This is a genomic window from Streptomyces sp. NPDC104381 (genome assembly GCF_055583745.1).
In genome coordinates, this window is sequence record NZ_JBVJNK010000013.1 from 57,672 (window position 1) to 114,116 (window position 56,445).

The window sequence follows — 56,445 nt, forward strand, 5'->3', positions numbered from 1 at the left end:
CTCTGACGGTGTACCGACTCTCCCGATACGCGGCAGCCAGGCAGACCCGGACGTCGCCGGTCAGGCCAGGGCGCGTGGTCCCGGAGAACCGTAGTGTCCAGCGGCTGGTGTACGGATAGAGGCCGCGCAGCGCCGGCTCGGCATACGCCGCCTCGACGAGCGCGACGTAGAAGGGCCAGTCGAGCTCGCGTGCCTTCGTGCGCAACCGCTGCCACTCGGACTTCGCCAGTTTCACCGGATCGTGGTCAGGGACGTCGTATCGGCCGGTCAGATGTACGAAGGATGCGGCCCGCTGGATGTCGGCCAGTTCCGCCCCGTCGTGCCATGCCTGCGCGGCTTGGGCGAGCTGGGCGAGATCCTCCGTGATCCCGTCGACGAGCGCCAAGTCCTGAATCGAAGCGCACCCCCGGATCAACCAGCACCGCTCGACGGCCGAAGAAATGATGTCCAACGGCATTCGGTGGGAGACCGGGCTGGCGACTGAGGCACGGTACAGCGGTTCGTGGTCCGAGACCGCGAACGCCACGGAGAGGCCCAACTCGGCCGCGACCACCTGGAGGTCCGCGCCGAGGCTGCCTACGGCCGCGATATCGGAGTACAAGGGGTCTGGATCAGTTCGTACCGCCATAGGACGCGATTCTGCCGCAGCCGCTGTACGGACATCGCAGGGCCGGTGACGGTACGACAGCCATAACGGACTCGAACGACTGACCGCATCCCGTAACTCCACCTCACCAAGCCGCCCGTGTCGCAGCACTCGAGGGCGCTGTCTCTCCCTCACCCACCTATAATTTCCCTTGTACGTGGCTGCTTCGCTGGGAGGGTTCATGGGGATCGAGGGGGACAGGCGTCCGCTGCTCCTGCTCGATGTGGACGGTCCTCTGAATCCGTACGCTGCCGAACCGCAGAGGCGCCCGGCGGGGTACAGCACCCACCGCATGCGACCGACCGGGTGGGAGAACCCGTGGGACAAGCCCCTGCGGGTCTGGCTCAACCATGACCACGGCGCTGACCTCTTGGCGTTGCCCTACGAGCTCGTATGGGCGACGACGTGGAAGAGCGAGGCGAACGACTGGATCGGTCCGCACCTCGGCCTACCCACGCTTCCCTTCGTCGACTGGCCCGTCATGACGCCGCAGCAGAATGGCCGACTGCACTGGAAGACACGGGCGTTGGTCGCGTACGCCAAGGGGCGCCCCTTCGCCTGGGTGGACGATGAGCTCGGCCCGGAAGACCGGGAGTGGGTCCGTAAGAACCACGATGCTCCGGCGCTTCTGCATCGGGTGGACCCGCGCCTGGACCTCCTGCCGGACGACTTCAGGGCACTCGCGAAGTGGGCAGCGGACCAGGAGCAGGTGACAGCGTGATGGAGCACGAGGCCGGCGCGGAGGTGGTGGACGCGGAGCTGGTGGAGGAGGGCCACCTCCCCGCTCCGATCCAGCCGCGTCCGGCGAGCCGCCCGGTGGTCGACCGGCACACCATCCTCTATCCCGGCCAGGGGCTCCCCACCGAGGCCGACCAGCCGACGTACACCGAGCGGGACCTGTACGTCTCCGAGCAGACCGCCGAGCGCCTGGAGAACCAGTCCGCGCCGAAGAACACCAGCGCCAACTACCAGTCCCAGCGCAACAAGTTCGCCGCCTGGTGCTCCGAGGAAGACCGTGTCGCCCGGCCGTGCACCACCGCCACCTACGTCGAGTACGTCGCCCACCTCATCGAGCTGGGGCGCTCCCCGAACGCCATCAACGCCGCCATGTCCGCGATCCGCACCTGGATGCCCGAGGACCAGAAGCCCGGCACGAAGCAGGCCCGGGGCATGCTGAACGAGTACAGGAAGACATGGGCGAAGCGCACCGCGGTTCGTAAGGCGCCTCCGATCACGGACGAGCTCCTGCGGGCCATGGTCGCCACGTGCGATCTGCGGACCATCGCGGGGCGTCGCGACCGGTGCATGCTGCTCCTCGGCCGGGGCGCCCTCAACCGCAGGATCGAGCTCGCCGATCTGTCCATCGCCGACGTCGCGGTCGACGACGACTTCGTCACCCTGCACATCCGGTCCTCCAAGACCGACCAGGAGGCCAAGGGCGAGCACACCGACATCCCCGCCGAGGACGACCCGCTCCTGGACCCCGTCGCAGCCGTACGGGACTGGCTCACCGCCCTCCACCACCTCGGCGTCCGCGAAGGCGCGTTCTTCCGGGCCCTGACCTCCCGCGGCACCCTCCAGAACCGCGCCGTCGCGAAGGAACGCGGGGACTACGTCACCGGCGACGCCATCAACGACTGGGTCCGCAGCCGCGCCCACAAGGCCGGCGCGAGGAACTGGCAGCAGATCACCGCCCACGGGCTACGCCGCGGCGGGGCCCAGGCCATCGCGGAGGCCGGCGGGGATCCCACGAAGCAGGGCCGATGGAAACCGGGCTCGGCCGTCGTGAAGCGGGAGTACCTGGACCGCGCGCAGTCCAGAGCGGAGAATCCGTGGCTCAAGGTGCAGGCAAAACGTCGCGAGAAGTCGACGTGATGATGCACGCCCGGCTTGCTTCTTGACGTGGTGGCGTCCATGTACGTCCTCCCCCGCGGGCGTGCATGGACGCCGCTGGGAAGGCACTCAGCACCAGTTGGAGCCTCCTCTTCCCCGACCGGCACCCCCACGCCGGCGGCGCCCACCAGCACGCCGCGTACCTTGAGAACACTGATCACTTCGAGATCGAACTTGTCGCCACCCAGCACTAGCCCCACTACGTCCCTACGGGGACGGGGAAGAAAGGTTGACTACAGGGCGGCAGCCGGGCCCAGAGACGGGCGCAAGGCACTCCAGTAGCTGTCGGATGCGTTCGGCCTTTGCTTCCGAGCCGAGGTCGGCACCAGCAGTGATCCGAGCGCCGGCGAACGTCGGTTCCCCATGGCTTCAGCAGGGCGGGTGTGGCTGCGTAGGGCATCCAGCGGACCGTGGGCGGCATTGTGCCGCAGGCGAGAGCGAAGTGGCCGGGGCAGCGGTCCTCAGTCGCATTATGCATGAAGTCGCTCTCCCCGAGACTGCGCTCGCTGTCGACCAGTCCGGGCGGCGTCCTGGTCGATACGGGAACAGCAGGCTGGGAGCGCTGCCCGTGGCGAGCGTCATGCCGAACGAGTCGGCGAACTGGTCAGGAAAGACCTGAACCTTACGCTCCCGCTTGCCGCCGGGCTCCCAAATGAGCTCCCCCGCTATCTTTTTTTCCGAGGTGTAACGGTGGGGCCAGTGCCGGACACATACAGGGTGGAGGGCAGATGGATTCGACGATCGAGGAACAGTTCACCGCCGTGTATCGGTCCCATCGAGTGGCGGTCGAGCGGTACGTGTTGCGGCGTGCCCAGCCGGAAGACGTGGGTGATGTGCTCGCAGAGGTGTTCTTGACGGCATGGCGCAGGATTGAGCAGATACCGGCTGAGCCCTTGCCGTGGCTGTACGGCGTTGCGCGGCGGGTGCTGGCGAACGACCGTCGCGCCAGCCAACGCCGAACCGACTTGAACGACCGCTTGGCCGACCAGCCGCGCCAGCACGATTATGGGCATGCGGAGGAGGTCATCGCACAAACGGATGTCGCCCAAGCATTCGACAGGCTCGGAGCTGACGACCAGGAAGTGCTGCGGCTGGCGTTGTGGGAAGAACTGACACCCGCGGAGATAGCACACGTCCTGGACCAGAAGGCTGTGGCAGTGCGGGTACGTCTGCACCGGGCCCGTCATCGGCTGCGAAGGCAACTCAACAGCTCTCGCCCTGCCTTGCCCACCGGTGTCTCGGACGCCGCCGTTCCTCCGCAGGAGGCTACCCATGCACGACACTGACAGGCTGCTGCAAGGGCTCGACCCCGCACGAGACATATTGCCGCAAATGACGGATGCGCAGGCCGAGGCTCTCCTTGCACACATCACAGTGACCGCACGTCCCACTGCTCGACAGGGTGCACGTCGACGTCCGCTCATGTTGGTCGCCGGGGTGGCAGCCACCGCAGTGGTCGCGGTCGGCATGATCGGTCTGATCGACGGGCCCGGGCAGCGTTCCGCCTTCGCATCGACGCCCGCTCCGCTCAAGTTGCAGGCCTTCGAGGGAACTGCGACAGCGCCCATGTTGCGGCGGCTGGCGCAGTCAGCTGAGAAGCAACCTGCCGCGGGTGGCGGGACTACGGAGCATTTCTCGTACGAGACGTGGTCGCTGTTCACCAGGATCGACGGAAAACAGGTCACCTCCGAGGTCGTGCCACAACGCTATGAGACGTGGCAGAAAGCAGACGGCTCCACCGAGCAGGTCGTGACGTGGGACGGCGGAAAGGAGAAGGGCAGCTTCCCGCCCAAAACCCAGCCTCAGCCGCCTTCAGCTGGCGGTACGGAAGAAATGAAGCACTGGATCCTCTCCCAGGGCGACGGAAAAAGTGCTGGCGCCTTCCTCAACCGTCTCAACGAGCGCAGTCTCGATACGATCTTGACACCGCAGCAAGTAGCCGGGGTTCTGCGGGCACTCGCGACGTTCGAGGGTGTGGAATACAACGGCGCCGTTAAAGACCGTTCCGGCCGCACCGGGGTCGCCTTCTCCGTCGAATCCAATTTCGGAGGCCTACCGAATAAGCAGACAGTGATCTTCGATCCGCATAGCGGCAAGCTTCTGGCACACGAGGAAATGCTCACCAAGGACCCCGGCAAGCTCAACGTCAAGATCCCGTCGGTTATTGACTACACCACCCACGTGAGGAGCGGATACACCACGGGCTGATGCTTCCGCTTCCGTCCGACTGACATTGCAATCGTGCTGATGCCTGGCCTTCCCAATATGAGCAGGAAGGCCAGGCATCAGCCGTGGTGTCACGGGGCAGCGTGCAGCCTATGAGGTCTTGAAGCAGTCAGCCTGATTGTCGTAACCGTTGTCATCGTTCTTCATGTGCTTGCTTTCCGTCCACAGGTGCTTGGTGCAGCTGCTGTCGTCGCCGGTGCGGGTCCGTCCGTAGACATAGATGGTCTTTCCTCCTCCGTTGACCCAGGACGAAGTCTTGTTGATGAAGTCATATTTAGAGAAGTACACCTTCGACGTGTGGGCGGCGTTCCACTGGAGGCGACGCCCCCCGTAGGAGTCGTACTGGTAGAAGCAGTACCAGTCGTTTCCGAACTTCTCGGTCGGGCAACCCTCATTTGAACCCAACGGCACCTCCACAAAAGGCACTATCTGCCCAGCGGACTTCGCCCGGAACGCCTGAACCGCAGCCGAAGTTGCAGGAGCCTTCTGCTCCCCCGGGTCCGGGAAGGACATGACGACCGCCCCACCCTCCCAAGCGACCTCGTGCGGGCTAATCTGCGTCCCGCCTTCGGTGTTCGCAAGTACGTCGTCGATCGACTCCTGCAAGGTCTGCGTGGGTGACGTCGGGTCATCAACTCCAGGCTCTTCCGACGCCTGTGCCTGGGTGACGCATACCAGGCTTGCCAGAGCGGTAGCAGTCACAACTGCCGTACGAATCCCGAAACGGTTAGCGCGCAAGGTTCCCCCCTCGAACGAAATGGGCGCGCGGCAGCTGCCCACCCAGCGGCTGTCAACCGCAGCGGGCACCACCGAACACCAGTACGGAGACACTAGATCACCGAACAGTTACTCTCAGCAATCGGTTTCCGGCCAGCGTGATCTACCGAAACCCGCCCACCGAGCCGGCACAGGAGGGTGGTGCTTCGTCTGCTCCGTAGTACTCAATGGAGGTTCGGATCCTCCGGCCACGTATCGCGGGGCATGGAGTCCTGGCAGAGCAGCGCGTGACGGTGACGAAGCGGCAAGTTCCGCCGAACAACCGGCGGTTCCTGAGGCAGAGATAGAGCTGGTCAAGCAGACGGAGTTCTCGTCGCGTCGGCGCCGGAGTGAGGGTGGGCTGCTACGGAGGCCGTCAGGGACGCGAAAGGACTACTGGTAGCAGGCATCACTGCGAGATCACCCCGCAAGTTCCGCGCGCCTTCTGCAGCTGCTCCACGCTCACCGGGAGCAAGGGAGCTGCGCGAACATTACACCAGGTACGGTGACGGGTGGGCGGTCTGGGGTGGGGGGATCCGGCGGGCCCTCTGGCTACAGGAGAAGAGACCCAAGGGCTGTTGCACACTGCATCGTATTGGACGATGGACCGCAGGTCGGGCAACTGCTGGACGTCACCGGCCTGGCCCCCGCGAACGTACCGCCGGCGCGCTGGTCACCCCGCACAGCTCATACGGTCCCAGCGGGCCAGTATGTGCCCGTGAAACCAACCTCACCGTCCTCAACGGCCGCGCCTGACCTGTGGCACAGCTACGGGGCGCCAGCCTCCCAGGCCCGCCCTGCGCTCCCACGCCTCCACTGGGACTGGTACCAGAGCACAGGCCCCGACGAAGCACTGCTCGGCGATGTCGCCGGCCGCGACGTCGCCGAACTCGGCGCGGGATCCGCCCGGCAGGCCGCTTACCTGGCCCAGGTCATGAAACCGGCCCGGGTCATCGCGCTCGACAGTTCCGCCACGCAACACGCTCGCAGCGTGTCCCTGCACGGCAACGTACCCCGCCTGGAGTTGATCCAGGCCGACGCAGCCACATACCTGGCCGAGCACCCGGACTCACTCGATATCGCCTACTCGATTTTCGGCGCGGTGGACTTCTGCGACCCGGAGACACTGCTCCCCGCAGTGGCTGTCGCGCTGCGACCTGGAGGGCGCCTGGTCTTCTCCACCCTCGGCCATTACAGCAACGGGGCACCGCCTGCGACCGAGTGCCTGCCAACAGACGTCTCCATGCGCCTGCCGGACGGTAGTCCCGGCACTCTGCAACGGTGGGTTCTGGATACGCCGGTCTGGGAGAAGCTGCTGGACGGGGCCGGATTCGATCTCATCATCTCGGACACCGTCCATAACCTGGCACCGGATGGCGGGAAGGCAATGACCACGTGCCTCTTCGTGGCGAGAAAGCGTGTGGAGCCACACCCCGAGTCGGCCCTGGCGCACGACGAGGAACACGACGGCCTTCCCCCGGGGGCACCACGAGGAACAATGTGCTGAGATGCGGGGCGAAATGGTCGACGCGAACGCTGTGGCGGGCCCAGCCCCGCACGCGCGGGGAGCACCGCATCCGTGAGGACTCCGCGACCCGTACCCGGGGACCATCCCCGCACGCGCGGGGAGCACGGAGACCTGTTGGCCAGGGCCAGGGCCCGGTGGGGACCATCCCCGCACGCGCGGGGAGCACTCTCACTGAACTGCGATTCTGTCATCCGTGATAGCCATTCCACCACTTTCACTGACTCCGACAAAACACGCTTTTCAGTCATACGCGCATAAACCTCCCTGTCATGCCCTCTGATCAGTGGACATGCCTGACGGTCATACCACCGCCCTCGACGATCGGGTTCGCGCAGCCACCATCGAGCAGCTCCCAGCACCTGGGGCAACAGCCGGCGGACCGGCAGAGTTGAAGCACGTAGACGCCTCACTCTTCGTCCCTGGCAAGGTCACCGAGAACCCTGCCGTACGAGGAAGCAGATCGGCCGGGCCCCTCCCAAAACATGGCCGGCGGCAGCTGCTGCCAAGCCTCGCCAAACGCGGTTCTCGTACTCTCAGCGGGCCTTGCACTGAGCCGGTACAGCAGGGACGCCCTGAGCGCCATCGAGTGGCTGGCAGCGTGAGAGGAGTCCTCGGTGCACGGGCGGGGGCGGCGTCGACGCGCAGCGTGGCAACTTCGGGAGTACAGGGACGACCTGACCGCCGCCGCAGCAAAGCAGCGGACAGCCCACTCCAGCGCCGCTTCTCAGCGCATGCCCCCGCTCCGGACCCACGTGGCAGGACCCGCGACGACAGGCCTGCCACGCATCTCGCACCCGGTCACAGCTCATTCCGTACTGGGACATCAAGACGGGAAGGGAGGCTCCGACAGGGGAACTGTGAAATAGCGCGTGCGGAGGTACCCGAGCCGCGCGGCCGCCAGGCCGTGCGGCGGAGCCCGCCACTCACACCGACCACGCCTTTCCGCTCGTGATACGTCACGGCCGCCACCACCCGAGACGCAGTGCCGCTAGTGCCGCCCACGGTCCGCGGAGAACTGACGGAGCCGCAGGCGAAGCCTCCTCAGCCGACGCAGGGCCCCTCTTGGTGGTGCTTCGCCCCCACCCGGCCCGGCCTTGCCGCCGCTTGTGATTGCGGCAGCAGTCGTGACGGCTCCGGGGCCAGCCTCTAAAGACTAGATAGCGGCGAGGCGTTGACCAGGAACAACGTGACTGTTACATGCAACTTGGCGGCATGGATCGACCCTGATCGCGGCGAGATGCATGCGCACATCTGCATAGATCGATCCCGCTTCGAATTATTCGGCCTACGCATGAACCTCCCGCATAAAATCGCAGTTCTGCTATGTTATACGGGCCTGTTGATCAACGGGCTCCGGTCGGGTCGACGTGACAGCAGCACCGGATTCACCCTGCCTGCGAGGATCAAGACCCCGCGATGAGCTCTGTCCCCGGCTTCCACAACCCGGACACCTTCGAGCTTCTGCCGAACGCCTGCCTGTCGCCGACAGCCCGCGACATCTTCGACGTACTCACCGCCCGCCAGGAACCGGGCGGTCTGGTGCGTATGCGTCAGCAGGACATCGCCGAGCGCCTCGGGCTCACCCAGTCCGCCGTCTCCCGGGCTGTCGGCCAACTGCGGGACAAGGGGATTCTCGGCGAGCGGCAGCAGCAGGGCGTCCTGCTCATCCACCCGCTACTGGCCGGCTACGAGTCGCTCGCGCACATGGTCAACCACCTGAAGGACCCGGACACGTACCTCTGGCCGCTCAACTTCCCCACAGGGGACATCCGCCCTCCTCGTACCCGCGACGCTCGTGACGGCACTCGATTCGCTTCCGGGACAGGCGATGGCGAGGAGGCACCTGCACCGCCGGCAAGGCCGGTCCTGGGTGTGGTGAGTCCGACGTCATGACTGTCCAGGCCCCATCAGCGGCACCGTCGAGCAGGTACAGAAGAACGCGACAGCAGTCGGCTGCTACGAAACGACCGTCGCTTGCATGCCCGGCGCGCCGGTTCCTCGGTCGATCGCCCTCACCAGCATCGAGCGCGACACCGCTTTCCGCTCCGGCACCGCGGCCCTGAGGGCCGGCGCCGGAGCAGACGACCGCGACCACCCGGTAACCGTGAGGACCGACCGGGCAGCAGACCGTCTCCCTCACCCTCGGCCGAGTGACTCCGGGGCCGCCCTGGCAGTAGCGAGGACTCACGACATGCCGGGGGGCGGCCCATCACTGCCTCACTTCTTCACGTAGAGGTCCTGGAACGGGGTGAAGGGGAGGGTCTGGATGCACACGTACGCGGTCCAGCTGCCGTCCGCCACACCGTTCTTGCCCGTCGTCTGGCAGGCAGCCGCGGTGCCGTAGAAGGAGTCCTCGTGCACGTAGCCCGCGGGCGGTGCCACGGCGGCGGCAGAGGCGGCCTGCTGCTGCGAGGGGACCGGGGCGGCGAAGGCCTGCGGTGCGCCCATGACGAATGCGACGGACAGGAGTGCGGCGTAGAAGGTGCGCTGCATGGATCGGGACATCAGGAGTTCCTTCTCTCTGTGATGGTGCGGATGCGACGTCGAGCAAGGGGGACGAGACCGTCGGCCACTTGAGCCGGCGGCTTCAGTCGTGTCCGGCCACGTGCGGGTGTCGCCCCGCACGCCGCGGGGCTACGCCGCCGCGGGTGCCTCGACCGTTTCCTTGAGGGTCTGCGTGGCCACCAGTTCCCGGTACTGGGGCGACCGCCGCATGAGCGTGTCGTGCTCCCCGGAGGCCAGTACGGTGCCGTCGGCCATCAGGACAACGTGCCGGGCGTGGTGGACGGTGGACAGGCGGTGGGCCACCACGACGACGGCGCGGTGCCGGGCCAGTTCGTCCAGTACGACGCGAAGCCGCTGCTCGTTGATGCCGTCGAGCTGGCTGGTGGGTTCGTCGAGCAGCACGATGTCGGCGTCGGACAGGAGAGCGCGGGCCAGTGCCATGCGCTGGCGCTGGCCTCCGGAGAGGTCGGACTCGCGGCCGAGCACCGTGTCCAGGCCGTTGGGCAGCGCTTCGACGACGTCGGTGAGGTCGAGGACGTCGAGTACGTGTGCGATCTCCGCGTCGGTGGCGGGGGTGTCCTTCCCCAGTTGCAGGTTGTCGCGGGCGCTGGCCTCGATGAGGGTGAACTTCTGGTCGACGTAGGCGATGTGCCGACGGAGGTCGTCCAGGGGCCAGGTGTCCTGGTCGTGCCCGAGGACGGAGATGCGTCCCTTGCCGGGCCGTACGAACCGGTCCATGAGGGTGAGGGTGGTGGTCTTGCCGGCGCCGGAGGGGCCGACGAGCGCGGTGAGCCCGGTGGCCGGTACGTCGAAGCAGAGGTCGTCCAGGGCGGGGACACGGCCGCCGGGATGGGTGAACGAGACGTCACGGAAGACGACGGCCGGTGCGCTCGGGTCCACCGCGGGGGGAGCGCCGACGGCGGACTCGGCGGACTCGGTGGGCAGGGCGAGCAGTTCGTTGCAGCGGTCCCGGGCCGCCGTTCCCGCCTGCAGGCGGCCCAGTGCGGTGGTGAGGGTGGTGGCCGAGGGGATGGTCTGCAGCAGGTAGAGGAGGAAGGCGGCGAAGGCGGCGGCGCTGAGGTCCCCGGAGGCTATGCGGGTGCCTCCGGTGAGGACCACGGCGATCATCGCGAACTGGTTGCCGAGCTGCGTCACGGCCGGCACTCCGGACTGGAGCCGGGCACTGGTGAGGGATTCGCGGCGCAGGGCGTCGGCGTCGTCGGCCAGCGATCGGGACACGAGCGGTTCCGCGCGGTTCGCCTTGATCGCGGTGAGCGCTTCGAGGTGTGCGGTGAAGCGCTGGGCGATTCTTCCGTTGGCGGCCTGCTGGCTGAGGATGCTCGCCTTGAGCTGCCGCAACGTGCCGCTGAGGACGGCGATGACCAGGAGCAGGGAGGTCACGGTCACCAGGGTGAGGACCCAGTCGAGCCACGTCATCACGACGAGGGTGGAGAGCACGGTGAGTGCCGCGAGCGGGAACTGGGCGCCGACGTCGACGACCTGGCGGAGCTGGAGGGCGTCCGAGGTGATCCGGGCGGTGAGGGACCCGGTGCCCTGCGCGCGGACGGTGGACAGGGGCAGGCGCAGCACGTGTGCCATGACGCGGCTGCGGATCCGGTAGACCATCTCCTCGCCGGCCCGGGCGATGAGGAATCCGGCGGCGGCCATGGCGGCCGCGCCCGTCACTGCGGCGACGCACATCCAGATGAGGGGGGTGCGTACCGACTGGTCCTCGGCGAAGCCGGTGATGATGTCCTTGGCCAGGAGGGGCAGGGACAGCGAGGCACCCGTCGCGGCGAGGGCCAGCACGACGGCGGCGATCAGGGGCCAGGGTGTCGTGCCGAGCTCCCGCAGGAGCCGGATGGGCTGGTCCGCGGGTGCCGGAGGACTTTGGGGCTGGTCGGTCGGGTGTCTCATGACGAACACCTTTCGGGGCGGCGGTGCCGGGGCTGGATTGCTGCGTGTGCGAGGCGCGCGTCGGCGCGCGGAGCGGGTCAGAGCAGAGGACTGCGGAGGGCCCCCGAGCGGTAGCCGCCCGACAGTCCGGGTCTGCGCGCGAATTCGCCACGGTGCTGGCGCAGGGCGAGATGGGCTTCGCCGAGTGCGGCTTTCAGCAGGGCGATCTCGTGGAGAAGCTGCCGTTCGCGGTCGGTTCCCTTGGAGTGGCGGGCGTGGGGCTGCAGGCTGTCGTGCCCGGCGGAGATGAACTGCCGACGCCAGTTGGCCACGGCCTGGGACGAGACACCGGCCTGCTGCGCGGCCTGGGAGAGGGTGATGCGCTTGCGGAGCAGTTCCAGCACGAGGCGCACCTTTTCCTGGGGTGGGGTGGCGGGTTGCGGCGACACGGCGGCGTCCTTCTGTCTGCTGCGTCCGGAGGTTCCTGGCTGGTGGGCGGACCCGTGGTTCATGTCTGAGGGAGCGAGGTGAGCCCGTCGCAGTCGAGGAGGTCGGCAAGCATCGGGATGTAGGTGTGGAGGCTGGCGTGCCATCCGACGTAGTGGGCGAAGTCGTGTGCGTGTGTGGCGATGCGGACCACGGCGCCGGCGGCCACGACAGCGCGGTCGTAGCCGGGGCCGTAGTGGTCCAGGAAGGCCGCCGTCAGGTCGTGGAGCTGGGGGTTCGGGGCACCGGACAGTTCCGCGGTGCGCCGGAACTCCTCGATCTCGCCGACGAGGTTGGCCAGATCCGCTTCGGGGCGCGCATGGGCGGCCTCGATGCCGGACAGGACGACCGTGGGCGCGCCGGTGTCCGGGGTGTCCGGCGGGACGATGTTGCCGAGGGTGAGCCAGCCGTGCAGGACGGTGTCCTGGCCGGTCGGCCGTAGCAGGGCGTCGGTGAAGTCGCGCAGCTTGGTCATGCGCCCGACGCCGAGCTGGGTGCGCAGCCGGTAGTGGAAGCCCGCGCCCGCCCGGGTGCCGCCGCCGTGTTCGAGCCAGGGGCAGAGTCTGGTCAGGCCGGATGGCAGGGGGTAGCCGGCGTGGGCCGGCGTGGGGCCGGGGGTGTGCAGGATCCTCAGCCGGCTGCCGAGGCGGCCGAGCAGGGGCGAGAGCTGGTGGCACGCGTCGTCGTCGGCAAGCAGGACGCGGGCGGCGCTGCGTCGGCCGGCGGCGTGCCAGGTGGCGGTGTTCCCGTCCGCGTGGGTGGGCGTGGCGAAGTGGAGTACGTCGTCCGACGCTTCCCGCGCACGCGCGACGAAGTCGGCGGGGATCCTCGGGTAGGGGGCCGGGTGGTCGCGGCCGCGTGTGTGCTGCCAGCGGACGGTTCCGTCGGGGCCGGCGGTCAGCCGTGTGGTCTGCAGTCCCGTGCCGTAGGTCGCGATCTGCTCTTCCTCGCCGAGTACGGTCATGGGGTGTCGCTCTCCGTCCAGGCGCGCAGGTCTTCCAGGGCACTGAGCGCGTGCGGCAGAAGGGCGGCGCTCCCTATGCCCCCTTCGCCGGTGGTCACGCTGGTTCCGTTGACGGGCGGGAGAACAGTGACGTTCTCGCGCTCGGACAACTCGAGGATGTGTCGTCGGTACGCCGGGTTCAGATGCCCGTGCGGAGGTAGCGAGGGGCAGATGACGACGGGGGCCCGGGTGCACTGCAGGGCCAGCAGCGCGGGTGTGTCGGCCAGCCCCAGCGACAGGCGGGCGATGAAGTGCATGGTGGCGGGGTGGACGAGTACCGCGTCCGGCCAGGTCGCGAGGTCGACGTGCAGGGCACGGTCGGGCTCGTCGGGCCATACGTCGATGGTGGGCAGGCCCGTGCCGCTCACCGCGGCGACCGCCGTGGTTCCCACGAAGCGCCGGGCGGACGGGGTGAGGACACTGCGGACCTCGGTGTCCGGGTAATTGGTGCGCAGCCAGCTCATCCAGTTCGGCAGGTGCATGGCCTGGATGCCGCCGGTGGTGAGGTAGAGGAGCCGTCTCGCGCGGAAGGCGGGTGCGGTGGCCGGGGACGGCGTGGGTGAGGTCATCGCGTACCGCGCTTGGCGAAGGCCCTGGTGATGGCGGTGAGGTCGCGGATCGCGGCGCCCGGCCCTTCGTGCATGTGGAGTCCGCAGACGTTGACGATGACGTCGTCGATGCCGGCCTCGTGGTACGAGGCGATGGTTTCCGCGATCTCGTCGGCGGTACCGGTCGCGAACACGTTGTGGTCGATGAGGCGCTGCGCGCCGGTGACGGGATCGGACCGGTCGACGGGCACGCCGGCCTTGTTGAGCATGTCGGTGTAGTGCGGTGAGATCAGGTGCGGCCCGACGGCTGACAGAGAGATCTGCCGGAGGTCGCGGCCGGGCCTGGCCAGGGCACAGTGGACGACGCTGGCCACCCGCGCGCGCGTGGTCCGGCCCGCGGCCTGTGCGGCCTCTTCCATGGCGGGCATGAGGCTGTCGCGGAGGTAGCTGAGGGGGGTGAGCCAGGTGATGGCCCAGTCGGCGGCCTCTCCGGCCAGCCGGGCCATGGGCAGGCGCAGCACGCCCAGCCCGATCTCCACCGGCGGCGTGTCGAACTTCGCGATCTCGACGCCCTCGGTCTCCCAGAGACCGTCGTCCGTGGCCGTACCGCCGTCGAGCAGCGTGCGCATCATCCCGATGTAGTGGCGGGCGGCGGTGATGGGCTTCTCGTAGGGGCTGCCGTTGACCCGGCGTTGCAGTTCCTTGCCGCCGGGGCCGAGACCGCTGATGTAGGTGTGCCCGGACAGGGCGGCGATGGAGCGCGCGTTCACGGCTGCGGTCAGGGGATGGCGCAGCGGTATCAGGGTGACGGCGGTACCGAAGCCGACGTCGATGCCCATGCCGGTCAGGGCGGCGAAGATGGTGTGGGTCTCGATGGTGAACGACTGGCCGAGCCAGAGTCGGCGGCCGGACGTGTTCTCGGCGACGCGTGCGTAGGGCAGTACGTCGCCGATGTCCGCGGGCATGGCCGGGTACATGACGCTGATCGTGGACATGGGGTCTTCCTTCGCTCGTGCTTGCTACTGGATGCGATCGGCCGGGCGTCCGCCGGGGACTGCGGGAGCGTCCTCAGCGCCACCGGTCCGGGAAGTCACCGGCGTCCCCGCAGACGGCTCCGCTGAAGCGGTCCGGCCGGTAGTGGCTCGCCGCCGCGCGGACGTCGGCGACGGTGAGCCGGGCGAGGGCGCGTGGGACGTCGGTGAGGGCGCTCGCGGGCAGGTTCTGGGTGATGGCCGCGGTCAGCAGGGAGGCCCGGCCGCTCTGGGAACCGGTGTTGATGGCGTAGGCGCCGGAGACGAATCCGCAGGCCGCCCTGAGCTCGTCCTCGTCGGGGCCCGTGGCGGAGAACTCGTCGGTCAGCTCCATGAGGAGGCGCATGGCCTGCTCTGCGTGGCGGGTGTGCACATCGGTCTCGATGACGACGAAGTCCTGGTCGACGTAGTCGGTGGTGGCCCGGCACCGGTAGGCCAGGCCGTGCCGTTCCCGAAGCACGGTGTTGATCCGGGAGGAGAAGCTGCCGCCCAGCACGGTCACGGCGGCCTGATGGGCTGCGAAGTCCGCCACGCTGCTGCGGGGCGCGGCGGGTGCGACCAGCCGGATCTGTGTCTGTTCCTGGCCGGGGCGGTGGCTGCTGGTGATCTCGGGCAGCGGGGCGTCGGGGCGGAGGCCCGGCGCCTCGTCGTCGGTGCCCCGCTCCCAGTGGGCCAGTGCTGCCGTGAAGCGGGCGAGGGAATCCTCGGCGCGGGTGTCGCCGACGAGGGCGAGGTGGGCGTGGTGCGGGGTGACGAACCGTTGGAAGGCCTCGGCGACGTCGTCGCGCGTGACGCCGGACGTCAACCGGGGGTCGGGGGCCGGGTCGACGGCCGGTGGGAGGTGCCCGTAGTGCTGGGACCACATGCGACGGGTGGCGTGGACCGCGGGCTGGGAGGCCGCCAGGGCGGCCTGCTGGGTCACCAGGGCGACGGCACGGCCGACGGTCTCGTCGGTGAAGGTGGCGCGGGTGAGGTCGGCGAGGGTGTCCGCCATGAGCTGCTGGTGGTCCGTGGTGGCGTGCAGGCCCACCATCAGCCAGTTGCGCCTGCGGTTGACGCTGGCGATTCCGCCGACCTGTTCGAGCCGGGCGGTGGCGGGGTGCAGCGACCAGCAGGCGGCCAGGACGTCGGAGACGGCGAGGTCTGCCGGTGTGTGGAGGGGGAGGCTGATGGACAGTCGCGCCTGGAGCATCGGCACCGTGCCGAGCGGGGTGGCGGTGAGGGTGAGTCCGGAAGGGACGTCGGTGGTGAGGAGTTCCGGGGCTGGCGCGGTCATGGGGTGGTCTCCTCGGGCAGCAGGTTGAGCAGCGCACGTCCCGCAGGAGCGGACACGTTGGCCGCTGCCGCCGCGACGTCGTCGTCGGTGAGGTCTCCGGCGTACCGGGCGAGCCGCGCCCCGATGTCGGCCTGGCCGAAGAGGAGCTCTCCACGGGCCAGGAACCGCGCGCGGTAGGCGAGTGAGTCGAAGTCCCGGTAGAGACCGGTACGTGTGCGTGCCACCGCGCGGGCGGTCTCCGCTCCCCGGCCCGCGCCCTCGGCGACGTCGGCGATGTGGGTCCTGACGATCTCCTCCGTCTTGCCGTCCTGGCCGGCCGGGTGGTGGGCGACGACGACGAAGGTGTCGGGGTGCACGACGTTGAGTGGTCCGAAGTAGCCCGTGGCGGAGTCCGCCTTCGCGCCGAGCGGGGCCAGCGCGGAGCGCAGCCTCGAGTTGCTGCCGGTGGTGAGCAGGTGGGACAGGGCCATGTGAGCCGCGTAGCCGCGCATGTCGTACCGGGCGTCGGGGAGACGGACGCCCATCGCCAGGGCCGGCTGGGGGGCCAGTGGGTCGTGGCACGTCGCCCGCCGCTCGTCGGTGGGCAGTGGCTCGTGGAGGTCGGGCGGGGCCGGCACCGGGCGCGCGGCGACATCGGCGAAGGCGGTGCGCGCTTCGGCGAGGGCGTCCTCTGGGTCGCAGTCCCCGCATATGGCCAGGACGGCGTTGCCGGGGGCGTAGTACAGCCGGAAGAAGTCGACGCAGTCGTCGGCGGTCGCGGCGTCGAGGTCGGCCAGTTCCCCGAAGCCGTTGTGGGTGTTCTCCCACCGTTCGAACATCACGCCGGGAAGGACCGTCCAGGGGAAGCCGCCGTACGGCTTCCCGGTGACCTGGAGACGGATCTCCTCCTTGACCACGTCGCGCTGGGTGGCGAGGAGTTCCGGGGATATCGTCAGAAATCCCATGCGGTCCGCTTCCAGCAGGAGGACTTTCCGCAGCGCCTCTCCGGGAACGACCTGATAATAGTCGGTCGAGTCGGGAAAGGTGTTTCCGTTGACGACTCCCCCGCAGGCCTGGACGGCCGCGAAGTGTTCCCCGGGGGCGGTGTTGCGCGAACCCTGGAACATCATGTGCTCGAAGAGGTGGGCGAATCCCGAGCGCGCAGGCTTTTCGGTCCGGAAGCCGACCCGGTAGTTCACCGAGACTCCGACCCCGGAGGCTCCTTCGACTCGTTGCGCCACGACCCTCAGCCCGTTGTCGAGTGTCGTGTGTGCGATGGCGTCCGACATAGCCAGGATTAGAACCGCGCCGGCTCCGGCCCATCAACCATTAGTTGACCCGCAGGTGGGAGTCCCCGCAGCGGAGAGGCCCCATGCCGTCCGCATCTTCAACCAACCCCGAAAATTGGGAGTTGCTGGCGGGAGCGGGGTCTCCCTAATGTCCCTGGCATGGAGACAGAAAGCCGTGCCCGATACGGGTCCCACCGGTTCGCGCCGGTCGATCTTGACAGTGTTCCGCAGGTCGATGCGCTGCTCGCGCAAATCGGAGTGGGATCGTTCGACCGGAATTCGGTGACGACATCTCTGGGGCGCAACGACAACTGGAGTGGAGAGACCGACGCAGGCGCCGGTGTATTCGTCAAACGATTCAACGGGCCGGACAGCGGAATACGGATGTCTCGCACCACGGCATTCTGCTCCGCGGCCGCGGACAGGGTGACGACACCTCAGCTGCTCGGGTCCGACGAGGAGAACGGGCTGCTGGTGTTCGCCCGCCTCTCCAACGGCAGGAGCGGGGCGGAACTCGTCGCGGACGACGCCTTCGACGAGGCGCTGTGCGAGAGGGCGGGCAAGGCCGTGGCGGCGGTGCACGGGCTGGATCCCTCGGGCTTCGACACCTCTCCGCACCCGCTGCCGCCCACCGAGAACCTCCAGGCGGTGCCGTTCTCCTTCTACACGGGGGCGACGGCCGCGGAGCTGGCCACCTGGCGGCTGCTGCACGGGGACGCGGAACTCGCCGACGCCGTGCGCCGGCTCCGGCAGGGCGACGACGCCTCCGTCCCGTCCCGGTGCCCCATCCACGGTGACATGCGCCTGGACCAGTTCCTCCTGGCCGAGGGAGAGCTGCACCTGACGGACTTCGAGGAGGCCCGCATCGGCGATCCCGCCCGCGACATCGGCGCGTTCGCGGGTGAGTGGCTGTTCCAGGCCGCCCGGCACATCCCGATCACCCTGGGCGAGTCGACGCCCGTCGGGCACGTCCCGACGCACGAGGAGATCATCGCCACCGGGGTGGGCGAGATCGAGCGGCGCAGCCCGCTGGTCCGCCGCTTCTACGCCGCCTACCTCGAGCACGCCCCGGCCTTCGTCCGCCAGGACGAGGGACTCGCCGTCCGGGCCGCCGCGTACGCCGGCTGGCACATGCTGGACCGCATGCTCGCCTCGGCGAGCTCCTCGACGCGCCTGTCTCCGGTGTCCAAGGCGGCGGCGGGCATCGGGCGCACGGTCCTGCTGAACCCGGCTGAATTCACCTCGTCCCTGGGTCTGGAGGCCTGACACCATGCTGCACGGAAACCTCGGCCTGGCCGATCGGATCGTCGCGCTGACCGAGCAGATCACCGTCGCCTCGGGAGGCCTCAAGGCGGAGACCGCGGGTGAGGTCTACGAAGCGGCCACCCCGCAGGCCCTGACGCGTCGCCTCTCCGCCGTCCTGTACGACACCCTGCACTCCGGCCGTGAGAAGCCGCTGGACACCAGGCCGCGTTCCCTGCGCAACGCCGCCCTGGACGCTGCCCTCGACGAGGCCACCGGCGGCCTGGCCACCACCGCCGTGGGGCGCTTCCACACCGCCGCCGAGGACCACACGGTCGTGGTCCTGGACGGGCTGAGGGTACGTGTCCCCGGGGACCGGGTGATCTCTCGCGACGGTGACCAGGTCACCGTGAGGATGCCGGCCGCGCGGCCCGGCCTGTCCTCGGGCTTCTTCTACGCCAACTCCAGCCGCCCCGCGCCCACGACCAGGGGGCCGCTGCTGCGGGTCTACGGGCACATGGACTCGCCGGACGCCGCCCCCGAGGTGTGGCGCGCCACGGTCGCCTTCCTGGAGAACGCCGGCGTCCCCTGGCAGGCGAAGATCGCCTCCTCGCCCGTGGTGTATCCCCGCCAGGACGCCCTGGTCATCTATCTGCCCCGCTCCTCGTGGCGGGTCGCCCGGGGCTGCGCGGCCATGCTGGAGGAGACCGGACTGCTCACGGAGGGGACCTCGCCCTTCACCCGGGCCATCACCCCGTCCGTCAGCTGCGCCTTCGAACCGGACGACCCTCGCCGTGCCCGACAGGAGTTGAGCTTCGGGCAGCACCGGACCCAGGTGTTCGCCGAAGCCCTCGTCCGTCACGCCACGGCGACCGCCGACGAGGACGAGCCGCTCGCCGACACCATCGCCTCGGCGTTCCTCGACGCGGGAATCGACCCCGCCGAACCCGCCCGCAACCTCTCCTCCCCCGTCACCGACGTCCTCCGGCCGTCCTGACTCCCTCAGAAGGGACTTCATCGCATGTCTGACACCCAGAGCTATGACGTGGTTGTGGTCGGCGGCGGCCCCGCCGGATCGACGATCGGCGGACTCCTCGCCAAGTCCGGCCACCAGGTACTGATCCTCGAGCGGGAGCGGTTCCCCCGCTATCACATCGGTGAGTCGCTGGTCACCGGGATGACGCCGCTGCTGAACGAGCTCGGCCTGGTCGAGGAGCTGGACCGCCGCTTCCAGCACAAGTCCGGCATCTCCCTGCGCTGGGGGTCGGACCCGCAGCCGTGGCGCAGCGACTTCTCCTCCGCCAGCAGCGTCTACAGCCACGCCTGGCACGTCACCCGCAGTGAGTTCGACGAGCTGATGCTCGACAACGCCCGGTCCTTCGGCGCGACGGTCGTGGAGGAAGCGCATGTCACCGAGGTGATCGGCGCCGACACCGGCACCGTGACCGGCGTCGTCTACACCCACGGTGGCAGGCAGCACCAGGTCAACAGCCGCTACGTGGTCGACGCCTCGGGGCAGGCCCGCACCGTCGCCCGCAAGATGACCAGGACCCAGTGGCAGGAGGACCTGCGCAACGTCGCGGTGTGGAGCTACTTCGACACCTACACGCCGATCGAGAACGAGCAGGACATCCTCGTCGAGGCGATCGACGGCGGGGGATGGATGTGGGGCATCCCGCTGTCGAAGGACAAGCTCAGCCTGGGATACGTCCTGCCGGCGGAGAAGCTGACGGAAGCCCTCAAGGAGGGGAAGAGCCAGCGGGACGTCTTCCTCGACGGCCTGGCCGCCAGCAACCTCGCCAAGGCGATGGTGGACCCCGACGACACCCCGGCCGAGATGAGCACCGCGCGCGACTGGTCCCACCTCAGCGACGCCTTCTACGGCCCCGGGTGGGTCTCCGTCGGCGACTCGGCGGCCTTCATCGACCCGCTGTTCTCCTCCGGCATCTGGCTGGGGACGTCCGGCGCGTGGCTGGCGGCGCGCGCCCTCGACTCGGCGCTCAAGAACCCGGACGCGGAGCAGCACGCGCTGGGCCGGTTCGAGGCCGTCTACCGGCAGCTGTTCAAGGACGTCCTCCTCTACGTGCGCTTCTTCATGGACCCCTCCCGGCTCAAGGAGGAGTACATGGAGCGGGCCCGCGAGGTCACCCAGATGTACACGGAGTCCTCCCGGGTGGGCTTCGTCTCCCTGATCTCCGGCATCGGGGCGGTCGCCGACCTGGTCGACTTCGACCCGATGGGTATGGAAGGCCTGCGGGACATCATGATCGAGCGTGCGCAGGCGGCCCAGGCCCAGGCAGACGCCGAACAGGCTCCGGAGGAGCAGGCGGTGGAGAACCAGGCGTCGGAGGAGCAGCTGCGGAGCGCCGACGCCGTGGCGGCGGTCTGAGGCCGGGCGCCTCCCCGGGGGTGATGTCCGTGGACGAGACCGTGGCACACGAACCGATGCCGGACGATCCGCTCTCCGCAGCCGCCGGCTGCTTCCCGCCCGACCGTTCCGACTCGGGCGACAAGGGAAGCCGTCCCGCCGACCGACGCAACGGCCGGCCCGGCACTCCAGCGCTCCCCGCATAGGGCGCTGACACGCACACTCGGTGCGGTTCCCCGGGGGATCGGGGGACCGCACCGAGTGCTGGTCAGACTGGACACGCCTCACCGAGGCGCGCGGAGGGCGGCGCCGGCTGGCAATCGCGGGTCGACACGTCATCAGGCGTCCTTTCCTGGTCTTGGCCCTTGCAGGCCTGGCCTTCCTCATCACCAGGTTCGGCAAGGACTTCCCCGTGCTCTACGGGATGTCCCCCCTGGGCGCCTTTCTGATTCTCGGGAGCATGGGGCGCTACCGCCCGGTTTACCCTGCAGCAGACAGCGCCGAGAAGCCCCTGCCGCCCGACGACGAGGCGGACTGACCGACAGCCGACACCGCAGTCACCGTTGATCTCCGGCAAGCTTCAACCCTCTCGCTCTGCCGGTTGTGGCTCTTCTGGACCTCGCCTGTCCGTGCCAGCCTGGGGCGTCCGGGGACCTGGGGGGCTGGTAGAGGGGGCAGGGTGAGGAACACTGCGGTGCGGGTGAACAGCGACTTCGACGGCCGGTTGAAATGGCGCTCTCGCTATCTGATCCACAAGGCCCGCCGCGGGGGCAGGACCGGGCTCCTGGTGCAGGTGGACCTGCGTGATCCGCCCCGCAGCATGTCACTCAAGTGGTGCCTGGTCTCGGTCACCGAAAGCGGACGGCCGCTCTGCAGCGTCGATCGGACCAGCATCAGAAAGGTCCGATTCATCCCCTTGCCCCCAGGGCCGCACCCACTGCACCTTGAGGTCATGCGGTATCGCAAACGTCGCTGCACACAGGCCCGGCAGAACTTTGTGCTCGGTCAGGGAGACATCCTTCTCGTGACGTGCGCCCCGGTGCAGCCGAACGTCTTCTACCGGCGCAGTGCCGTGGTGGACACCTGGAGTGCGCAGATCCTCCAAGCGGACCCGAACGCCTGATCAGCTGAGGCTCGCCCAGAGACCAGCCCGAGTTCCGCTTCTGCCACCACGTGTTCCGGCGGCCAGCGGCCCTTGCGGGCCGACAGGGCATCCCAGGCCTGTCGGCCGCGGCGAATCGGCGGATCGCACAACTCGAAGTTCAGCACCGGCTGCCTTCGGTCAGCCGACTGCCATCCCGCCGTTCAGGTACCAGTCGCACGCTGCGAGGCCGTGGAGCAGCGCGGTCTCGAAACTGTTGGGGTGTGCCTCCTCGGCGCTCAGGGCCTCCTCCGATATCGATGCCCGGAGCTCCTCGGGTCCCGAGGACACCAGCAGCCGGCTGTCCCGCCGCCGGCGGTTCGACAGCCTGCTCGAAGTCGCCTTCGCATACCGCTCTGCCAGCTTGTGGCTCGCGAAGTGGTGATGCAGACGCCGGCTCTTTGTCCCGGGCCAGGAATCAGGGGCACGGACGAAGTAGGTGGCGGTGACGCCGCCGTTGGCCCGGTGGACGTAGGCGAAGAGCCACCGCTCTTCTCCGAGATCGTCGAAGTAGGGGTGGAACGCCTCCTCGGCTGCTTCGGTGGCCAGTTTGTTGCTCTTGCCCTGGTTGCAGGGGCCGCAGGCGGGCACCAGGTTGAGCGGCGTCAGCGCGCACAGGGGGAGGCCGGCCTTCGGGGCGTGGTGGTCGAGCTGAGCGACGGCCTGGTATCCGCACAGCGGACACAAATCGTGCACAGCGGAGGCCATGAGAGCGTCGTAGAGCCTTCGGCCGGGCGCCCGGTCCACCAGGGCAGTTTCGTAGGTGGCGTGAAAGCGCTTCTTGTCGGCGTCGTTCTTCTGCGTATCAGCTTCCGAGACGAGCAGAGCAAGGAGCGTCCCGGCTTCTCCTGCCGTCCGGTAGCGCTCCTCGAATTCGACGAGTTCCGGAAGACGGGCTCGGAGATCCGCACCCCAGTCCTGGGTTTCCAGCCATTTGGTGCAGGCGTCCAGCACCTCTCGGACGGTGAATTCGGGCTTGGGTGGCCACAGCATCAGCGTGCTCCTCGCGCCCGTTCGAAGGTCATCGCGCGCAGGAGGGCGCGGGCTTCGCTGCCCAGGCCCGTGAATCTTCCGGCGATTTCCTCGTACGTGCCGCCCCTGGCCACTTCCCGGGCGATCGCCGCGTGGAATCCGGTCGCGTCGACCTCCAGACCGAACGCCTCGTAGGTCAGCTCTCCGACGCTCTCACCGTACGTCTCCGTCGTAGGGCGATGGGCCGTGAGTTCATCACCGTGGCGCGACAGCGTCCACACGCAGGACGCCGGCACTTCCTGCAGGACGACCGGGGAGTGGGTCGCGATCACGGCCATGCCGTTGCGATCGCTGAGCAGGTCGGACAGCGTCCGGGTCAGGGCCGCGAGCAACGGAGGGTGCAGATGCGTCTCGGGTTCGTCGATCAGCACCAGGGTGCGCTCACCGACCACCTCGATCAGGCGGGTCACCATCAGCAGCACCACAGCGTGCCCGGAGCTCAGGCTGTCGAAGACCTTGCCCATCCGCTCTTCGAACTTACGGTCGCTGGCTTCGCGGATCATGGCGTCGATCACCGGCATGTGCTCGTCGAGAAAGCCACTCGCGTTGTAATTGAGCGTGTCGATGGCCTTACGCCAGCGCATTCCTCTCGACCCGATCCGGACGGTGGAAAAACTGTCCACGAATTCCTTGCGCCATTCGGACTCGCTTTTCAGTCGCACCCCGTCGGCGTGCCGCAGGCCGATGAAGTGGAACGACATACCGGCAGGCGCCGGAGCGTACGGCCTGTCGAAAGGACTGAAGGAGACGACAACACATCCGGTGAAGTTGTTGTCCTCATGGACGGACGGGCTGCGAACGGCGATCCGCCCCTGTGTCGCCGCTTCGGCCAGGCGGTGCAGCAGCGTGGACTTTCCGACGCCGTTACGGCCGATCAACGCATGCAGATTCGTGGGTGGCTTGCTGCCCGGTTCCGCCTGGAACTCGAATCGGTGCGCAGGCAGCAGACCTTCCTGTTCAGGCGTGTAATTCCAGCTGAAGGGCACTACACGGGCCCGCAGTCCTGTGGCGATGCGGTTCGCTGCCTGGAGCTGCTGCTCAGATCGGCCGCGGAGCAGGGATTTCTTGTAGACCTCAAGGGTCCGGGCAGTTCTGTGGGCAGCCGAGTCGAAGACGACGTCGTTCAGGGCGCGGAGAACCTCGTAGCCGGTGCCCTCACCGGGGAACTGCCGCAGCTTCTCGTAGTAGTCGTCCTCGTGAGCCAGACTGAAGAACCCGTGGTCCAGGGCGGTGAACACACGTGGAAGCAGGTCCGCCGTCCGCCGCACCCCGTCGGACCGCATCGAGACATGCGCGATCCGCAGGTACCCGATCCGGATGACGCGCGCGTCCGCCAAGCGGATGCTGAGTTCGAACGTGGTGATGAACCCGCCGTCGTTCCAACCGTCGATCACCAGATAGGCGCCGGGTCGTTCCGGCATCGGCTCGGTGTACTCGAGCACGGTGAACTGCATCGTGGCCCCCCTCCAAGGCTCTGTGCCGTAAGGATGCCTCAGCCGCTGCCAGGTCCTGTCGGTGCGGCCCGCCCCGGGGCAGGACGTCGGCAGCGGACGGTCTCAGCAGATACCGAGGCCGGCACGTCGGTGGTCGCCTGCCGGTATGCCCCCCTCCAACCAACGGCCCTCGTTGCCGATCCAGATGATCACCGCAGGTCAGCGCTGTTTCTGCCTAAACAGGAGGGCACTTGAGGCGTCGACAGCGTGCGGCGCACCTGCGAAATTTCTCTCGTCGGACAGGGAGGCGGAAGTCGCCGGCTCCCAAGTCTTCAATCGAGAGGTCACTGTCATGAACGAGAAGCTCATCGCCGGTTACGCCGCCTACACCGACGCCGACGAGTTCGGTGCGAGCACCCTGGGCGACACCCTGGCCTCCGTCGAGTCCGTCAGCTGGGTCGTCACCGCGGCCTCGGCCGGCGCGAGCGTGGCGGCCACCTTCGACATCGGCTGCTGAACCCAGTTTGAACCAGGCCTCTCCGGCCTCTCGAGCGACGGTCCGGCAGTCGGGGTCCTTCCCCCGTCCCGGCTGCTCGCCGGCGCTACCCACACGGTGCGGTCCCCCAGATGTTCCCGGGGGACCGCACCGTGGCGTTTCCGCTGTCTTCTTCGGCTCCCACCGCAGCCGGCCCGCAGCCTGTCGGCACCGTCCAACTTATGGGGCTCGTTGTCGATCTCGGTGATTACCGCAGGTCAGAGCCGTTCATGCCTAAACTACGCGATAGTTGGAGCTTCGACAGCGTGCGGTGCGCCTGCGAAATTTCTCTCGTCGGACAGGGAGGCGGAAGTCGCCGGCTCCCAAGTCTTCAATCGAGAGGTCACTGTCATGAACGAGAAGCTCATCGCCGGTTACGCCGCCTACACCGACGCCGCCGAGCTGTCGGCCGATGCCCTGGACAACGCCCCGGCCACGATCGAGATCGTCACGGCGACCGTCGCGTCGTTCGTCGCCTCCGCGGAGACCTACGACATCAAGTGCTGAGTGCGGCGGCCGTACGGCCGCGCACCTGCTGAAGGTTCTGGAAGGGGTCGGCGGCCTCGCCGAGGCCGCTGCCCCTCCATACGGGTCAGAGAGGATGCAGTCCCATGAACGAGAAGCTCATCGCCGGGTACGCCGCGTACACCGACGCCGAGGAACTCTCGGGCGACGCGCTGAACAGTGCGCCGGCCACGATCGAGATCGTCACGGCGACCGTGGCGTCGTTCGTCGCCTCGGCCAAGACCTACGACATCTCCTGCTGAACTGCGCAACTGCGTACGCACGGGGCACACCACCTCTCCCAGGGGGTTCGGGTGCCCCGATCGTGCGTTTGCGGGGTCATGCGTGGCGTGCGGCGGTGGCGGCGATCTCCTGGAGGGCCGTCAGATGGTCGGCCAGGGCCGTTCTGCCCTGCTCGGTGAGGGAGAGCCAGGTGCGCGGGACCTTGCCCACATGGCCCTTGCGGACCGCGAGGTAGCCGAGTTCCTCAAGAGCGGCCACGTTCTTGGAGAGGTTCGACGCGGAGAGGCCGCAGTACTCCTGCACCGCCCGGAACTCCGCCTCGTCGCAGCCCGAGAGGAAGGCGGACATGCGGAGCCGGTTGGCAGTCCGGAAGGCGTCGTCCATGGCGTGCTCGGCGTGCTCATCCATCGCGGCGGACCTGTTTGCGCAGCGAGACCCAGGTATAGATGGCCAGGCCGACGCCCACACCGGCGTAGATCCAGCGGGTGCCCGGCCCGGAGGCCAGGGCCGAGACCACGATGGCGAGCGCGCACACGCCGACTGTCCGCCACTTCTCCCGCGCCGGCCCGCGCAGCCCGGTGACGCCCTGCCGGGCGCGGACCCGCAGCACCAGCCAACCGGCGGCCAGCGCGCAAAGCACACCCGCTGCGACAGTGACCAGCTTGAGCCAGCCGCTCGCGGGCCCCAGCCCGGCGAGCACCACTGCACCACCCACAAGAACGGCACAGACCGGAGGCGCCCAACCGGGCAACCGTGGCTGCACGGAGGCGTCGTAGGACTGGCGGGCCTGGTCGAGCTCACGTCGAGCTTGTTCTGCATCCATGTTTGCCATGTTGGCATGTACTTTCCTGATTTTCAAGTAGTAGCTTCCTGGAAAGAAGACGCACGGTCCCGCTCCGCTCCGCCCGACCGCAACACCGGTTCGGCCCCGCGGAGGACCCGCGCCACAGCCCTCACCGCCGCACACGGCGGGGCCCAGGAAAGTGAGACCAGGTGAAACAACTGGAGATCAACGCGCTCTCCAAGCGCTACGGCGAACGAGTCGCCCTCGACTCCCTCTCCTTCACCGTGCCGCCCGGCGAGATCTTCGGCTTCGTCGGCAGCAACGGAGCAGGGAAGACCACCACCATGCGGATCGCCGTCGGGGTCCTTCAGGCCGACTCGGGCGAGGTGCGCTACGGCGGCGAAGCCCTGAACGTCCAGGACAGGGCCCGCTTCGGCTACATGCCGGAGGAGCGTGGCCTGTATCCCAAGATGACGGTCGCCAAGCATCTGATCTATCTGGGCCGGCTCCACGGAATGAGCTCGGCGGCCGCCCGTGAGGCGATGCTGCGGTGGACCGACCGCCTGCATCTGGCCGAGCGCCGCGATTCGACGATCGACTCGCTCAGCCTGGGCAACCGCCAGCGCGTCCAGCTGGCCATCGCCCTCGTCCACGACCCCGACGTCCTCATCCTCGACGAGCCGTTCTCCGGTCTGGACCCCATCGCCGTCCAGGACATGGCCCAGGTGATCAAGGAGAAGGCGGCCGACGGCGTCCCCGTCCTCTTCTCCAGCCACCAACTGGACCTGGTGGAGCGACTGTGCGACCGGGTGGGCGTCATCCGCCAGGGCCGGCTCGCCGCATGCGGCACTCTCGACGAGCTCCACTCGGCCGGCACCGCCCGCCTGCACATCCAGGTGCAGGGCGCTCCGGACGACTGGCCCGCCCGCTGTGCCGCTGTCGCCTCCTTCGTCCCGCACGACGACGGCGTGCTCATCGAACTCGCCCCCGGCCACAACGAGAACGCCGTACTGGCGGAAGCCGTGCGGCACGGCCTGGTACGCCGCCTGACCTGGCACCGGCCCACCCTCACCGACATGTTCCGCGACCTGCTCGACGAGCCCACGGAAGGCACTGTCCGATGACCACGCGTACGGAGAACGACCGGATCAAGGCACTGCGGGACATCGGCCTCGTCTACCGGCGCGAGGTGAGCGCCCGGCTGACCTCCAAGGGCTACTTCGCCGGCATGCTGATCATGGTGGTGCTCGTAGGGGGCATCGTGCTCGGGATGTCGTACCTGGGAGCGCCCAAGACGCTTCACGTCGCCGCGTGCGGCGCGACCGCCATGAAGCCCTCCGAGGCACCCGACAACATCGAGATCCGCTCGTGCTCCGGCATGAAGGCGGCACGGTCGGCCGTCGCCGACGAGGACCTCGACGCGGCCATGGTCGTCGAAGGCGGGAATGCGTCGGTCCTCGTACGGGGCGACAGCGACCAGCGGGCCCAGGACACCGCCGCCACGATGGCCCGCACCTGGGCCCTGGACAAGGCCTACGCGGAACAGGGTGTCGACGCGGCACGCCTGGCCCGGAGCCTGTCGGGCAGTCAGCCGCGGGTCGAGACCATCGGGGACAGCGTGCAGGGCAAGCAGATCGGGGCAGCGGTCAGCCTGGTGATCGTCCTCTTCATGCAGATCATCGGCCAGGGATCGCTGATCGCCCAGGGAGTGGTGGAGGAGAAGTCGACCCGCATCGTCGAGGTGCTGCTGTCCACCCTGACACCGCTGCGCTTGATGATCGGGAAGGTCGCCGGCATCGGCACCGCGGCAGTGCTCCAGATCCTTGTCCTGGTGGGATCCCTCATCGGAGCGCGCGCCCTCGGTGGCGGGCAGAGCAGCATAGTCCCCGGCGGCTCGGCGGTGGTGTCTCTCCTGGTCTGGTTCCTGCTGTCGTTCGCCTTGTTCGCCGGCCTCTTCGCCGCCGCCGGTTCCCTCGTCTCACGGCCCGAGGACCTTCAGTCGGTCATGATGCCGGTCATGGTGCTCGCGCTCCTGCCGGTCGGTGTGGCGGCTGCCGCGGTCAACGACATCGACGCCCCGTGGGTGCACGTCGTCCAGTACCTGCCGCCCTTCTCCGGAGTTCTGATCCCTCTGCAGGCCGGAGTCGGCAACATCTCGGTCCCGCAGCAGCTGCTGGCCGCGGCGGTGATGCTGATCGCCGTGGGCGGCTGCATGTGGATGGCATCCCGGATCTACCGCGCATCGATCCTGAAGATCGGCGCGACCGTGCGCTGGCGCCAAGCGCTCGCCGCGTGACCTCGCAGCCCCATAGATTCCCTCAGCCGGGCGCCTGCGGCCTCACGGCGTCCCTGTCCGCGCCTTCCTCTCGAGAGAGATTCGTCCACCGTGTCCGTCGTGCACCTGATAGCAGTCCTGGTCTCCGTCCTCGCCGCCGCGCACGCCGGACGGGTGGTGGCCCGCAGGCTGCGACAGCCCGAAGTGATCGGTGAGATCACCGTCGGCCTCCTCGCGGGTCCGGCCGTACTCGCGTTGTGCGGCCGGACCACCTTCGACGTGGTGCTGCCCCAGGCCGTGCTGGGGGATCTGAAGCTCCTGGGCGAGGCCGGCCTGATCCTCTTCCTCGTCGGCCTCGCCCACCACCTGCAGACCACGGCTCAGCCGGGCAGGCGTGCGGTGGCGTGGGTGACGGCGGGTGCCCTGCTCGTACCCCTGTTGTGCGGCACGGTCTTCGCCGTCTGGATCCTCATGTACGAGGACTCGGCCATCCGCGGCCATGCTCCGGTCTCGGCGTTCGTCCTCATGGTGGCCATCACCCTGAGCATCAGCGCGGTACCGGTGATGGCCCGGATGATCACGGAACGCCGCATGCACCGGTCGTCCACGGGTGCGCTGACGCTCACCTCGGCAGTCGTGATCGACACTCTCGGCTGGCTGCTGCTGACCTTGGCCCTGTGCTTGTCCTCGGGAAGCCTCGGCGGCTTCGTACACTCGCTCCTGGCGCTCGCGTTCGCCGTCGTCTGCGGTCTGGTCATCAGGGCCGCGATGCTGACCTCGGCGGCGCGCCGGCTCTGCGAACGGGCGCCGCGCGTCGCGGCCGTGGCGCTGGGAGCTGCCGCCATCGGTGTCGCCCTGTCCGTCGAGCACCTCGGGATGACGGCGATCGTGGGTGCGGCGGTGGTCGGCATGGCGGTTCCGAAGGGCCCGAGGAGCCCGTGGACGCCGGTCGTCGCCACCGTCGCCCGTGCCGGGCAGGCCCTCGTACCCGTCTTCTTCGTGGTCACCGGTGTCACCGTGTTCGGTGAGCACCAGGGCTCTGCGGGGTGGCAGCTGTTCGCCGTCGCCATCGCTCTCGGCATGGGGGGCAAACTGGCCGGCGGCTACCTCGGAGCGCGCCTCGGCGGGCAGACGGCCCGCTCCTCGCGTCAGATCGCCGTACTGATGAACACGCGGGGGCTGACCGAACTCATCGTTCTCCAGGCGGGGCTCGCGTCCGGTGTACTCACCCCTCCGCTGACCCTGGTGCTCGTGGTGATGGCCCTGGTGACGACCGCGATGACCGAGCCCCTCCTGCGGCTCCTGGACCGCAGGCCCGTCGCCGCTGGACCGGTGTCGCTGGCCCTGCCCTCCCGGTCCGTCGTGCGGTAGGGCAGGCACCTGGAAATCTCCGGGGCGGTGGCGGAGGCCGGGGCCGCCCCGGGATGTGGGTGCCGACTCCCCGGTGTGCCGCGCTCACCTGTATGCGGCTGGGGCCCATGAGCGGGGTGACCTGCAGAGGGAGCCACTTGGCGGTGGGTTCGCCGAGCCCGGAGAGCACAGGCTGGGAAGGTCGCGCGGCGGGTTCACCACCAAGCCGCGCCTGGCGGTCGGGCAGATGGTGTGGATGCCGGCAACTGTGGTCACCGTTCGGATGTGCAGACCCGGGACAGCCGTCCGGGATCAGGCGCTCCTGGCCGACGCCAGTGCCGCAGCGTGCGGGCGGCCCGGCGCACCCGCTCTCGCCGAAAGCATCGAAGCGCGGATGGCGCGGAGTTGGAGATAGGAGTCCCCGAGGGCCTGCTTGAGTTCGGCGACTTCCCCCAGCAACTGCTTCTCCCGCTGACCGGCCTGGTCGAGACCGGTCTCCAGGCCGCCGCGGCCCGCTGTGACGAAGCGTCTCTTCCAGTTGTATATGGCCTGGTCCGTGACACCGGCGCTGCGGGCGGCTTCCGCCGCGGTGGTCTCGCCGGAGAGGACGGCCAGGACGATGGTGACCTTCTGCTCCGGGGGAAGGGCGGGCGGGCGCGGCATGAGCTGTCTCCTGGGGTGGCTGTCGGGTGTGTGTCGTTGCCGGGGATGGAAGTGGGCCGGGGAGCGGTGCGGGGCGTCGGCAGGGCCTCAGGCGGGCGCAGCGTCGACCGGAGCCGCAGGGTCACCACGCTTCCGTGCTGCCGAGATCCGGCAGGCGGAAGGGCTCAGGCGCCGAGGTCGTACTGGTTCCCCTCGCGCATGCGGTGCCAGGCGTAGGCGGCGGACACGATGGTCATGTGGTGGTGCCAGCCGGGGAACGACCGTCCCTCGAAGTCGGCCAGGCCGAGGCCTCGCTGCATCTCGCCGATGGCCCGTGCGGAGCGGTCCATGAGGGCGGTCAGGGCCAGGAGGTTGTCGGTACGTTCGTCGACCAGGCTGGTGAGCCACCAGCGGCGACGGGACCGGTCGCCGCCGCGGCCGGTGACGATCAGCCGGCAGACGTCGAAGGTGCCCCCTGTGTCGGGTGTTCGTCCCGGCGCCCATACGGGGGCGGTGGAGACGAAGTGCTCCGCGCCGATGGTGAGAGCGGTGCTGCGGTCGGGCCGGTCGGTGAGCGACCGCGCGTCCCGTTCGACTCCCTGAGCCGTGACGAGCCGTGTGTGGGGCGGCACCTGGACCATGAAGGGCTGCCGGCGGCGGAACATCGCGCGTACCAGGTGAAGGCTGTCCGTGTGCGGGGTGAGGTCGGCGACCACGGGCAGGTCCCTGATACCGGTGCGGTGGTCCTGTGAGGCGATGAGGGCTTCCGCCTGCTCCTCCAGGCTCCGTTCACAGAGCGGTTCCTGGATCCTCGCGCGCTGCCGCTCCTCGCCGGAGAGCCACGGCTCGGGCAGATGCAGATGCCAGTCGGTGGGCAGCGCGTCCTGCCCGGAGGCCAGGAAGAGCCCGAGACCGAGCTGGCAGCTGGCCGTGCGGCCGAGCTGCGGAACGAAGCGTGTGTGCACGCCGCAGCTGTGCAGTCCGCGCTTCGGTATGTAGGCGAGGTCGAGGACATGGGCTTCCGGCGCCATGCGGTCGGCGATCCAGGTGGCCAGCACATCTCGTACGGGCTGCCATTCCCACGGGCTGACGTTGATGAACTGGTGCATGGACTGGGAGGCGGTCGGCGAGGCCGCGAGCGCCGCCGCGATGCGGCGCAGCGACTTCTTACCCGGTGTGGCCAGCAGACCTTGCAGGTAGACACGTGCCCAGCGGCGCTGATCGGCACGTGGGAGCCCCGCGAACAGCTCGTCGGCGAAGGCCGCGGCCGATACGGGCCGGGCCGGGGCGTGTGTCGTCATGAGCCCTCTCTTCCCCCTGTGATGAGCCGACGACCGACTCGACCCGTGAAACAATAGCGAACGTCCTCTTTTTTTTGTTAGCCCTCGTTCCATCCCGGACCGACTTCGCCAAGTTCTCCCCTGTCCCCTGCCCTGACCAGCGGAAACACTTCAGGACCCTCATTGACCGACAAGCACTTCGAGACTCCTGGCCGCCAAGTTGGCGTTGTTCCGGAGCCTGCCGCCTCATCAGACTGTGCGCCCGGCACAGTGCACGGCCTCCGCCCCGGCCGCCCGAACCAGCCCACATCGACCGCCGACACCCTCGGGAAGCCACATGACTTACACACCGAAGCAAGCCGCAAGTGACGCCCGACCGCACCATGGCCTTCGGGGCGCAGGGCGCACCGAGGACAGAGCTTCCACAACCCGCCTGGGCCGCCTACTCGGTGGCGTTGCGTCATGACACAGAGAAACTTTTCGAAATTTTGGTACGCCCGGACGATGCGACTGGCGAAGTCGGCGTCGTACCTACATAATTCGCGTCGAGTACGCATATGCGCGACGCCGGATCTCGAGTCGCCGTTCCCCCCAAGCGTCCGTCGTCAAGAACTGATTTCGGAGCTCGCATGGTGAAGCAGGATCGAGCGTTGCGTACCCGCGCCGCTCTGGTAGCGGCTGCTGCCTCGGAGTTCGACCTCAACGGCTACGACGGGACGTCGCTCTCCGCGATCAGCAAGACCGCGGGCATCTCCATGGGTGCCCTGACCTTCCACTTCGCATCCAAGGCGGCGATAGCCGAGGCGGTGCAGGAGGAAGGGCGCGGACTCGCCCGAATCGTGCTGGACGAGACGACCGCCGTCCGCGGACCCGCCCTGGAGACCGTGGTCAACGTGACCGTGGGACTTATCCGCCTCTGCGAGGAGGACGTGGTGGTCAGGTCCGCGATGCGGTTGGCACGCGAACGGCCGGTGGAGAACATCTGGTCCGACATCTGGGTGCCCATCGTGCGCCTGCTACTCGAAGAGGCGCAGAACCAGGGCCAGTTGCAGGACGGGGCCCGGCCCTCCGACATCACCGCGCTGGCGGAGATCCTGACATCGGGAGCCGAGGCCTATCTGCGGTCTCGCTTCGGTTCGAAGTCAGAGGCGGACAGTGTGGCCGCACAGCTCAAGACGTCGTGGCAGCTCGTCCTCTCCGGCATCGCGGCGAAGGAACACGTTCCTGCCGCCTTGACAGTACCCGCGCCATCCTCGGCGGCGGACGGATCGGCTGCTCCTTCCCAGGAGGAGGGCGTCCCGGGACGGCGCTGAACGGGGGTGCGCCCCGAGGAGACAGCAGCCTTCCCGCCGGCGCCACGGACCGGGACCCGACGGTCAGGCATCTGCTCCTCGGGGCGCGCCCACCGTCTCGCGATAGAAATCCGCGGCTCGCGGCAGGCGAGCGAGAGCACCCGGCCCGGGCGAGCAATCTGCGGCTCGCCACACGGCGTCGCTGCGGTACCAGTGATCACGGGCGAGCAGCGCGAACTGTCGCTCACTGATGCGGCCCGGCGCCTCGTGCAGGCGTCGCAGGCACTCGTCCCAGTCGAGAGGGCCTGAGACCTCCGGGAGGACGCCGAGCGCGGCCAGCGCGGTGAGCAGGTCGCCGCTCGTGACCGGTGTGGGGTGGCCGGCGTGCAGGACCTGGGCCACCGGTGGAGCCGACTCCACCAGGGCGAGACCGACGACGAGCCGGGCCAGGTCGTGGACATCGATCACGGAGAGCCGGGCCCGGCCGCCGTCCCACAGTGCCGGCACCCGGGTCAGGATCTCGGCCAGCGCGGGCACGACCCAGCGGTCACCGGGTCCGAGGATGAGCGGGGCGCGGAGAACCGTGGCTCCGGCGCGCAGGGCGTGGTGCTCTCCCGCCAGCCTCGTCCTGCTCGCGGCGGAGACCGGGGCGGGCTCCACCTCGTCGATGTCGAGACCGTCGTGCGGGCCAGGCCCGTACACGGCCGCCGTGGAGAGATGGATGATGCGGCGCACCCCGGCACGGGAGGCCTCGGCCATCAGGGCCGCGGTCCCGGTGACGTTGACCGCGTGCGCCTCCTCCTCGTCCGAGCTGAGCGAACACGCCAGATGCAGCAGAACCTGGGCGCCGTCGCAGCAGCCCTCCAGCGTGGCGGGCGACGCCAGATCACCGGGCGTCCATTCGGCGTGCGCCGGAAGGCCGGAGAGCGGACGGCGCCCGATCAGACGCACGGTGGGGGCTTCGGCGGCCACCGGCCGGGGACCGCGCCCCAGCAGAAGGTCCGTCACGGCGGAGCCGACGAAGCCCGTGGCTCCCGTGACGACGACGCGCGGCGGCCTCACGCGGCGGCGGATCTCGGCGCCGGGCCGATCCGCAGGGATTTCCGGGTGTCCGCATCGGTCAAGGCCGGCAGGAAGTAGCGCCACAGGAGGGAGATCCGCTCAGGCAGGTCCTCGTGGTGGGTGGCGGCGTTGGAGAAGATCTGGGTACCGGTGTAAGCGCCGACCAGTACGGTGGCGAACTCGAGGGCGTCCACGTCGTCCCGGAGCTCGCCCCGTTCCTTGGCGGCCGCGAGCTGCCTGTGGAACTGCTGCACCCACTCCTGGTACGCGGTGTCGTCGCTGGCACCGAGCTCACCCTGTTCGACCGCGAGTCGCACACTGGCTCGGAACAGCACATTGCTGCTGAGTTCGTCGGCGATGTGGAAGGTGCTGTCGATGAGGCGCTGCAGTCCGTCGCGGCCGCCGGGCAGTTCGACGTACTCCTGCTGGCTGGCCATCACGGCGTGCGCGAGGCCTTCCTTCGACTTGAAGTGGAAGTACATGCTCCCCTGAGTGACGCCGGCACGGTGCATGATCTTGCTGATGCTGGCCCCGCTGTAGCCACACTCGTCGAAGACCTCCGCCGCCGCGCGGAGGATCATCGCGCGGGTCTTCGCGGCGCGTTCCTGCTTGGGCTCGGTCACCAAGTCCACACATCTCCTCGACAAACAAAACGAACACCCTTTATTTTACAGGCGGCCCCTAGCTCCGGAAAAGGGGCCGCCTGCTGCTGCACGCCGAGACGGTGGCGTGCGCATCACCAAGGGGGATCCGGTATGTCCAGCACCGCAACAGAAGTGATTTCGCCCAGATTCGTCCTGACAACCACCGTGCCCAGGGAGTTCGTCCACAGAGCTACGTTCGCCGAGGTACTCCTGACCGCGTGGCGGAAGACGGCGGAGGACTCCTTCACCGTCACCGCCCAGTGGCCCAGAAGCCACAGCTTCTACACCTCCGAGCACGATGTCTACGACCCGATGCTGCTGGCGGAGACCATCCGCCAGACCTTTCCACTGCTGCTCCACGCCGCGTACGACGTCCCATTCGGACACCAGCTGAGCTGGTCCGACTTCCAGCTCACGCTCAACCCGCAGGCCATGCGCATCGGGCGGGCCCCGGCCGACATCGAGCTGCGGGTGCGATGTCATGACATCAAGTACCAGCGCGGACTGCCGACCGCCCTCTCCATGCACCTCGAAGTCCTGCGTGACGGCGCCCCGGTCGCCGTGGCCACCACCCGGTTCGGCTGCCATTCCCCCAAGGTCTACAAGCGGCTGCGCCCCGGCCGGGACAACGTTGCCGAGGTCTTCGCCGGCGCGCCGAAGCCTCCCCCGCCCGCCGCATGCGACCGCGTGGGCCGCACCCGCGCCCAGGACGTCGTCCTCTCGCCGGCGTCCACTCCCGATCGCTGGCTGCTGCGCCTGGACACGGCCCACCCGGTCCTCTTCGACCACGCGGTCGACCACGCGCCCGGCATGCTCCTGCTGGAGGCGGTGCGCCAGGCGGCCACCGCGCTGGACCACGGTCCGGAGCCGCGCATCCTCACGGCGCTGGACATCACCTTCCACCGCTACGTGGAGTTCTCCTCGCCCTGCTGGATCGATGCCGAGGCGGTGCCGCCCATCTCCGGCGGAGCCCGCTCCCGTACGCGGGTGACCGGCAGCCAGGGAAACGAACGCGTATTCACCGCGAGCGGTGACATCACCCCTCTCTGAGTCCGCTGAGCATCACCCCGGGCCGGGCGAGCTCACCCTGCGCGCGCAGGATCCGCCCGGTCCGGCGGTGGCTCGACGGGCGCGGAGGCGTGCACGTGTCACGCGCCGCAGTCTTCGGGCCTGGATCTCCGTCACGGCGTGACGCGGGGAGCGCCCGCGCCGTCCCGTATGCCGCGCAGGTCCCTCACGGGCCACTCCGGGACGCGACCGCGCCCTGTGACGCCGAGATCCCTCGGCGTCCGCCCAAGGTGCGAACCGGCCCCGGGCCCACGCGGACGAGTCCGAGCACTCAGGTGCGTCCGGCGGCAGCCATCGAGCCACCCGCGGAGCGCCCATCCACCAGCCAGTCAACATGACCTCTTCGAGATGTTATGCAGTTGTCGAAAAGTAGGAGAAGCCGTGGCCCAGTCCGCGAGGCGCACGTATGAGTCGCCGGTCGAGGCGGTGCGGCTGTCTCCAGTACCGCCATCGCCGGACACCGTCAACGGCATCGAGACCGCGAGGCGACTCGTCAGATCGCTGGAGCAGATCGCCCGCAAGGGCGGCACCTTCAGCACCGGACCGGAAGCACGGGCGTACGGCTTCCTGGGAGGCAGGCACTTGAGCATGTCGCAGATCATCCAGGACAGCCTCTGGAGCTTCGAGCTGTCCACGACCGCACGCAACGTGCTGGACCACATGACCGTGCACCATGACGACCACGGCATCGTGACAGCGACGCAGAGCAAGCTGGCGGAGCACTTCGGCTGCTCGCAGTCGAAGATCAGCCGGGCGATGAGTCAGCTGACGGCACATCACTTCACCTGGAAGGAACGGCGCGGACAGTACCGGCTCAACCCCCTGTACTCCTACCGTTTCGGCAGCCGCAAGCACATCCGGCTGCTCGAGGAGATCGGCCCGGAGAAGCTGGCCGAGCACGCGATCGTCATCCCGCCCGCAAGAAGCGAGGGCCCCCGATGAGCACGCCTGGCTTCCACAACCCAGAGATCTTCGAAGTCCTCCCCAACGCACGGCTCTCCCGGACGGCCCGCGACGTGCTGGACATCCTGACGGCGCGCCAGGAGCCGGGCGGCACCGTGCACATCCGGCAGAAGGAGATCGCGGCCCGCCTGGGGATCACGCAGGCGGCGGTGTCGCGGGCCATGGGACAGCTCAAGGACCGCGGACTCATCGAAGGCCGGCAACGGCAGGGCACGGTGCTCATCCACCCGCTCCTGGCCGCCTACGAGTCCGCAGCCCACATGGTCAACCATCTGCGGAACCCCGCCACCTTCGTGTGGCCGCTCAACTTCGCCTCCGACCGCATCAGGTCCCCACGCCACAGCGACCCACGCAGCGACACCGACTTCGATCCCGACCCCGACGGCGGTGAGCCGGCCAACGCCCCCGGCGCACGGCCCACGCTGCATCTGGTGGGCTGAGCTGCCCGCCGCAGAGCTGGCGCCTCCTGGACGGGCGGTACGGCCGGGCATGAGGACGACCACTGCCGTGCGCGGATCGTGCTGCGGTCGACGCCGTGGGTTCAGGCGAAGGCGACGCCTCGTCATGCACCGACATCGCATCGGTGCATGACGAGGAACACCACGGCCCTCCCTGGGGGCCCACAAGGAACAGCGTGCTGAGATCAGGGCGAAAGGGTCGACGAGAACGCTGTGGCGGGTCCATCCCTGCGGGGCAGGGAGCACTGCGCGGTCGGCTCACAGGGGCCCATGCTCTGGGGGCCATCCCCGCGAGCGCGGGGAGCACGAGAAGCCCTACAAGGGCAAGATCCCGCCGTGGGGACCATCCCCGCACGCGCGGGGAGCACGCATTGAGGGCCTTCGCGATCTGGTTCACGTTGGGACCATCCCCGCACGCGCGGGGAGCACAGCAAGTCCGACAACCGGTGGATCACCATGAGGGGACCATCCCCGCACGCGCGGGGAGCACGGCGAGGGCACGGCCGCGGCTCCCCTTGCCGCGGGACCATCCCCGCACGCGCGGGGAGCACCCTCACTGAACTGCGGGTTTGTCATCGGTGATAGCCATTCCACACCACTTTCACCGAATCCGACAACACGCACCTTCCAGCCATGTGAATCCAAACCGCCCTTCGCGCGCTCCCTGGGCACTAAAGGTCCTGGCGGGTCATGAACCCGCCGCCCAGCGGTACTACGCCGCCTTGAGTGCCGCGACCTGCTGCGCCCGTTCCTCCAGTTCCTGGACTCCTGGGACACGACGGTAGGCGGGAAGCGCCTTCAGCATCGTCTTCAGGTGCTCGTCCCCGCGCGCGGACGAGATGGTCACGTGCTCGTCGAGGAAGGTCCCCCATGTCTGGCAGGCGGCTTCGATGTGGCGCATACGGAACTGCCGCTCGGCGATCACCCCGGTGCAGTGCAGGCGCCCCTGCCGCTCCAGCGGGGAGCGGGCAGCGTTCGAGCGGTGCAGGGACGCGATCGAGCCTTCCTGGTCGCCCAGGTGCCAGCGCACGTGCGCCTCGTGGAAGAAGTAGGCGGCCTGGTCGTATCCGCCGACGGCGTCACGCCGGTCGTCGGCGCGTGACAGTGCGCTCTCCGCCTCCTTGAGCCAGCCCATGGCGGTGTGGCGGGCGTCGGTCATCGCCGCGGCCGCGGCCTGCTGACCACGTAGGAAGGCCACGAGCCGCGGGCCGGCGGAAGGGGCCGCCTCGGCGGCGGCCTCGGCGAGTTCCAGGCCCTTCTTGCCATGACCCAGGTGCGTCGCCTGCAAGCTCATTCCGCGCAGGGTCCGGCAGTAGGTGAGGTGGTCCTCGGCGGCGCCGGCGAGCTCCAGGGCGCGGAGGTAGTACTTCTGGCCCAGCCCTTGCTGGTCCTCGTACATGGCCATCCACCCCGTGAGGTACACGAAGTCGGCGACAGCAGCCCGCATGTCGCGGGTGACCTTGTCCGTTCCGTCGGCCCGGAGGTAGGGCCCGGCCGTGTTGACGAGGAAGGCCGCGGCCATCGGGCGGGCGTGTCCGGCGCCGACCTGGTCCAGGATGTCGGCAACCTTGTCGGTCATGGTGCGGACGGTCTCCACGTCGGACCGGCCCACGTGCACCGTCCGCCCGGTCGACGCCGCCTCCAGCCGCCCGGTCAGGTCCTCGTAGCGCGGCACGGCCAGCACCGCGGCGTACATCCCTGTCTTGAGCACCCTCCGGCGTGAGGGGTCCATGTCTTCCCTGCTCAGGTCGATCACTCCTGCCACCAGGTCGCGCTTCGAGGACGGCTCCTCCTCGCCCGGCCAGCCGATCTCAGCGCACGTTACGGGCCGGCCGAGCAGCCGCGAGAGCGCCTCGGTCAGGGCAGGGCGCGCTTCGGGCTTCGGCACCGATCCGGCGAGCCAGTGCGACACGCTGGTCTTGTCGTAGTGAAGGCGGACGCCCAGTTCGCGGCCTGCGGCGTTCGCGCGGCGCGCGAGCTGCGCATTTCCGATTCCCCCCGACTGCATCAAGGCCGCAAGGGCCGTGTTCGGTGTTCGCGGGCGACGTGCCATCGATGACCCCCTGGTGCGTTCAACCAGTTCAACCGTGCCTTCACTCTCCTCCCTTACCCACCGGCGCGTCGGGGAGTTGAGTGATTACCGGCCGTTCGTGAACCTCTTCCGGGCGGCCCGACGGCCCGGTTCGTCCCGTCGCCCCCGTACGGGACGAACCGGGTGAACGGACGACGAGGCGTATGCGACGCCGCCTCACGACATGCGAAAGGACTGGGTATGACAGCCACCGCGACCGGCAGTGCGGCCACAGGCCCGCAGGGCCTCAGCAGCACATCCCCTGTGCGACAGCTCGGCGCCGGCGGCCGCGGCATGGAGCTCCGCATCCCCCGTTCCTCCCACCCGGGCCTCGCCGACGCCGACGAGATGTCCGAGGAGGACAGGCTCTGGCCCGGCCGCGTCCGCCGCCTCGGCCGGGAGCAGCTCCGCAGCTGGAGGATGGACAGCCTGTGCGAGCCCGTCGAGCTGTGCCTGAGCGAACTGGTCACCAACGCGATGCGGTACGGCCGAGGCCCTGTCGTGGGCGTACGGCTGTACGGGACCGCCTCGGACCTCTGCATCGAGGTGACCGACGGATCTCCCGACAGGCCTGTCCTCAGCGTTGCCGGCTCCGACGAGGAGAGCGGCCGCGGTCTGGTCCTGGTCGACGCCGTCGCGGAATCGTGGGGCGTCACCGAGGACGGCACATGCACCTGGTGCCGCCTGAGCGTGCCGGAGGAGCAGCCGTGATCGCTCCGTACGCCCTGCTGTCGTCTCGGACCCGTCCGACCCGGCAGACATCGGAAGAAGCGTGGTCCCCGCCCCTCGACCCCACGGAGCTGCGACGCGTCCTGCGGAGGATGCGGGTGTGGGAGCCGTTCGACGCGGATGCCCTGCTCGACGACGTCGGGACGGCGCTCGACGACGTACCACCGGCCGAGGAGCACCGACGGGAGCTCGCCGAGCACCTCCGCGGCCACCTCGCGCAGCTCGTCGACATCGCGATCAGCGGCGATTCCGGCCGCAAGGACACAGCCACGCTCACCCTCATCGGGAACGCCCGCGCCATTCGTTCCGAGGTCATGCCAATGGATGCGCGGAGAGCCGTCGTTCACCTCAGGCGTATGGCCTGGGCCGTCAACGAACTCCTCGAGCGGCTGCTGGCGACCGGGCAGCTCACGAACGTGAACGTGGCATGAGTACGCACCCCGAGCACCCCGCCGAGACGCGGACGAGAGAGACGAACCATCATGTGCGCCCCACCCTCCGCCCGGCCGTCGTCCCCTACATCACACAGCGCGCGGGAGAAGAGGCGGCGCCGGACAACCTGGTCCTGCTGCCGTCGAGCGGCAGTCGTGGCCGTAGGACCTACCGCCTGTTCTACGCGGACGAGGACGCCCGGCTCGACCGCGACCTCCGGCAGGTTCTGTGGGCCCGGGTCTCGTTCACACCGTACGACGAGCGCAGGCGCCCCACCGGCGAGCCGGAGTGGAAGCTCATGCACCCCTTCCGCCAGCGGATCACGATGGAGCGAATGCGCTGCCAGATCTGCACCGCCCCGGCGGCGACTCCCCTGGGGAGCGTCTTCCTCGCCGGGCCTGCGGACTACGGGAGCCACGAGGCGCCACTCCTCACCAACCAGCCCCCCGTGTGCGCACGGCATGTCACCACTGCCGCCGCCCTCTGCCCGCACCTCGGGGAGGACCCCGTCGTCTTCCTGGCCACGAGCGCGCCCGTGTACGGAGTCCTGGGCACGATGTACGGCCTGGTCGACGGCAGGGTCGAGGTCGTGGCGCAACCCAAGGAGCCCCTCCCCTACGGGCACCCGAACCTCCCTACGCTCCTTGCCTCACAGCTCGTCCGCCGCCTGGCCAGGTTCCGCGTCCTCACCGTGAGCGAGTTGCAGCGGGACCTGGCCGAGCTTCCCGGATAGACCGCTCGACCCTCGGCCACGGCCCCCGCCCTGAGGAAGCTCGAAGCCCCACCACCGACTCCGTACTCGCCCACGGTTTCGCCCCCGCGGCGCCGGCGGGCACGGGCACAACCCCTCGTTGCCGGCCGCATCACCCCCGGCACCGAGGTGCACAAGAGCATGTCCATCGATCCCACGAAGGAGCACCGCCATGACCGCTGTCATGCCCGAACCGACCGCCCTGCCGAAGACCCTCGCCGACCTCACCGAGGACCCTTTCGCACTGGACCTCGCCGTGACCACGGACCTCGGCGGCCTCGGCATGCCGGCCGCGTGCAACACCGGTGACGGCTGCGCCGCGTCCTGCGCCTCGTCCTGCGCAAGCGCGGTCTGACACACGCTTCCCCCGGGAGGGCCGGACTCCCCCGGCCCTCCCGGGGGTCTGCACGACGAAGGAGCAGTCGCGCATGAGCAACGCACCTCTGTACGCACACAAGGGCACGGCTCTCCTACGGGCCGCCGCCGCGCCGCGCGGTCAATTACCCGGCTGGTGGCCCGATCCGGCCGACAGGGACGGGTGTCTGACATGGCTGGACCACGTCTGGTCCCGCCACGACCTCACCGGACCGATCCGGCACGCGAACCCTCAACTCGCGCACAGCGTGGACGCCCTGCGCGGTGGGCGCACAGCCACCGGCAAGAAGCTGCGGCGGGCGGCGCTGTCGACGGCGCGCTACCTCCTGCGCGCCACCGGCCGGCCCACCCCCTTCGGCCTCTTCGCAGGCGTCGCCCCGGCCGCACTCGGGCCGAGGGCCGGAGTGCGCTGGGGAAGCCGCCACCGGACGGTCGCCCGCCTCGACACGCTGTGGCTCAGCAGCGTCATCGACCGTCTGGAGAACTCCCAGGAGCTGCTCGATCGCCTGGACGTGGTGCTGAACAGCCTTGCCGCCTGACGGGGCGGGCGGCTCCACGTCCCGCACGGCGGACCCCACGGTGCCAGCATCAAGCACACGAGTGCGGTACGAGCGCTCGAGACCTGCGCGTCCACGCCGACCCGGTTCAGCGCCGTACTCGAAGCCCTTGCCGAAGCCTTTCCCGGCACCGCGCCGGCGCGGATCCGCACCATGCTGACCGACCTCGTCCGCCGGGGCTTCCTCGTCACCAGCCTGCGAGCTCCGCTCACGGTGACCGACCCTCTCGGCCATCTCCTCGATCGTCTTCACGGGGTCGACGCCGACACGATCGGGACGGTGGCCCCGGTGCTGCACGGTCTTGAAGGGGTGGCGGCCGCTCTGCGCCATCACAACCGCACCCCCGGGGCGGGGCAGACACGGGTGCGGGAGGCGTTGGTCCGGGAGCTGCGCGCCATGTCGGATGCCGGCCGGGCCCCGCTCGCCGTCGATCTGCTGCTCGACTCGGCCGTGACGGTCCCGCTCGGCGTTGCGCGTGAGATGGAGGCCGCGGCGACGGCCCTGCTGCGTCTGACCCGCCGGCCCACCGGTCACGCGGTCTGGCACGACTTCCAGACCGCGTTCTGGGAGCGGTACGGCGCGGGCACGCTCGTCCCGTTGAGCGAGGTCCTGGATCCGGCGGCCGGACTCGGCTTCCCGGCCGAGTACCCAGGCAGCGTGATGTCCGTCCCCGCGACACAGACCTCCGAACGGGACCGACGGCTGCTCGCGCTCGCCTGGCAGGCCGTGGTCGACGGAAGCCGTGAGATCGTCCTCACCGACGACGTGCTCGACGCGGTCGCCGGGAACGGGCCGGCCACCGGCCCGCCGCACGTCGAGATGTGCGCCCGGATCCACGCCGAGGACAGCGCAGCCCTGGACCGGGGCGACTTCACCCTCACGGTCACGCCCGCGCGCTCCGCCGGCACGCTCACGTCCCGTTTCACGCCGGTCGCAGGCGGCTCCGGGCTGCAGGAGGTGTACCGCACCCTTCCCCCGGGCGTCGCCGACGCCCTGCCGGCTCAACTGTCCTTTCCGCCGCTGTACCCGCACACGGAGAACGTCTGTCGCATCCCCGCCTATCTGCCGCACGTCATCTCGCTGGGAGAGCACCGTGGGCCGGAGGAGGACGTGGCCACGATCCCTCTGGACGATCTCGCCGTCACCGCGACGCACAGCCGGCTGCATCTGGTGAGCGTCTCCCGCCGCCGGGTCATCGAGCCCCAGGTCTTCCACGCGATGGCGCTGGAGAAGCAACCGCCGCCCCTGGCCCGGTTCCTCGCCCACCTTCCGCGCGCCTTCACGGCTTCGTGGACCGGGTTCGACTGGGGGCCCGAAGCCTGCCGGCTCGCCTTCCTGCCGAGGGTCCGATACCGGCGTACCGTCCTGTCTCCGGCCCGGTGGCGCGTCACGAGCGCCGATCTGGCTGCCCCCGGGACGGGGGCCCTCGCCCGGTGGCGGGAGCGCTGGCGGTGCCCCGGGACAGTGGAGCTGCGGGACGACGACCGTACGCTGCGCCTGACCTTGAGCGAACCTCTGCACGCGGCCATCCTGCGGGCCCACCTCGACCGCCACGACGAGGCGATCCTGACCGAGACCGCCCCCGACGGCGCCTTCGGCTGGATCGGTGACCACGCCCACGAGATCGCCGTACCCCTTGTCGCGACCCGCGCACCAGGCCCGTCGGGCCTGTCCGGCCGACCGCTGCCCACGCTGCCGAACGGTTCGCTGGGCCACATGCCCGGCGCACCTGACGCCCCATGGCTGCACGCGAAGCTCCACACCCACCCCGAGCAGATGACCGAGATCATCACGGGGCATCTGCCCCGGCTCCTCGCTGCCCTGCCCGGCGACTGCGACTGCGACTGGTGGTTCCTGCGCTACCGGAGCCCGCACGAATCCCCTCACCTGCGACTGCGTCTCCGCGTCCCGGGCACCGGCCAGTACGCGACGTTGGCCGAAGCAGTAGGCCGATGGGCTGCTCGGCTCCGCAGCGAATCCCTTGCAGGCCGACTGGTCCTGGAGACATACAGCCCCGAGATCGGCCGATACGGGCAGGGCGAGGCGCTGGCAGCGGCGGAGGCGGTGTTCGCGGCCGATTCCCGCGCCGTCGCCCGCACCCTGCGCCACGTCCACGGCCCCCTTCTGCACCCGACGGCACTCGTCGCGGTGGGCATGGTGGACATCGCGCGCGGCTTCCTCGGCCGTGAGGCGGGGATGGAGTGGCTCGCCGCCCGGCCCACCGCTCCCGCCTCCGTGGAGCGCGCCGTTTCCGAGCAGGCCGTACGTCTCGCCCGACTCCGGACTCCTCTCGACCTGCCCGGCCGGAACGGCGAGGTCGCCGATACCTGGCAGGCCAGAACCGCGGCTCTGGCCCACTACCGCCGTCAGCTCCCCGACGACACGGACCTCGACGCGATCCTGGAGTCGCTGTTCCACATGCATCACAACCGGATGCTCGGCCTCGACCGGTCGGGGGAGAAGGGCTGCCGCCGAGTGGCACGGCAGGCTGCCCGCGCTTGGCAGGCCCGGCGATGACCGGAGCACCGCTGCGACGGGAACAGTCGCTCTACGCCGGCGCTCCCGGAATCGCTCTTCGCCACATCGCCGACGTACAGGCGGGCCGCGGGGGATGGGAGGCCGTCCACGCGTGGGTGACCGCCATGGTCCGGCACCCGGTGAACGCCGACCCGGACGCGTGCGGCCTCTTCGAGGGAGCGCCGGCCATCGCCTACGTCCTCCACCTCGCGGACCGGTCCTCGTACGCCCCCGCCCTCCTGACGCTCGACCATCACATCGCCGCCATGACGCGTCTGCGGCTGCGGGCCGCCCACGAACGAATGGACCGGAAAGAGCTGCCGCGCCTGCGCGAGTACGACCTCATCAGCGGCCTCACGGGGCTCGGCGTCCATCTCCTGACCCGTGGCGGCCACGACGCGCTGTTGCTCGCGGTCCTCGACTACCTCGTCGCGCTCACGGATCCGGTCCCGGCCGGTCATGACGTCCTGCCGGGCTGGTGGACCGGCGACGGGCCCGGCCTCCGACCGTCCCCCCGGTGGCCGGACGGACACGGCAACCTCGGCCTGGCGCACGGCATCTGCGGCCCGCTCGCCTTCCTGGCGATCACCTTGCGGCGGGGAATCACCGTTCCCGGGCAGGCCGGGGCCATCCGCTCGATCTGCACCACGCTCGATGAGTGGTGCCTCGGCACCCATGGGCGCCCCTGGTGGCCCGAGACGCTCTCCCTGGACGAATGGAAGGCCCGTACGCCCCACCGGCAGCAAGGTCCAGGGCGCCCCTCATGGTGCTACGGAACCCCAGGCATCGCCCGCGCCCGGCAGCTCGCCGCGCTGGCCCTCGGCGATGCCGCGCTGCGGCACCACGCCGAGGCTGCGCTCACCGCCTGCGTCACCGATGACCGACAACTCGCCCAGCTCACCGATGCCTCGCTCTGCCACGGCTGGGCCGGCCTCGTACGCACCGTTCAGCGAGCAGCCGCGGACGCGGGCCCCGGCAGCGCACTGGGCGCGTCCCTGCCCGGCCTTCACGCCCGGATGCGCGACTGCATCGAGCAGTCGGTGTCTCCTGCCCCGGGCCTGATGGAGGGCGCCGACGGCGTCCATCTCACGCAGCTCCACGCGGGCGTCAACACCACGCCGATACCCCGCTGGGACGCCTGCCTGCTCCTGGACGGCTGACCGGCGCCGACACCACCAGCACACCGACATCGCACCACTAGGCTCGTGCCCCTCGTCACCGCCGGGCACGTCGTGGAAGGAACCCCATGAACACCACCGCCCACCCCTCGACCGAGGTCCTGCGCAACCGGCTGATCGACGAGATCGTGGAGGAACAGGTCGCCGGGCTCCACGACCCACGGGTCGAGGACGCCATGCGCACGGTGCCACGGCACGAGTTCCTCCCGGCCGTGAGCGTCGAGACCGCGTACGCGAACCAGTACGTGTCCATCAAGGACAACCCCGCCGAGGACGCCCTCCCCTTCAGCTGCGCGTCCAAGCCCGACGTGGTGTTCTTCATGCTCGTCCAGCTCCAGCTCGACGCCGGCCACCGCGTGTTCGAGATCGGAGCGGGCACGGGCCTGAACGCCGCGTACATGCGGCGCCTGGTCGGCCCCTCCGGACTCGTCGTCACCGGGGACATCGACGGCGAGGTCACGGCGTACGCCCGAAAGACGCTCGACGCGACCGGGTTCCGCGACATCGAGGTCATCACCCGGGACGGAGTGCTGGGCGCGGAGGAACTGGCCCCGTTCGACCGCATCATCGCGACCGTCGGCGTCTGGGACCCCTCCCCCGCCCTGCAGAACCAGCTCACGCCGGGCGGCAGGCTCGTCCTCCCGCTGCGGTGGCGAGGGCTGACCCGCAGCGTCGCCTTCACCCGTCAGCCCGAACGGCTGCTGTCCGACTCCGTGAAGATGTGCGGCTTCCTGCCCATGATCGGCCAGGACGGCGAACACAGCGGCTACGTCGACGACGAGCACCTGATCCGCCTGTTCTGGGACGACGACCAGGCCATCGACCCGTCGGCGCCGGCGACGGCTCTCTCCCAGCCGGGGACGGTCGCCTGGACCGAAGCATGCGTCGGCCCCGTGGAGTCGTTCGACGGAATCTGGCTCCGCCTCTCGGCCACCGAGCCCACCACCTGCCGCATCACCGTCAAACAGGCCGCCATCGACGCGGGCCTCCGACGCCCCGCGGCCCCCGCGCTCAGCCCCGCCCTCGTCGAAGAAGACTCGATCGCCTACCTCACCCTGGAACGCATCCCGGTCGAAGACGGTACCGAAGCCCGCTTCCGCCTCGGCGCGGCCGGCTACGGACCGCGCGGGCACGCACTCGCGGAGCGACTGTGCACCCAGATCACGGCATGGAGTGACGACCGGACGGCAGAACCCTTGATCAGCCTGTACCCGGCAGGCACCCCGGACCACGAACTCACCGACGGCTACATCATCGAGAAGCCGTCGGCCCGCATGGTGATCACCTACTGACGACGCCTCACCACTTGAAGCCCAGGGGACCTGAGGCTCCCGCCCCGGCGGGGCCTCAGCTCTGCCGGAGCGAAAGCTCGGCAGACCATCCCCGCGGATGCGGGGAGTACTTGCCGGACCCGATGACGAGGGTTGCGGCGTCGGGGCCATCCCCGCGGGCGCGGGGAGCACGCCGTCGGGTGCACGTCGTCCGTCCAGTAGTAGGGACCATCCCCGCACGCGCAGGGAGCACGGAATCGCCCAGTTCAAGAGGTCAATCACCCCGGGACCATCCCCGCGGCTGCGGGGCGCACCTCTGCGTCACCGCACCTTGGTACGGGATCAAGGGACCATCCCCGCAGGGCGGGGAGAACGAGCTCGCCGGTGAAGTCACCATCAGCGACATGGGTCCGTTCCCGCAGGCGCGGGAGCATTAAGATCCGGTCGGCCCGCTGCCACTTGCTCTCGGAGCCATTCCTACGGGCGCGGGGCCACTCTTGCTAGGAGTGGTCAGTCGAGAGAGCCGTTCGGCCCTCTCTGCTACCACATCTCCTCAAGCACTTCATCGAGCATGCGGTTCCATTCGGACTCCGGGTCGGCCAGAGGAGTCGGGTCGAATGCGGCCACCGCCTCACGGAACGTCTCGACCAACTCCTCGACATCAGGGTCGGGTGAGTTGTATGCGTCTTCCAGCTTCCTGAATTCGGCCAGGCAGTGAACCAGCGCAGCGACATCTCGGTGCGCAACCTGGTACTCACGCGCGCTCTCTTGGAAGATGTAGACCGTTCCAGAGGACGGATCAGCAGCGACAAGCGCCGCAGGCAGGTAACCCAGGACATGCCAAGACTGCGACTCCTCCGGACAATAACGATCCCCCAAGGCGAACAAGGGGGCCAGCACGTAGGGGTCCCTTCCTGATCCCGATACCCCAGCACGGGAGGTAAAGAACTTATCGTTCGGCAGACCGATGGAAGCCAGAAACTGGGCCGTTTCAGCATGAACTGAGTCGAATCCCTGAGCGGGATAGAGAACCACGCCATCCAACCCATAAAGCTGCGTCAGATCGTCGTATGTCACGGGGAAGTTCATACTGACACCCTACTCTAACCTCCACCGTGGGCCTTCTCGAGTCCATTGACGTACTGCCTGTGCTCCTTGCCCTGTCCCGGACTGAACTGATCGTATTTGACAGCATGCGTCACTTCGAGATCCGGGTTGGCTTTCTTGAAGTAGTAGTCCATCCATCTGTTGCATTGCGGATTCTTCTGGCAAGGTTCTCGCTCCGTGAAGAATTCTTTCAGTCCGGACGCATTTCCAGTATGCAACAAGGGATGGCCGATCTGCTTCTCCGAGTGGAACCCGCCTTCGCTGCGCCCTACCAAAATCGACTCGCGGCCATTCTTTGGGTCGACGTACCTACCAGCGGCGTAGTTCTTCCCCTTGTAGTAACCGTGGGCCTTCCGCGCCAACTGCGTTGCCTGAGCGAGGTCGCTGGTTTTCGGATCGATCTTTTTCGACTTAACCGTACCAGTATGATCGGTCGGGGTATTCCATTCTCGCTTTTCTGAGTCTTCTGTGGGCCTCCACACCTTGCCATTCGTCGTGATGTTGGCAAGGTTCAGTTTGTCCGTGTCATCTAGCCCCTGACTGGCAATCGATCCGTTCGGTAGAAGCCGGTCGACAGTTCCGTCGGCGTTGAGGATGTAGGTGCGGACATCCTTGACGTCGACGTCTTTACAGTTGTCGATATCCTTCTTGTTCTGGTCCTCGGTTCCCTTGTGATCCTTCTTGCTTTTGTCTATCTTGCCGCCATGGTCTTCAAGAGTCTTGACCATCTCGTCGGCCTTCTTCTCGACGGCACCTTCGGCCTTGTCCATGACGGTGGAGAGCTTGTGGAACCGGCTGTCCTTCTTCACTGACGACTTGCGTCCGATACTGCCCGTCTTGAACTCGCCCTTCTTCTTGTCGAAGTTGGTGGCGGTTTTTTTGTAGTCGCCGACAGCGAGGTCAAAGTCGTCGAACTCTATGACCAAGTCCTGAGCCATATCTGCACTACCGACGGCCATGACGTCATAAGTGCTGGTACCTCCGAGCTTGTCGGAGAACAATTTTTCGATCTCCGAGAGGATCATGCCCTCGATCTTGTCGGTGACGATCGAGGTGATCTGATCGATGGCGTAGTCAATGGCTTCTTGAATAATGAGTCGTGCGGCCCCGATCGCAGCGGCGGAGAGCAAACCACTCAGTCCAGCGGTGAAGAACATGCCGACGACACCAGCCGTGGCGGTGGCGGCTGTTGCTGTCAGTTTGCCGATAATCGCGACCTTGCATGTGACGATGAGACCGGCGCAGTCATCGAGGGCGTCGGCCAGGTCGTCACACCCTTTGGCGAAGGTCGCCAAGTCCCTCGTGGTGAGCTTGCCCCAGCGACGGTCTATGGCTTTGACCGTCTCACCCTTGCTCTTACCGGCGACTATGTGAGAGCAGGCGTTGTTGCCTTCTTTGACAGCGTCGCGGACGCCGTCGGCCAGCTTTCGGTAGTCCTTGGCCGATGCCTTGACTTCATCCTCGTCGATCTGTGGCCAGTCGATGCCTATGAGGTCCAAGATCTCGACCAGGTCATCTGGCAGCGTCATCCCCATGCGGTTCCCCCGTCAGACAGCAAACGCCCCTACCCTTCAGGGTGGTTGTTGTCGCGTCAACTGCCTTCGAGTGGGGATGCTGTGATTCAGTCAGCTACCCGATCGAACTTCGTCGGCGAGCTCCTGACGTGGCGTAAGGCAGACCAGGGCCTCGTCCATCCCGACGAAGACGCAGCCGTTCCTATCGAGGGCTATGGCGCGGACAGGTGCCCCAGGTTGGAACGTCTGCTGCACATCTGAGTCGCATCGGATCCACTGCACCAGCCCGTCGCCCCAGGCCACCACGACGCAACGCCCCATGGCAGTGACCGCAGCATCAAGGCCTATCACTGGGGAGGATCGATGCACGAGGGGAGCGGTCATGGCAGCGTGGCCTGGGGACCAGGCCCGTACGGTGCCGTCAGCGCCACCGCTGTAGATGAGCGGCAGCGCCGTTTCGCCGTCAAGGGGAATGCTGACTGCTGCCAGAGCGCTCACAGGTCCTCTGTGCAGCGAAGCCGAGTCGGCGAAGTCTCCGAAGGTGCGCACGACACCAGTGGGGCCGCCGAGTGCCACAAACCCGAGCTCGAACCCCGCTCCGGAGGCCAGGGCCGTGCCGGTGTGCTCTTGCACGGTTGTCCGCAACAGCTGCATACCGGAGGGGCTGTCATCAAGGAGTCTCGCGATGCCTGACCCAGGCGATCGAGCGGCCCAGTTGGCCTCAGCATGAACCTGACCGGTTTCATCGAGCACCAGCACTGTGCCGTCCGCCATGACCGTGATGTCTGCCGGCTCCCACCATCCCTGAGGCAAGCGCCCACGTGGGACGGCGTTCCCCGCGTCCAAGGACTTCACGACGCCGCCGGGGCCGGCCACCAGGAGACAATCGGCGAGGGGCCCCTTACCCATGGCGAGCGTAGCGACAGCGCCGGGCCAGGGCGGGGCAACATCTCCGCGGACCCGGCTCCACATCACGTCCCAGTCCGCCTGCGCCGACAGCTCGGTAAGGGCAGGCACGAGTCTGGGATCGGCGGAGTCACCCAGTACGCAGAGAAGAGCGAGTGCGCGAGAGGCCGCTGGCTGCTCCCTGCAGAGGGACTGGCCCGCCCGCAACCATGCGGCCCGAAGCCCTCCATGGTCATGGTCGCCGTCCCTTTCGTATGCGACAGTGACCTGCCACGGGTCTGCTTCACAGATGTCCGCAGGATCAGAGAGATCCACTCCCGCCGAAGCTGCGATTCCCGGCACAGTGCTGTCCTGGTCTTCGGTCCGGGATGCCAGCCACTGCTCGAACCGGTGCTGGTCCCTCCACTGCTCCAGGTCCAAGTCGAGTTCCGCACCTGCGCTGGCGGACAGAACCTGATGTGCAGCGCTGCCGGAGCGAGATTCGACAACGAGCCGAACGTGCGGAAGCTGGAGCAGGTCGAGAACGAGTTCGACGGTATCCGCTTCATGGAGATCAGGTAGGACGATCACCGTGCGCCTCGCATCTCTCCCCAGCACGGCCACGAGTTCCACCGCGGAGCGTGCTACGACACCGAGCTGATCGGCAATCGACCACACTGTGCCTCGCAAGCTCTGCCCTGCAGGGGGAACAACAGCGTGGACGGCGCGCTCAGTCGAAGTGCCGCTCCGACTGCCGTGGTGCACGAGCCAGGCGAGCAGAGCCGATTTTCCGCACTTCTCCGATCCGGAAACGAGACACAGACGAGGAGCCTGCGGGTCGGCGAGCCAGCCCAGCAGAGCAGCGGCTGCAGGTTCACGGCCGGCAGCAGGACGCTCCCACCGCATCAGCGTTGCCTGGCCTGCTCTGCGGCATGTGTGATCAGCTCTTTGATTCCCTCTTCGCGGGATGCAGCGGTCGCCCCGTAGTCAAAACTGTGAGTGAACTCAGCTCGCGGAAACGTCTCCTGCATCCACGCAGCGCAATAGTGCCCAGGCATGAGGCACGGCTCCAGTTCGCAGTAGACCCGGCGCACCTGGTCCGGCTCAATGCCCTGCCCTGAGAGACGACGCCAGATGATCTCTTCCGGATGCAGCCGTCCAGGTCCTGTGGCTTCAGTGACCACCTGCTTGGCACCAGCGGTATCGACGTACTCGAACGCAGCGGAGAACGGAAAGTTCAAGACGTGTCGAACGTCGTCGAGGACACGAGGCCACCAGGACTCACGCTCTTCGAAAGCCTCCGCGTCGATCTGTCGAAGCTCTGCCGAGAGAGAGCGGAACACAGCTGCGGAATCCTCGAGGCCCGAGGCCCCCGCGATCACCGGCTGTGCACGGTCCAGCGCCAGCAGGGAGGCGCCAAGCATCGAAACGTCCGTGTTGACGAACATGTCATCCACCACACCGTTCAGCACGACAGCCTGGACGGCACCGTCGGGCCTCACGCACAGGTGCGCCAGCCCGTCGAATCCAATGCGCGGCCAAGCCCCCATCACGGCATGCGGTTGTGGCCCCTCAGAACGGACGGCGAAAACGCCAAGAGGTATTGGGTCATCATCCAGCGGAGCGTGGAAGTAGGGAGCAACGCCGACCGGTACGCCGCTCTCCTTCAAGAACGCTGCTGCGGTCTGCGGCAAGCGCGCAGCGGACAGACTGGTCTGCCCGAAGCGGCGCAACCCTTCCAGCCCGAAATGCTGAACCATCATGTCGAGGCTCTCTGGGTTTGGGGAAGGCATGGGAACCTCGCAAAACGACAAGCGGTCCGGTGGTCACAGACGACTCTAGACCGCGCCCTGCACAAGGAGGGCAGAGGAGTTGCCTCGCGGATCTACTGGTCGCAGGCGTGGATGTCCAGGGGGAACCGTCCCTGCGGGCGCGGGGAGCACTCCAGCAGGTAGCCGTGCGGGCAAGGCTGCGTAGGGTCCATCCCCTGCGGGCGGGGAGCACTGCCGGATGCGGATCTCGTGGGCGACCATGGCGGGGCCATCCCCGCACGCGCGGGGAGCGCTCAGAGGCCGTCATCAGGTGGGCCCACAGTGTGGGACCATCCCCGCGGGGGGGGGGGGGAGCACCTCGGCGAGACCCGTGCCATCGCATGCGAGAAGGGGCCATCCCCGCGCGTACGGGGAGCACAAGGCGACAGCGAAGACCGAACCGCGCAGCGCGGGACCATCCCCCCGCGCGCGGGGAGCACGCCTCGAAACCGAGTGCCTGCGGGGTCCACATGGGACCATCCCCGCGCGCGCGGGGAGCACTCGGAGTGCCAGCCGCGCTTTTCCTGCCCGGGGGGACCATCCCCGCGCGCGGGGAGCACAACGAGTTGCAGTGCGACCGGTGCTCGGGGTGGGGACCATCCCCGCGCGCGCGGGGAGCACAACGACGACGTCTGGAAGAAGTTCGCCCCGGTGGGACCATCCCCGCGCGCGGGGAGCACGGCCGCCCTCAACCGTGTGTTGTTGCTGGCCTGGGACCATCCCCGCGCGCGGGGAGCACCGGGGCCGAACCGCCGACGAGTCGGGGCTGGTGGGACCATCCCCGCGCGCGCGGGGAGCACGTTCACACGCCGGCCGCGTTCGTGAAGGTCACGGGACCATCCCCGCGCGCGCGGGGAGCACTCTTGCTGAACTGCGAGTTTGTCATCCGCGATAGCCATTCCGCACCACTTTCACCGACTCCGACAAAACGCGCCTTCCAGTCATGCACCTCTCAATCGGCCCCTCGCATGCCCCCTGAGCAGTGGCCGGGCCGGCCGGTCATACCCCCGCTCTCGGCGATCGGGTTCGTGCAGCCGCCAGGGGCGGTGCGGCAACTCGCGGTCGTGGAGCAACAGCCGCGGGGCGAGGGGGCTTCGGGTGCGCGGGTGGCTCGCTCTTCGTTCCCGGCAAGGTCACCGAGAGCCGGGCCGCGTGGTCGTCCGCCGCCCTTGCTACCTCCCGCAGAGCGGCAAGATCAGCCCCCGCGAAACGGGTCGACTCAGCGGCCGCCTCCGCCAAGGCGCCGGCCTCCTCGGCGGCTCTGCCGTACGGGGACGAGGATCGGCCGGCCCCCTCCGGGAGCGTGGTGGACGGTGGCAGCTGCTGCCAGGCCTCGCGAAACGCTTCGATCCTCGGATGGTCGGACGTGGCCAGCGTCCGCCCCATCGGGCCGGCGATCCACACCTGGAAGGACTCGGCCACCGATCGCGCGCCGGCCATCGCTTCCTCCCGGGAGCCGTACGGGACCGGCATGCGCGCGGCGGGTTGTGAACCGGTGTCACCTGGTCGATCGTCTCCAGGTCCTCCGCCACCACGGCCCACATGTCGTCGGCACTGCCGTGGGCTTCGGGCACATGGTCCTTCCACGCCCGCTCCGCTCTCTTCAGACCTTCCTCCCAGTCGATGGGCGGCAGCGCGGCGCCGCCTTCGGCAGGGTCGTGCTTGAGGCGCCAGATGGGGTTGCCGTCCGACGGCTCGTGGAGGACGTCGCCCCTGCGCTCCCACCGACCTCCAGGCAGATCATTGCCCGGCCACAGAGGCAGATCGGGGTGTTCCGTCGACGCTACGGTGTTCGACGGCTCGGGAGGCAGCGGAGGCCGGGCTGCGGGACGTTCAGCCTTCTCCGGGTTGGTGTCTGAGTCTGCACTCGTGGCCATGGTGCCTCCGTAGGTGTCGGTTCGGCCGGGCGCGTGGTGGTCGTCGGGCTGTCGAGCACCGTCCGGGTCATAGCGGCAGCTCGGCCTCGTCGGCCCGGCGGCGCAATTCGGCTGCGGCCGGGTGGGCCGCAGGGACGTTCGTGGTCTCCGAGGAGGTCAGGTAGTGGTCGAAGTCGGTCTCCGCCCCCGGCATGACCGGCGGAACAGGGGGCGGGGCCTGGTGCACGCCGGTCGCGCACGCGGCGAGCTGCAGGCGTGGGGTGAAGGCCTGCAGGGTGTTGATCCAGTCGGCCTCGGCGAGCTCCCGCCCCGGGGTCTCCTCGCCGGCGTACGTACGGATCCACCCGGCGTACAGGGCTGTCAGGTGCTCAACGACCGGAGGGTGGCGGTACCAGCACGGCGGGATGCTGTTGTGCAGCTCGAACGTGGCACGCAGCCAGTCGACCCAGGTCGCCAGTTCGCGGAGACGTTGCTGCCGGTCCACCGGGTCCATGGCGGCCCACACCCACCGCTGCGGCTCGGGCCGGGCCTCGGGGGGCATCGTGGGCCACAGCGAGGCCGGGTTGTCGAAATCCGATGACACGAGTGGTGCCTGCCTTCTGTTCAGCACTGTTCCAAGGGCCCGCTGTCGTGGTCCGGCACCGGCATGGGCACCGGCCCTCTCGGCGGGGCCAGCAGCTTCTTCAGGTCCTTGTCGCGGAACGTGAGCCGCATCCTGACCTTGATCGGGGGCTGGTTCGAGTACTGCGCGATCGCGGTGAACTCCGGCAGTTGCTGCAACGAGTGCACCGGGGCGAGATCCGTCTCGGTGGCCGAGGTGTTCGTGGTGTACTCGCCCCGGGAGCGGCCGTGGGAGGTCCGCATCACCTCGGTGCGTCCGTACAGGCCGGAGAAGTAGCGCAGGGTCTCCAGATCGCCGCAGCCCGGGAGCAGCATCCTCAGGCCGCTCGCGGAGAGCACCGTGTTGGCCTTCTGCGTCCCGAGCCGGTCCCGGAGCTGCGAGAGGTCGTGCCACACCGTCAGGACGTCGATGCCCATGCCACGGCCGGTGGTCAGGATGTTCGGCAGTCTCGGGTAGCGCAGCATGTTGCCGGCCTCGTCGACCATCACGCCCAGCGACGGGTCGAGGGGCTTACCCGTGCTGTTGTAGCGGACCTCGGCGCCGTGAATGATCGAGGCGATGAGGGAGGTCAGCAGCGGGGCGAACCGCTCGGCGTCGGCCTCGGACGCGATCAGGCAGACGGTTCCGTTCCGGTCCAGGAGCTCCTCGACGGTGAAGTCGGTGCCGGCGCACGTCTCGCGGACCTCCTCGTCGGCGTACACGCGGGCCAGGACGTTGAGGGTGAACTGGATCGAGCCGATGCCGTCCTCGTGGAGCCGTAGCCAGGGGGAGGCGTAGTCGTCGGCGACCTCGTTGAAGCCGTGCTGCAACAGGACGGCCCGGACGTGGTCGACGGCGTCCTTGCCCAGGCTGAGCCAGCGGCGCATCGCCCCCACTCCCCCGCCGGACAGGTTCGAGGCCAGCAGTACGCCCTTGAGGACGCTCTTGGCCTGGTCGACCCATGGCGCCGCGCGCTTGCTGTCGCCCGAGGAGGACGCCTCGGCCATCCATGACGCCATCCGGTCGGCGGCCTTCGCGTCGGTGCAGTAGTCGACGGGCGACCATCGCTGGGTGGGCCGGCCGGGGATGCCGGCCGGGGCGATGACCCAGACCGGTCCGAGGGAGCGACGGCGCGCGTGGATGATGTCGAGGTCGGCGGCCTTGGTGGTGGTCACGACCAGGGGCCCTTGCCATTCGGCGGCGTTCGGCAGCACCAGGCCCGTGGTCTTCGAGGATCCCGGCACTCCGAACACCGTGGCGCTGATGTTGGGCTGTGCGGCCACGATCTTCCTCGTACGCATCCCACGCCCGGCGGTGAGCCGGTTGGCCCGTCCGACCGGGTCCTGCGGCGCCTGGAGCTTCCGCTCCACCTTGGCCCCGCCCCACTGGGC

53 protein-coding genes, 2 pseudogenes and 1 CRISPR repeat array (2 of these 56 running past the window's edge) are annotated in these 56,445 nt (G+C 68.7%); of the genes and pseudogenes, 30 read left to right on the forward strand and 25 right to left on the reverse strand.

Annotated features, from left to right (window positions below; genetic code table 11):
• Positions 1–601 carry the 5' portion of a DUF6193 family natural product biosynthesis protein gene (locus tag ACZ607_RS33770; RefSeq protein WP_469741462.1) on the reverse strand. It extends 113 nt beyond the left edge of the window, so the window shows 601 of its 714 coding nt (coding positions 1–601); it begins with the start codon at positions 599–601; the stop codon falls past the left edge of the window.
• A gap of 226 nt (positions 602–827) precedes the next feature.
• Here ACZ607_RS33770 and ACZ607_RS33775 point away from each other — a divergent pair, with 226 nt between their 5' ends.
• From ACZ607_RS33775 to ACZ607_RS33795, 5 genes and pseudogenes are all read left to right on the forward strand, one after another.
• Positions 828–1,367, forward strand: a complete 540-nt coding sequence (locus ACZ607_RS33775) for an HAD domain-containing protein (protein ID WP_469741627.1) — start codon at positions 828–830, stop codon at positions 1,365–1,367.
• Positions 1,367–2,521 carry a site-specific integrase gene (locus ACZ607_RS33780; protein ID WP_469741628.1) on the forward strand — a complete coding sequence of 385 codons (1,155 nt, stop codon included), beginning with the start codon at positions 1,367–1,369 and terminating at the stop codon, positions 2,519–2,521. Before ACZ607_RS33775 ends, ACZ607_RS33780 begins: the two co-directional genes overlap by 1 nt.
• Before the next feature lie 53 nt (positions 2,522–2,574).
• Positions 2,575–2,733: pseudogene (locus ACZ607_RS33785) on the forward strand (VOC family protein); the annotation flags it as partial.
• A gap of 534 nt (positions 2,734–3,267) precedes the next feature.
• Positions 3,268–3,825, forward strand: a complete 558-nt coding sequence (locus ACZ607_RS33790; protein WP_469741464.1) for an RNA polymerase sigma factor — start codon at positions 3,268–3,270, stop codon at positions 3,823–3,825.
• Positions 3,812–4,747 (forward strand): CU044_5270 family protein, encoded by a 936-nt coding sequence (locus tag ACZ607_RS33795; protein WP_469741466.1) that lies wholly within the window; start codon positions 3,812–3,814, stop codon positions 4,745–4,747. The genes ACZ607_RS33790 and ACZ607_RS33795 overlap by 14 nt, the downstream gene beginning before the upstream one ends.
• Before the next feature lie 108 nt (positions 4,748–4,855).
• On the opposite strand, the gene ACZ607_RS33800 is transcribed toward ACZ607_RS33795, so the two are convergent.
• Positions 4,856–5,575: a peptidase inhibitor family I36 protein gene (locus ACZ607_RS33800; RefSeq protein ID WP_469741468.1), complete on the reverse strand. Its 720-nt coding sequence runs from the start codon at positions 5,573–5,575 to the stop codon at positions 4,856–4,858.
• A gap of 664 nt (positions 5,576–6,239) precedes the next feature.
• On the opposite strand from ACZ607_RS33800, the gene ACZ607_RS33805 reads away from it, so the two are divergent.
• Complete coding sequence (locus tag ACZ607_RS33805; RefSeq protein WP_469741472.1) at positions 6,240–7,028, forward strand: class I SAM-dependent methyltransferase; 789 nt, start codon at positions 6,240–6,242, stop codon at positions 7,026–7,028.
• A 1,437-nt stretch (positions 7,029–8,465) separates the two neighbouring features.
• On the forward strand, positions 8,466–8,942 hold the full coding sequence (locus tag ACZ607_RS33810; RefSeq protein ID WP_469741474.1) for a helix-turn-helix transcriptional regulator: 477 nt from the start codon (positions 8,466–8,468) through the stop codon (positions 8,940–8,942).
• A gap of 324 nt (positions 8,943–9,266) precedes the next feature.
• On the opposite strand, the gene ACZ607_RS33815 is transcribed toward ACZ607_RS33810, so the two are convergent.
• The 8 genes from ACZ607_RS33815 to ACZ607_RS33850 form a co-directional block, all read right to left on the reverse strand.
• Positions 9,267–9,554, reverse strand: coding sequence for a hypothetical protein (locus ACZ607_RS33815; protein ID WP_469741476.1), 288 nt, complete (start codon positions 9,552–9,554; stop codon positions 9,267–9,269).
• A 129-nt stretch (positions 9,555–9,683) separates the two neighbouring features.
• Positions 9,684–11,471 (reverse strand): ABC transporter ATP-binding protein, encoded by a 1,788-nt coding sequence (locus ACZ607_RS33820; RefSeq protein WP_469741477.1) that lies wholly within the window; start codon positions 11,469–11,471, stop codon positions 9,684–9,686.
• A gap of 77 nt (positions 11,472–11,548) precedes the next feature.
• On the reverse strand, positions 11,549–11,899 hold the full coding sequence (locus ACZ607_RS33825) for a transposase (RefSeq protein WP_469741478.1): 351 nt from the start codon (positions 11,897–11,899) through the stop codon (positions 11,549–11,551).
• A 59-nt stretch (positions 11,900–11,958) separates the two neighbouring features.
• Positions 11,959–12,900, reverse strand: a complete 942-nt coding sequence (locus ACZ607_RS33830) for a hypothetical protein (protein WP_469741481.1) — start codon at positions 12,898–12,900, stop codon at positions 11,959–11,961.
• Entirely contained in the window at positions 12,897–13,508 is a 612-nt protein-coding gene (locus tag ACZ607_RS33835; protein WP_469741483.1) for a flavoprotein, read from the reverse strand. The genes ACZ607_RS33830 and ACZ607_RS33835 overlap by 4 nt, the downstream gene beginning before the upstream one ends.
• A complete protein-coding gene (locus ACZ607_RS33840) occupies positions 13,505–14,482 on the reverse strand; it encodes an LLM class flavin-dependent oxidoreductase (RefSeq protein WP_469741485.1) in 978 nt (325 codons plus the stop codon). The genes ACZ607_RS33835 and ACZ607_RS33840 overlap by 4 nt, the downstream gene beginning before the upstream one ends.
• A 73-nt stretch (positions 14,483–14,555) precedes the next feature.
• Positions 14,556–15,794, reverse strand: coding sequence for a M16 family metallopeptidase (locus ACZ607_RS33845; protein WP_469741487.1), 1,239 nt, complete (start codon positions 15,792–15,794; stop codon positions 14,556–14,558).
• Positions 15,791–17,062: a M16 family metallopeptidase gene (locus ACZ607_RS33850; RefSeq protein WP_469741490.1), complete on the reverse strand. Its 1,272-nt coding sequence runs from the start codon at positions 17,060–17,062 to the stop codon at positions 15,791–15,793. The genes ACZ607_RS33845 and ACZ607_RS33850 overlap by 4 nt, the downstream gene beginning before the upstream one ends.
• Before the next feature lie 159 nt (positions 17,063–17,221).
• On the opposite strand from ACZ607_RS33850, the gene lxmK reads away from it, so the two are divergent.
• The 5 genes from lxmK (at position 17,222) to ACZ607_RS33875 (ending at position 21,795) form a co-directional block, all read left to right on the forward strand.
• Positions 17,222–18,328 (forward strand): class V lanthionine synthetase subunit LxmK, encoded by a 1,107-nt coding sequence (lxmK, locus tag ACZ607_RS33855; RefSeq protein ID WP_469741493.1) that lies wholly within the window; start codon positions 17,222–17,224, stop codon positions 18,326–18,328.
• A 4-nt stretch (positions 18,329–18,332) separates the two neighbouring features.
• Complete coding sequence (locus ACZ607_RS33860) at positions 18,333–19,301, forward strand: T3SS effector HopA1 family protein (RefSeq protein WP_469741494.1); 969 nt, start codon at positions 18,333–18,335, stop codon at positions 19,299–19,301.
• 24 nt (positions 19,302–19,325) lie between these two features.
• Positions 19,326–20,693 (forward strand): NAD(P)/FAD-dependent oxidoreductase, encoded by a 1,368-nt coding sequence (locus ACZ607_RS33865; protein WP_469741496.1) that lies wholly within the window; start codon positions 19,326–19,328, stop codon positions 20,691–20,693.
• 337 nt (positions 20,694–21,030) lie between these two features.
• A complete protein-coding gene (locus ACZ607_RS33870) occupies positions 21,031–21,210 on the forward strand; it encodes a hypothetical protein (RefSeq protein WP_469741498.1) in 180 nt (59 codons plus the stop codon).
• Positions 21,211–21,372: 162 nt separating this feature from the next.
• Positions 21,373–21,795, forward strand: coding sequence for a hypothetical protein (locus ACZ607_RS33875; protein WP_469741500.1), 423 nt, complete (start codon positions 21,373–21,375; stop codon positions 21,793–21,795).
• 159 nt (positions 21,796–21,954) lie between these two features.
• On the opposite strand, the gene ACZ607_RS33880 is transcribed toward ACZ607_RS33875, so the two are convergent.
• A complete protein-coding gene (locus ACZ607_RS33880; RefSeq protein ID WP_469741502.1) occupies positions 21,955–22,806 on the reverse strand; it encodes a hypothetical protein in 852 nt (283 codons plus the stop codon).
• A complete protein-coding gene (locus ACZ607_RS33885; RefSeq protein WP_469741505.1) occupies positions 22,806–24,299 on the reverse strand; it encodes an AAA family ATPase in 1,494 nt (497 codons plus the stop codon). Before ACZ607_RS33885 ends, ACZ607_RS33880 begins: the two co-directional genes overlap by 1 nt.
• Before the next feature lie 331 nt (positions 24,300–24,630).
• On the opposite strand from ACZ607_RS33885, the gene ACZ607_RS33890 reads away from it, so the two are divergent.
• The 3 genes from ACZ607_RS33890 (at position 24,631) to ACZ607_RS33900 (ending at position 25,580) form a co-directional block, all read left to right on the forward strand.
• A complete protein-coding gene (locus tag ACZ607_RS33890) occupies positions 24,631–24,795 on the forward strand; it encodes an LxmA leader domain family RiPP (protein ID WP_469741508.1) in 165 nt (54 codons plus the stop codon).
• A gap of 369 nt (positions 24,796–25,164) precedes the next feature.
• Complete coding sequence (locus ACZ607_RS33895) at positions 25,165–25,320, forward strand: LxmA leader domain family RiPP (RefSeq protein WP_404088068.1); 156 nt, start codon at positions 25,165–25,167, stop codon at positions 25,318–25,320.
• A gap of 104 nt (positions 25,321–25,424) precedes the next feature.
• Positions 25,425–25,580, forward strand: coding sequence for an LxmA leader domain family RiPP (locus ACZ607_RS33900; RefSeq protein WP_469741510.1), 156 nt, complete (start codon positions 25,425–25,427; stop codon positions 25,578–25,580).
• A 76-nt stretch (positions 25,581–25,656) separates the two neighbouring features.
• On the opposite strand, the gene ACZ607_RS33905 is transcribed toward ACZ607_RS33900, so the two are convergent.
• Both ACZ607_RS33905 and ACZ607_RS33910 read right to left on the reverse strand, forming a co-directional pair.
• Positions 25,657–25,968: a transcriptional regulator gene (locus ACZ607_RS33905; protein WP_469741512.1), complete on the reverse strand. Its 312-nt coding sequence runs from the start codon at positions 25,966–25,968 to the stop codon at positions 25,657–25,659.
• Positions 25,961–26,383, reverse strand: coding sequence for a hypothetical protein (locus tag ACZ607_RS33910; RefSeq protein ID WP_469741514.1), 423 nt, complete (start codon positions 26,381–26,383; stop codon positions 25,961–25,963). The genes ACZ607_RS33905 and ACZ607_RS33910 overlap by 8 nt, the downstream gene beginning before the upstream one ends.
• Positions 26,384–26,553: 170 nt before the next feature.
• On the opposite strand from ACZ607_RS33910, the gene ACZ607_RS33915 reads away from it, so the two are divergent.
• The 3 genes from ACZ607_RS33915 to ACZ607_RS33925 all read left to right on the forward strand — a co-directional run bounded on the left by ACZ607_RS33915 (position 26,554) and on the right by ACZ607_RS33925 (position 29,990).
• Complete coding sequence (locus tag ACZ607_RS33915; RefSeq protein ID WP_469741516.1) at positions 26,554–27,468, forward strand: ABC transporter ATP-binding protein; 915 nt, start codon at positions 26,554–26,556, stop codon at positions 27,466–27,468.
• Entirely contained in the window at positions 27,465–28,640 is a 1,176-nt protein-coding gene (locus ACZ607_RS33920) for an ABC transporter permease (protein ID WP_469741518.1), read from the forward strand. Before ACZ607_RS33915 ends, ACZ607_RS33920 begins: the two co-directional genes overlap by 4 nt.
• A gap of 99 nt (positions 28,641–28,739) precedes the next feature.
• Entirely contained in the window at positions 28,740–29,990 is a 1,251-nt protein-coding gene (locus ACZ607_RS33925; protein ID WP_469741520.1) for a cation:proton antiporter, read from the forward strand.
• A 291-nt stretch (positions 29,991–30,281) separates the two neighbouring features.
• On the opposite strand, the gene ACZ607_RS33930 is transcribed toward ACZ607_RS33925, so the two are convergent.
• Both ACZ607_RS33930 and ACZ607_RS33935 read right to left on the reverse strand, forming a co-directional pair.
• Positions 30,282–30,632 carry a transposase gene (locus ACZ607_RS33930; RefSeq protein WP_469741522.1) on the reverse strand — a complete coding sequence of 117 codons (351 nt, stop codon included), beginning with the start codon at positions 30,630–30,632 and terminating at the stop codon, positions 30,282–30,284.
• Positions 30,633–30,796: 164 nt separating this feature from the next.
• Positions 30,797–31,912, reverse strand: a complete 1,116-nt coding sequence (locus ACZ607_RS33935) for an IS701 family transposase (protein WP_469741524.1) — start codon at positions 31,910–31,912, stop codon at positions 30,797–30,799.
• Between the two features lie 608 nt (positions 31,913–32,520).
• Between ACZ607_RS33935 and ACZ607_RS33940 the strand changes: the two genes are divergently transcribed.
• Entirely contained in the window at positions 32,521–33,204 is a 684-nt protein-coding gene (locus tag ACZ607_RS33940) for a TetR family transcriptional regulator (RefSeq protein WP_469741526.1), read from the forward strand.
• Between the two features lie 63 nt (positions 33,205–33,267).
• Here ACZ607_RS33940 and ACZ607_RS33945 read toward each other — a convergent pair whose 3' ends face one another.
• Together ACZ607_RS33945 and ACZ607_RS33950 are read right to left on the reverse strand one after the other, a co-directional pair.
• The gene (locus tag ACZ607_RS33945; protein ID WP_469741528.1) at positions 33,268–34,245 is read right to left on the reverse strand and encodes an NAD-dependent epimerase/dehydratase family protein; all 978 of its coding nucleotides are present in this window, start codon (positions 34,243–34,245) and stop codon (positions 33,268–33,270) included.
• A complete protein-coding gene (locus tag ACZ607_RS33950) occupies positions 34,242–34,877 on the reverse strand; it encodes a ScbR family autoregulator-binding transcription factor (protein WP_469741532.1) in 636 nt (211 codons plus the stop codon). Before ACZ607_RS33950 ends, ACZ607_RS33945 begins: the two co-directional genes overlap by 4 nt.
• 123 nt (positions 34,878–35,000) lie before the next feature.
• Here ACZ607_RS33950 and ACZ607_RS33955 point away from each other — a divergent pair, with 123 nt between their 5' ends.
• The 3 genes from ACZ607_RS33955 (at position 35,001) to ACZ607_RS33965 (ending at position 37,360) form a co-directional block, all read left to right on the forward strand.
• Positions 35,001–35,939, forward strand: coding sequence for a ScbA/BarX family gamma-butyrolactone biosynthesis protein (locus tag ACZ607_RS33955; RefSeq protein WP_469741534.1), 939 nt, complete (start codon positions 35,001–35,003; stop codon positions 35,937–35,939).
• Between the two features lie 399 nt (positions 35,940–36,338).
• Positions 36,339–36,899: a helix-turn-helix domain-containing protein gene (locus ACZ607_RS33960; protein WP_469741536.1), complete on the forward strand. Its 561-nt coding sequence runs from the start codon at positions 36,339–36,341 to the stop codon at positions 36,897–36,899.
• Positions 36,896–37,360 carry a helix-turn-helix domain-containing protein gene (locus tag ACZ607_RS33965; RefSeq protein ID WP_469741538.1) on the forward strand — a complete coding sequence of 155 codons (465 nt, stop codon included), beginning with the start codon at positions 36,896–36,898 and terminating at the stop codon, positions 37,358–37,360. Before ACZ607_RS33960 ends, ACZ607_RS33965 begins: the two co-directional genes overlap by 4 nt.
• Positions 37,361–37,656: 296 nt before the next feature.
• A CRISPR array of direct repeats spans positions 37,657–37,929; the repeat unit is 29 nt; unit sequence GGGACCATCCCCGCACGCGCGGGGAGCAC.
• 161 nt (positions 37,930–38,090) lie between these two features.
• Here ACZ607_RS33965 and ACZ607_RS33970 read toward each other — a convergent pair.
• Positions 38,091–39,431 (reverse strand): hypothetical protein, encoded by a 1,341-nt coding sequence (locus tag ACZ607_RS33970; protein ID WP_469741540.1) that lies wholly within the window; start codon positions 39,429–39,431, stop codon positions 38,091–38,093.
• Between the two features lie 219 nt (positions 39,432–39,650).
• Between ACZ607_RS33970 and ACZ607_RS33975 the strand changes: the two genes are divergently transcribed.
• From ACZ607_RS33975 to fxlM, 8 genes and pseudogenes are all read left to right on the forward strand, one after another.
• The gene (locus ACZ607_RS33975) at positions 39,651–40,160 is read left to right on the forward strand and encodes an ATP-binding protein (protein ID WP_469741542.1); all 510 of its coding nucleotides are present in this window, start codon (positions 39,651–39,653) and stop codon (positions 40,158–40,160) included.
• Positions 40,157–40,609, forward strand: a complete 453-nt coding sequence (locus ACZ607_RS33980; protein WP_469741544.1) for a DUF6415 family natural product biosynthesis protein — start codon at positions 40,157–40,159, stop codon at positions 40,607–40,609. Before ACZ607_RS33975 ends, ACZ607_RS33980 begins: the two co-directional genes overlap by 4 nt.
• Positions 40,606–41,343, forward strand: a complete 738-nt coding sequence (locus ACZ607_RS33985; protein ID WP_469741546.1) for a hypothetical protein — start codon at positions 40,606–40,608, stop codon at positions 41,341–41,343. The genes ACZ607_RS33980 and ACZ607_RS33985 overlap by 4 nt, the downstream gene beginning before the upstream one ends.
• A gap of 190 nt (positions 41,344–41,533) precedes the next feature.
• Positions 41,534–41,716 (forward strand): FxLD family lanthipeptide, encoded by a 183-nt coding sequence (locus ACZ607_RS33990; protein WP_469741548.1) that lies wholly within the window; start codon positions 41,534–41,536, stop codon positions 41,714–41,716.
• Between the two features lie 73 nt (positions 41,717–41,789).
• A pseudogene (locus ACZ607_RS33995) lies at positions 41,790–43,814 on the forward strand (lantibiotic dehydratase family protein); the annotation flags it as partial.
• A 195-nt stretch (positions 43,815–44,009) separates the two neighbouring features.
• Positions 44,010–44,810 (forward strand): thiopeptide-type bacteriocin biosynthesis protein, encoded by an 801-nt coding sequence (locus tag ACZ607_RS34000; RefSeq protein ID WP_469741630.1) that lies wholly within the window; start codon positions 44,010–44,012, stop codon positions 44,808–44,810.
• Entirely contained in the window at positions 44,807–45,970 is a 1,164-nt protein-coding gene (locus tag ACZ607_RS34005) for a lanthionine synthetase C family protein (protein ID WP_469741550.1), read from the forward strand. The genes ACZ607_RS34000 and ACZ607_RS34005 overlap by 4 nt, the downstream gene beginning before the upstream one ends.
• 86 nt (positions 45,971–46,056) lie before the next feature.
• On the forward strand, positions 46,057–47,280 hold the full coding sequence (gene fxlM / locus ACZ607_RS34010; RefSeq protein ID WP_469741552.1) for a methyltransferase, FxLD system: 1,224 nt from the start codon (positions 46,057–46,059) through the stop codon (positions 47,278–47,280).
• A 519-nt stretch (positions 47,281–47,799) separates the two neighbouring features.
• On the opposite strand, the gene ACZ607_RS34015 is transcribed toward fxlM, so the two are convergent.
• From ACZ607_RS34015 to ACZ607_RS34040, 6 genes are all read right to left on the reverse strand, one after another.
• Positions 47,800–48,336: an SUKH-4 family immunity protein gene (locus tag ACZ607_RS34015; protein ID WP_469741554.1), complete on the reverse strand. Its 537-nt coding sequence runs from the start codon at positions 48,334–48,336 to the stop codon at positions 47,800–47,802.
• Positions 48,337–48,362: 26 nt separating this feature from the next.
• Complete coding sequence (locus tag ACZ607_RS34020) at positions 48,363–49,901, reverse strand: WXG100-like domain-containing protein (RefSeq protein WP_469741557.1); 1,539 nt, start codon at positions 49,899–49,901, stop codon at positions 48,363–48,365.
• 90 nt (positions 49,902–49,991) lie between these two features.
• On the reverse strand, positions 49,992–51,398 hold the full coding sequence (locus ACZ607_RS34025; protein ID WP_469741559.1) for a hypothetical protein: 1,407 nt from the start codon (positions 51,396–51,398) through the stop codon (positions 49,992–49,994).
• Between the two features lie 272 nt (positions 51,399–51,670).
• Complete coding sequence (locus tag ACZ607_RS34030; protein ID WP_469741563.1) at positions 51,671–52,525, reverse strand: nucleic acid/nucleotide deaminase domain-containing protein; 855 nt, start codon at positions 52,523–52,525, stop codon at positions 51,671–51,673.
• A gap of 1,995 nt (positions 52,526–54,520) precedes the next feature.
• Entirely contained in the window at positions 54,521–55,036 is a 516-nt protein-coding gene (locus ACZ607_RS34035) for a hypothetical protein (RefSeq protein WP_469741567.1), read from the reverse strand.
• Between the two features lie 20 nt (positions 55,037–55,056).
• Positions 55,057–56,445 carry the 3' portion of a type IV secretory system conjugative DNA transfer family protein gene (locus ACZ607_RS34040; RefSeq protein WP_469741570.1) on the reverse strand. Its footprint extends 333 nt past the window's final position, so only the last 1,389 of its 1,722 coding nucleotides appear in the window; its start codon lies off the right edge, out of view; it ends in the stop codon at positions 55,057–55,059.

Excerpts from the sequence above, each read along its gene's own strand:
- ACZ607_RS33775 (WP_469741627.1), top strand. The coding sequence starts at position 828 with ATGGGGATCGAGGGGGACAGGCGTCCGCTGCTCCTGCTCGATGTGGAC.
- ACZ607_RS33780 (WP_469741628.1), top strand. The coding sequence starts at position 1,367 with ATGGAGCACGAGGCCGGCGCGGAGGTGGTGGACGCGGAGCTGGTGGAG.
- ACZ607_RS33790 (WP_469741464.1), top strand. The coding sequence starts at position 3,268 with ATGGATTCGACGATCGAGGAACAGTTCACCGCCGTGTATCGGTCCCAT.
- ACZ607_RS33795 (WP_469741466.1), top strand. The coding sequence starts at position 3,812 with ATGCACGACACTGACAGGCTGCTGCAAGGGCTCGACCCCGCACGAGAC.
- ACZ607_RS33810 (WP_469741474.1), top strand. The coding sequence starts at position 8,466 with ATGAGCTCTGTCCCCGGCTTCCACAACCCGGACACCTTCGAGCTTCTG.
- ACZ607_RS33815 (WP_469741476.1), bottom strand. The coding sequence starts at position 9,554 with ATGTCCCGATCCATGCAGCGCACCTTCTACGCCGCACTCCTGTCCGTC.
- ACZ607_RS33820 (WP_469741477.1), bottom strand. The coding sequence starts at position 11,471 with ATGAGACACCCGACCGACCAGCCCCAAAGTCCTCCGGCACCCGCGGAC.
- ACZ607_RS33830 (WP_469741481.1), bottom strand. The coding sequence starts at position 12,900 with ATGACCGTACTCGGCGAGGAAGAGCAGATCGCGACCTACGGCACGGGA.
- ACZ607_RS33835 (WP_469741483.1), bottom strand. The coding sequence starts at position 13,508 with ATGACCTCACCCACGCCGTCCCCGGCCACCGCACCCGCCTTCCGCGCG.
- ACZ607_RS33840 (WP_469741485.1), bottom strand. The coding sequence starts at position 14,482 with ATGTCCACGATCAGCGTCATGTACCCGGCCATGCCCGCGGACATCGGC.
- ACZ607_RS33845 (WP_469741487.1), bottom strand. The coding sequence starts at position 15,794 with ATGACCGCGCCAGCCCCGGAACTCCTCACCACCGACGTCCCTTCCGGA.
- ACZ607_RS33850 (WP_469741490.1), bottom strand. The coding sequence starts at position 17,062 with ATGTCGGACGCCATCGCACACACGACACTCGACAACGGGCTGAGGGTC.
- lxmK (WP_469741493.1), top strand. The coding sequence starts at position 17,222 with ATGGAGACAGAAAGCCGTGCCCGATACGGGTCCCACCGGTTCGCGCCG.
- ACZ607_RS33860 (WP_469741494.1), top strand. The coding sequence starts at position 18,333 with ATGCTGCACGGAAACCTCGGCCTGGCCGATCGGATCGTCGCGCTGACC.
- ACZ607_RS33865 (WP_469741496.1), top strand. The coding sequence starts at position 19,326 with ATGTCTGACACCCAGAGCTATGACGTGGTTGTGGTCGGCGGCGGCCCC.
- ACZ607_RS33880 (WP_469741502.1), bottom strand. The coding sequence starts at position 22,806 with ATGCTGTGGCCACCCAAGCCCGAATTCACCGTCCGAGAGGTGCTGGAC.
- ACZ607_RS33885 (WP_469741505.1), bottom strand. The coding sequence starts at position 24,299 with ATGCAGTTCACCGTGCTCGAGTACACCGAGCCGATGCCGGAACGACCC.
- ACZ607_RS33890 (WP_469741508.1), top strand. The coding sequence starts at position 24,631 with ATGAACGAGAAGCTCATCGCCGGTTACGCCGCCTACACCGACGCCGAC.
- ACZ607_RS33895 (WP_404088068.1), top strand. The coding sequence starts at position 25,165 with ATGAACGAGAAGCTCATCGCCGGTTACGCCGCCTACACCGACGCCGCC.
- ACZ607_RS33900 (WP_469741510.1), top strand. The coding sequence starts at position 25,425 with ATGAACGAGAAGCTCATCGCCGGGTACGCCGCGTACACCGACGCCGAG.
- ACZ607_RS33905 (WP_469741512.1), bottom strand. The coding sequence starts at position 25,968 with ATGGATGAGCACGCCGAGCACGCCATGGACGACGCCTTCCGGACTGCC.
- ACZ607_RS33910 (WP_469741514.1), bottom strand. The coding sequence starts at position 26,383 with ATGGATGCAGAACAAGCTCGACGTGAGCTCGACCAGGCCCGCCAGTCC.
- ACZ607_RS33920 (WP_469741518.1), top strand. The coding sequence starts at position 27,465 with ATGACCACGCGTACGGAGAACGACCGGATCAAGGCACTGCGGGACATC.
- ACZ607_RS33930 (WP_469741522.1), bottom strand. The coding sequence starts at position 30,632 with ATGCCGCGCCCGCCCGCCCTTCCCCCGGAGCAGAAGGTCACCATCGTC.
- ACZ607_RS33935 (WP_469741524.1), bottom strand. The coding sequence starts at position 31,912 with ATGACGACACACGCCCCGGCCCGGCCCGTATCGGCCGCGGCCTTCGCC.
- ACZ607_RS33940 (WP_469741526.1), top strand. The coding sequence starts at position 32,521 with ATGGTGAAGCAGGATCGAGCGTTGCGTACCCGCGCCGCTCTGGTAGCG.
- ACZ607_RS33955 (WP_469741534.1), top strand. The coding sequence starts at position 35,001 with ATGTCCAGCACCGCAACAGAAGTGATTTCGCCCAGATTCGTCCTGACA.
- ACZ607_RS33965 (WP_469741538.1), top strand. The coding sequence starts at position 36,896 with ATGAGCACGCCTGGCTTCCACAACCCAGAGATCTTCGAAGTCCTCCCC.
- ACZ607_RS33970 (WP_469741540.1), bottom strand. The coding sequence starts at position 39,431 with ATGGCACGTCGCCCGCGAACACCGAACACGGCCCTTGCGGCCTTGATG.
- ACZ607_RS33975 (WP_469741542.1), top strand. The coding sequence starts at position 39,651 with ATGACAGCCACCGCGACCGGCAGTGCGGCCACAGGCCCGCAGGGCCTC.
- ACZ607_RS33985 (WP_469741546.1), top strand. The coding sequence starts at position 40,606 with ATGAGTACGCACCCCGAGCACCCCGCCGAGACGCGGACGAGAGAGACG.
- ACZ607_RS33990 (WP_469741548.1), top strand. The coding sequence starts at position 41,534 with ATGACCGCTGTCATGCCCGAACCGACCGCCCTGCCGAAGACCCTCGCC.
- ACZ607_RS34000 (WP_469741630.1), top strand. The coding sequence starts at position 44,010 with ATGCCCGGCGCACCTGACGCCCCATGGCTGCACGCGAAGCTCCACACC.
- ACZ607_RS34005 (WP_469741550.1), top strand. The coding sequence starts at position 44,807 with ATGACCGGAGCACCGCTGCGACGGGAACAGTCGCTCTACGCCGGCGCT.
- fxlM (WP_469741552.1), top strand. The coding sequence starts at position 46,057 with ATGAACACCACCGCCCACCCCTCGACCGAGGTCCTGCGCAACCGGCTG.
- ACZ607_RS34020 (WP_469741557.1), bottom strand. The coding sequence starts at position 49,901 with ATGGGGATGACGCTGCCAGATGACCTGGTCGAGATCTTGGACCTCATA.
- ACZ607_RS34030 (WP_469741563.1), bottom strand. The coding sequence starts at position 52,525 with ATGGTTCAGCATTTCGGGCTGGAAGGGTTGCGCCGCTTCGGGCAGACC.